This window comes from Lactobacillus jensenii DSM 20557 (assembly GCF_001436455.1).
Taxonomy (GTDB): domain Bacteria; phylum Bacillota; class Bacilli; order Lactobacillales; family Lactobacillaceae; genus Lactobacillus; species Lactobacillus jensenii.
In genome coordinates this window covers 1-57,671 of sequence record NZ_AYYU01000008.1, presented here as the reverse complement: position 1 = coordinate 57,671, position 57,671 = coordinate 1, and the positions used below count along the sequence as shown (strand labels likewise).

The window sequence follows — 57,671 nt, the reverse complement described above, 5'->3', positions numbered from 1 at the left end:
ACCACTTTCTATCTGGAAGAATAGAATAAAAATTTCGATTAATTAAATTAGGCTTAATTGGTCCTTTAGTTCCTCTATAGCTGGAATACTTAGCTCTACGTTTAAGAGTAAGACCGAATAAATGCATTTTAGTCATTAAGCGTTTTTACTTTCTTATGATTGATTTTTAAGCCTTCTCGTCTTAATTGTGCTGTAATTCTTCTATAACCGTAACGATGTTTGTGTTCTTCAAAAATATCTTTAATTCTCTGCATAATGTCTCTATTCTTCTCATCTTTATCTATTTTGTTGATGGTGTAGTAATAATTACTACGAGATAGATGAGGGAGGTCAGGATTAGAATTGATAGTTTCAAGGATAAAATCTACGGTTACATGTAATTCTCGCCTTAGTTCAGTAACCGCTGAAGCTAATTCTTGGGCTTCTGGTTTTTGAGCTTTTCGGCCACTAAGGCATCTAATTTTTTTATATATTCTATTTGTATAGTAAGTTTCAAGTTCTCTTTTTTTTGCTTGCGAAGTTGTTCTTGAAGCTTGCGAATTGTTTGATCTTTCTTGTCCATTAGAAGATGGTTTACCTTTCTTATGATTAATCACATTATACCCATCTTCTTTATATTTGCGAATCCAATTATGAAGCATTCCACTATTGGGAAGAGCAAGATCTAAAGAGATTAAATCTACAAGTTCTTTACCTGATAACGCTCGCTTAATAGCAGCTTCCTTAAATTCAACTGAATACTTAGTATAAGGAACCTCAAGTACTCTTAAGCTATATTTATCTATAAGTCGAACTAGATAACTTATGTTTGAATTATTTTTAATATTGTATTCTTTAGCTAGTTGATTACATGAAATACCATAATATTTCCATTTATTGTAGATATCAATTTTGTCTTGTTTAGATAATTTAGTCATAATAAAACCCCGAAATTCATGTCCGAATTTCGGGGTTCATATCATTCTAAGGCTTGCCTTTTTCAATATTAAAATTTCATTGCGTTTAAAAAGTCTTGTATTCTCCGATTCTTATTTTCAAAAAATTCTTTAGACTCTCCGTCAAAAATGACTTGTCCGTTTTCTAAAAAGATAACTTTATCAGCTACTTTACGAGCAAAATCCATGTTATGTGTTACTACAATCATAGATTTATCTTCCATAGCTAATTTTTGGATTAGGTGTAAAATTTGGGCTTCAAGTTCTGGATCTAGTGCGCTTGTTGGCTCATCAAATAAAATATAGCTAGGCTTTAAAGCAAGAGCTCGAGCAATTGATACACGTTGTTGTTGTCCGCCAGATAACTCAGATGGATAGCGATTTTCAAAACCAGCCAAGCCAACTTCAGCTAGTAGCTTTTTGCCTTCTTCAATGGCTTGTTCCTTATTCTCATTTTTTGCTTGAGTAGGTCCTTCAATTATATTTTCCATAATGGTCATGTGTGGAAATAGACTCCAACTTTGGAAAACCATGGCACTTTTTCGTCGTAATTGTAAAATTTCAGAATTTGATAAATTACTTTCGTAGTTAAGTTTTAGATTATCTAATTCTATTGAGCCACTTTCAGGTTGGTCTAATAAGTTTATTGAACGAAGTAAGGTAGATTTACCAGCACCACTTGGGCCTAAAATAACAGTAGTCTTATTTTTTGGAAAAACCACATTAATATCATCTAGAACTTTATGATTTTCATAACTCTTATTTAAGTGTGTGAGTTTAAGCATTATTTCACCTCAAATCTTTTTTCAAGATATAACTGTAGTAAGGAAAGTAGAGAACAAAAGATTGCGTAGATTATAGCTACAATTGAGTACATAAGCATTGGTTGATAGTTATGAGAGGCGATTTCTTGGCTGACCATAAACATTTCTACTAAGGTAATCGAGCTAGCTAAAGATGTGTCTTTTACTAAGCCGATAAATGAATTGGATAAAGGTGGGATGGCAATTCTTATGGCTTGAGGGAAGATTACTCTACTTAGAACTTTGTGATAAGGTAAGCCAATTGAATAAGCTGCTTCCCACTGATCTTGAGGAACTGCCAAGATAGATGCTCGGATTGTTTCAGAAGCATACGCACCAGTATTTAAAGAAAAGGTCAATATACCAGCAGTCCAAGCACCTAGTTGAATACCAATACTAGGTAAGCCATAAAAGACTATAAATAGTTGAACCAATAAAGGAGTAGAGCGGAAGAGCCAAACATAAAAGGTAAAAAAAGCTTTTAAAAAATGCCAAAAGCCTTTCTTTAGAGGATTACCTTTTGGTGTAGACATTCTAATTAGGGCAGTAATAGATGCAATTATAATTCCTAATATAAAAGAAATGATTGCAATTGGAATTGTATATTTTAATCCAGCAATTAATATTTCTGGGACACTTGTTTTAATAATTTCCCACATAATTAATCCTTTCTATTTTTTTGTTATATCAGCAGCAAAATATTTCTTAGATAATTTAGTAAGAGTACCATCTTTTCTTAAAGATTTAAGTGCATTATTAATCTTGGTTTGTAAGTTTGAATTATCTTTGTTAAGCATGATAGCGACAGGTTGAGTTGGGATATCTGTATCAGATGCTTGTAGATATTTTAAGTCTGATACTTTTTGTGTCTTTTTAAAATATAGGAACGATTCTTTTGAATTCATAGCGCTAGTTACTCTTTTTTGGCGAACCAACTCCATAGCAGTAGAGAAATCGGGAGAAGAAATATTTTCTCCACCAAATTTTCTAACTAAATCAGCGTTGGCAGTTCCTGTTGCAGCAGCTACTTTTTCTCCTCTAATATCAGTTATTTTTTTAATTTTACTGTTGTCGCTACGCATAATTAATACTGATCTAGAATATAAATAAGGAGTTGAAAAAGCGTAAGCCTTTTTTCTTTCTGGAGTTACTGCAATATCGTTAATTACTACGTCAAATTTTTTAGCACCTAATCCAGCAATTAGAGAATCCCATTTAGTAGGCACGAATTTAATTTTATAACCCATCTTTTTTGTTAAGGCTTTAGCCATTTCAACTTCAAAGCCAGTTAACTTACCATTTTCCAGGTGGGAAAATGGCCCATATCCAGAAGGATTAAGTCCAACTATTAGAGTATTTTTAGTTAATGTATCACTTTTAGCATTTTTCTGATTACTGCATGCTACTACGCCAACAGATAATAACATTAGAAGTACAGTCATAAAAATATTCTTAATTTTTTTCATAAATTGTCTCCCTTAAAATTACTAACTTTTTGTTAGAAGCTCTTTTAATAATTTATCATCTTACAAAAAGTAAGTCAAATAGATTACTTAACAAAAAAACTCTGAAATACTAAAGTATTCCAGAGTTTTTTGCTAGTTATTATTTTTTAGTGATGTCACCATCAAAGTATTTCTTAGAAAGTTGAGATAAAGTGCCATCTTCTTTCAAAGTATTAAGTGCTTTATTAATTTTCTTTTGTAATGAACTATTTCCTTTAGCCATCATAATGCCAATCTCTTGTGCAGCGATTTGACTTGATGGCACTTCCATATATTTTAAATCAGTTACGTGTTGACTCTTTTGATAGTACAGGAATGCTTCTTTAGAATTCATCGCTGCAACTACACGATTTTGGCGAATTAATTCCATAGCTGTTGAGAAATCAGTAGAAGATACATTTTGTCCTCCAAATTTCTTTACATTATCGGCATTGGCTGTACCTGTAGCCGCAGCAATTTTCAAACCTTTAATATCTTTAGCACTCTTAATAGTATTATTAGTCTTCTTCATGATTAAAGCTGATTTTGAATAAATGTATGGAGTTGAAAAAGCGTATGCTTTTTTACGTTCAGGCGTCATTGCAATATCGTTGATAACAATATCAAACTTCTTGGCACCTAACCCTGCAATAAGTGAATCCCACTTAGTAGGAACAAATTTAATTTTATAGCCAGCTTTCTTAGCTACCGCTTTTGCTAAATCTACTTCAAACCCAGTTAACTTTCCATTTTCGCGGTAAGCATATGGCGCATATGTTCCTTCAAGTCCAACAGTTAAAGTACCCTTATGTAAGACTTCGCTACTTGATGATTTTTGGTTGCTGCATGCTACTAGCCCCACACTAATAGCAATCAACCCAGCAAATAAACTTATTTTTTTAAACCAACTCATGGCAAATCCTCCTCATAAAATTACTAACTTTTTGTTAGTGCTTATTGATTAATAATTTACCATCTTACAAAAAGTAAGTCAATGCATTTACTTGTTTTTATTATGACCTGCCAAACCATATAGAAATAATTCACCATATTCATTGATGTTTTTCTTAACTTCGTTGTGGTCAAGCTTAAAAATTAAAGATAAAAATTTGCAAATTTGCTCATCTGAAGCAGATGCGTGTATAAAGCCATCTTGCCGACCAGCTTCAACTATTTTTATCCAACTATTGTTTATTCTTTGGTTTATATATACTGCTAATTTTTTGTCAGAATTTATATAATTAGAAAAGTCTATGAAAGCGGTAGTTCCGTAGATTTTCTCAAAGGTTTCCTTAAAACTTAAACGATGTAATTTTTCGAAAAAAGTTAGATTTTCATTATTTAGTTGTGAATATGCATAGTTGATGACTTCATCAATAACTTCCCTACAAACGATTTGAATAAGATCATTTTTATCGTAAAAGTATTTATACATTGTTACATAAGAAATTCCTGATACAGTACTAATATCACGTACGTTTGTAGCACTGATACCTTTTCTTAAAAATAATTTTTTAGCTGCTGCAATAATTTTTTGACGATTTAGTTCTTTTTTTCTTTCTCGGCGTATTTTGAACACGACCTTTCTTACATCAAATAATATCATAAAAGTTAAATATAACGACAAATTATTTAACTTTATTGACAGGAAAGCTATATCTATATTAATATTGGTAAAAATTAAGCATTCGAGTTTAACTTATCGGGGAGGTTATAATGGCATTTTTGGAGCTAAAGAATATTTATAAATCTTATTTCCTCGGAAAAGAAGAATTTCCAGTTCTCAAGGGAATAAATTTAGATTTTGAATTGGGAGATTTTGTCTCAATTCTTGGTGAATCTGGTGGTGGTAAGTCCACATTAATGAATATTATCGGTGGACTAGATTGGGCTTTTAAAGGTGAGGTTGTATTAGCTGGGCAAAGGTTAAATCATAGTAAAGAAACCAGTTTAAATAAATATCGTCGAGAAACAGTTGGTTATATTTACCAGAGTTATAACTTAATTCCGCATTTAAATGTTTTGGACAATGTTTCATTAGCTCTAGATATGACAACTCTAAGTGTCAATGAAAGAAAACAACGGGCTTTTGATTTACTAAAGCAAGTTGGACTAGAGGACCATGTTAAAAAATATCCTAAACAATTATCCGGGGGACAAAAACAGCGTGTTGCAATTGCTAGAGCATTAGCAAATGATCCACAAGTAATTATTGCGGATGAGCCAACAGGTGCACTTGACTCTCAAAATACTGAAGAAGTATTAACACTTTTGAATCAAATAGCTGCTGAGGGTAGATTAGTTATTGCAGTCACTCACTCGCAACATGTAGCTGACTCTGGAACCAGAATAGTTCGCTTGGCTGATGGAAAAATTATTTCAGATGAGCGTTTAAAACCAGCATATAAAGCTAAAGTTCAGAGAAAGTTACATTCGAAAAAGTTACCTTTGTTAACTAGTGTAAGAAATGCCTTTAAACATTTTAAATATCACTTTAAGAGAAACTTATTAATAATTATTGGTACAGCCGTAGGACTTTTTAGCGTTATTACTTTTAATGGACTAGGTACAGGTGTTAAAGGCTACGTAAATCAGCAGGTTAATAGTTTAGTTAATCCGAAGCAAGTGTTGGTTACTCCATATGTCAAATCTAATAATAAGCAGCAAGATACATATGTTAATTTAGCTACAAGAGATAAAAAAATTAGTGCTTTTTCAAAGAAAGATATCAATACTTTAAAGAGAGTAAAAGATGTAACAAAAGTTGAAAAAATTTATACTCTTTCAAATGTTGCGATTAGTTTTAACAAAAAAGATACTAATATCTCTACTGTGACTAATTGGACTAGTATTTTAAATACTTCAAGCATTAAAAAGGGAAGGATGCCTAAAACCGGAGAAATAGTTATCGATAAAAAAGATGTTGCTAAGAGTCTGACAAATCAGCCGAATTCTTTAATTGGAAAGAAAATTACTTTGACATATACGGGATTAAATAAATTAGGTCAAAAGGCTGTAGCGACAGTTAAAGTAAAAGTAGTCGGCTTAACTGAAAGTAGCGGTACAAGTCAGATCAATGCCGTTGGAGGTAGTACTATTGTAGATGCTTTGAAAGCTGTTAATATGTCAACTAATGTTGCCGCATTAGGTGTCAGTGCAAAGAGTATGAATGCTGCTAAAAGCGTAGCTAAAAGAATTAATGAGGCTAAAGTTAATAGGAAATTGAGATTTACTGCTACTGCAGTATCATCAATTCTTGATAGAATTGAAACATATATTAGTTTGATTACTAATGTTTTAGCAGGGATTGCGGGAATTTCATTATTAGTATCTGCTTTAATGATTATTGTGACAATGTATATGTCAGTTTCTGATCGAACTAAAGAGATTGGAATCTTGCGGGCATTAGGTGAAAGTAAAGGAGATATTCGCCGTCTTTTTACTAGTGAATCTATTTTATTAGGAATATTTAGTGCGACATTTGCAACAATTATTGCTTTAATCGTTCAAACTTTAGCAAATTCTGCCTTATCTAAAATTGCACATTATTCATTTATTCAAATTAGTGCTGGCAATATCATTTCTGCCTTTGTAATTTCAATTATTATTTCTTTATTAGCTGCAATTTTACCTGCACGTCATGCAGCAAGTTTAAATCCAATTGATGCTTTAGCAGGAGAATAGGATAAATAAAAAAACTCACCATTGGTGAGTTTTTTTAATCTTTATTAACATATCTTGGATTAGTTTCAGGAGCAACAAAATAACAAATTACTGTACCTAGTAGCAAGACCACGCCACAAATAGCCATTGTTACATATGAACCATATGCACTAACAACAACAGGAAGTAAGAATGTTCCTAATGCTGCGCCAATTCTACTCATAGCGATGACAAAACCAACACCAGTACCACGAAGTTTAATATCAAATAATTCAGATGTATAAGGGAAATCTAACAATACAGATGCCGTTAAAATAACTGCTAAAAGTGTAAAGATTGTTATTTCGATAATTGAATTAATTGATTTTCCAAAAGCTAAAATGAATAAGCAAAGGCTGGAAATTGAAAAAGTAACAATTAAAAAGCTTCTTCTACGATATATATTAAAGAAATAAATACCAATTGCAGGTCCCGCAACAGTAGCAATATTGTAAAATAAACCAGCTAGGTATGTATCTGTTACATCCATACTCTTTAATAGAATTGGTAAGAAAATATTAATTCCGAAGAATGCAAAAGATTGAGTAGCATAAAAGGCAGTTCCAGCTAAAGTTTGACGCCAGTAATCTTTGGAAAAAAGAGTCATCCAGTTAATACTTGGATCTTCTTCAAGCTCAACTAAATGCTTGGGTAAACCCCATTCTTTTCCTAATCTTTCCTGAATTAATTCAGTTGCTGATTCATTTTGATTATGACTTGCTAGCCATGAAGGGGATGCTGGGAGGCGAATGAAGCTACGGTTAAGTGCAGCAATTAAACCAAAGACTGCACTTGAAGCTAGGAGTAAGCGCCAGTCACTAACATAATGTCCTGTCACATAAGCAATTAAAAGCCCCAATGTCCAGTAAAATAATAAGTGACTCTGCTTTGCAGCTGCATCTTTAGTAGGTAGCCATTCAACCATTAAGGCATTTCCGACTGTGTAATCAACTGCAATCATTAATCCAATTAACAATCTAAGAACTAATAAAAGCCATACGTTAGTTGTAAAGTATTGCAATAAAGATAAAATGGTAAAAATATACATATTACTCATTAGTATATGTTTTCTACCAAATCTATCAGCTAATTGCCCCATGAAGAAGCTGCCGATTAATCCGATTAAACTTGCAGCTCCAAGTAAACCTAAGAGAAAGTTATTGATGCCTAGCTGATGTTGCCCGTTTCCAAAAGCAATTCCGGCCACATTAAGAGCGTAAGCACAGGCAATCTGTCCAATGTTCATTGCCCAATAAATTTGTGAATGCACCTTAGAGAAAGGTGCATCTTTGTAATTCTTAGTTTGAGTCATTAAGGATTATCCTTTCAAATTAAATTCGCACAATAAAAATAATACCATGATTGGTCTAATAAAAAAATAGCCATCTATCGGTGACTATTTTTCGTTATTATGTGATTGGTTTAATTGTTTTTATTTCCTTGCTTAACGAACTTAGGATTAGTTTCAGGAGCGGTGAAAAGACAGATAATTGTCCCAATTAGTAAAATAACTCCGCAGACACATAAAGTAACGTAAGCGCCAGCAAGATTAACAATGATTGGTAACAAGAATGTACCAGCAGCTGCCCCAACACGACTCATCATAATAACAAAACCAACACCTGTTGCTCTAATGCGAAGGTCAAATAGTTCTGTAGTATATGTAAAGTCAAGTAATAATGAAGCTGAAAGTACAATTGAGAAAACAGTAAATACCAATAAAGTTAATACTGATGGTAATTTTGGTAATAAAGCTAAAATGAAGAGACAAATGATTGGAATTGTAAAAGTTAAGATTAAAAAGCTTCGTCTGCTCATTTTATTAAACAACCAAATCCCAATTGCTGTTCCGACAATAATTGCTGAATTGTAAAGTAAGCCAGACAAGAAAGCATTATTCATATGCATATTCTTCAATAGAATTGGCAAGAAAATACTAATTCCGAAAAATGCAAAAGCCTGAGTTGCATAAAAGGCAGTCCCAGTTAAAGTTGACTTCCAATACTTCTTTCCAAATAATTCAGCTGTTGAAGCATCAGATTTCTTTCTAATACGTAGTAAGTTCTTAGGTAAGCCCCATTTTTTACCAAGATTCTTTTGGATAACTTTCTGAGCTTGGCGATGTTCACCATGACTAGCAAGCCATGAAGGAGAGTGGGGAATTTGTACAACGCTTCGGTAGATTGCAGCAATCAATCCTAAAACTGCAGAAGAACAGAGCATAAGTCGCCAATTACTAATAAATTGACTGGCTAAAAATGAAAGTCCAAATCCATATGCCCAATATAGTAGCAAGTTACTTTGTCTTTTTGCACCATCTTTAGTAGGTAGCCATTCAACTAAGATTGAATTACCAACTGTATAATCGATGGCAATCATTAATCCGATTCCGACTCTGAGAATGAATAGTAAGAGTAAGTTGCTAGTAAAGAATTGCAAAATAGATAAGATTGTGTAGATATACATATTAGCCATCAAAAGATGTTTCCGGCCAAAGCGGTCAGAAATTCGTCCCATGATAAAGCTTCCTGCTAAACCAATCAATGATCCAGCACCTAATAAACCTAACCAAGTATCATTAATATTCAAAGCGAGCTTAGCATGGTTAAAGGCACTACCTGCAATACCTAAAGCATAAGCACAAGCGATTTGGCCTAAGACTAATGCCCAATATAGTTGTGCATGGACATCAGAAAAAGGAGCTTTTTTATAATTCTTACGCTTATAAAAAATATTTTTCTTTTGTTTTCGTCGAATTTCCTTTTTATCTTGTTTATTTGGTTCACCCATGTGTGGATGCAACATCCTTTCTAGAATTTGTTTTTTATTGAAACCAATATTATTATGATAGCATAAAAGATAAGTTATCTTAAATAATATGCTATACTAAGGCTATAGTTAAATATTAGTATTAATTTATGTCACTAGGGGAGCTAGTAGCTGAGAGACTTAGGTCGACCCTTTGAACCTGAACTGGGTAATGCCAGCGCGAGGAAAGTGGATTAAATCAAAATTAACCCTCCTTTTGACTAAGTTAAAAGGAGGATTTTTATGTTTAAAAAGAAGTCAAATTGGGATATTCAAGCAATTATTCTGGTAAGTTTAATCGGGCTAATAATGGGAGTAATTTATACTTATGGATTTAATTTAATTTACAATCTGGCCAAAGCAGTATTACTTCCTACTGGTTATGCACAATTAACTGATACTTTGATGAGTGGGTTATGGTACATGGCTGCACCATTAGTTATTTACTTTGTCCCAGCAAAAGGGAGCGCTACGTTAGGCGAAACTTTAGCTGCTCTTGGTGAGATGCTTGTAGGAGGACAATGGGGAGTAATTACAATTTTAGCTGGTTTTGTCCAAGGTTTTGGAAATGAAATAGGCTTTTTAACAGCTAAAAGTAGAAAGAATTTCTCTTGGGTAGCTGTTTTGTTAGGAGCTACTGGTGCTCATTTTACTGGCTTTTTCTTAACATATACCTTATATGGCTGGTACAAATATAACCTGAATTTACAAATTTTGATGTTTTTTACCGGTTGGGTAAGTAGTTTATTTTTTGATGGTATATTGGTTAAACTAATTTGCAATCGTTTTGAAAAAGCTTTTTTTAAAAAATAAACAAAAGCTACTAATAAGTTTCGGAGCTTCAAATTATATCTTTTTTAATACTTTACCGAGTGCTAAAATGTATAGTATCATATATAAATTTTTAGAAATAATTTGAACCGAGGGATTTTATGAGTGAAAAGAAGAAAAAGATAACCTTAATTGGGTTAATCTTGATGATTTTCTCTTCAATTTATGGTTATAGTAACTCATTAACAGCATTTTATCAGATGGGCTACTCAAGTATTATTTGGTATGTATTGACAGCTGTACTATTCTTCCTGCCATCTGCTTTGATGTTTGCAGAATATGGTGCTTCATTTAAAGCAGCTAAGGGTGGGATTTTTTCTTGGCTACGTGGCTCAATTGGTGAAAAGCCAGCTTTTGTTGGGACCTTTATTTGGTTAGCTGCTTGGGTAATTTGGCTTGTATCATCAACTCAATTTTTCCTAGTATCAGTAGCAACAGCTATTTTTGGTAGAGATACTACAACTAGTTGGCATTTATTTGGATTATCAAGTGACCAAACTTTGGGTATTTTAGAAATAATCTTTTTGGTAATTGTTTGTGCAATTGCTTCAAAAGGAATTAATGGAATCGTTAAGATTTCTAGTGTTTGTGGAGTAGCGACTTTAGGAATTTCAGTAGTTTTTATTGTTGTTAGCTTGATAATCTTACTGATGCAACATGGTCAATTAGCTGAACCATTGACTGCAGCTAGTTTAGTTAAGTCACCTAACTCATCGTTTACTAGCCCATTTGCAGTAGTTTCATTCATTGTGTATGCATTGTTTGCTTATGGTGGTTTGGAAACTATGGCTGGAGTAATTGATAATGTTGATAAACCTGAAAAAACATTCCCTCGAGGCTTAATTTGGGCCATGATTATGATGACAGTTCTTTATATTCTGACTATTTTTTTATGTGGCGTTACAGCGAATTGGTCAGAAATTTTAGGTCAAAAGAACGTAAACTTGGCTAACGTTGAATATGTATTAATCAATAACATGGGGCTTGTTTTTGGTAAAGCCTTTGGTTTGGGTCATGCACAAGCATTAGTACTAGGTAAAGTATTTTCGCAAATCACTGCGATAAGTGATGTATTAGGTGGATTAGGGGCAGCGTTTGTTATGCTGTATTCACCTATTAAGTCATTTATTGAAGGTTGTGATCAGCGTCTTCTTCCAAAGAGACTAACTACTTTAAACAAGTATGATATGCCAGAATTTTCTATGTGGTGTGAAGTAGCATTTGTCTCACTTATCATCTTGTTTGTTTCATTTGGTGGCAATTCCGCAAGTGCTTTCTATACAGTTCTCACAGACATGATGAATGTTTCATCTGCAGCACCATACCTATTCTTAATTGGAGCATTTCCATTCTTTAAGATGAAGAAAGATTTAGATCGACCATTTGTCTTTTATCGAAGTCAAAAGTGGGTTTGGATTGTAACTACAATTGTTTGGATTGTTATTGCGGCAGGAATTATCTTTACAATCATTGAACCAATTGTAGAAGGTGATCCTGCAACGGCCTTTTGGACTGCATTTGGACCTGTTTTCTTTGGTATTGTTGCTTGGATTTTCTATTCAAGAGCAGAGAAGAAAATAAAAGATTTGAATTAAGTATCTTAAAATACTTAGCAAAAAGGCACATTTTCAATAGAAAATGTGCCTTTTTTAGTTAATTTAATTTTTCATTAAACTCAAGTATAATAAACTACAAATTAGCATGTCGATAAAAGTTATACCAACGGTATTTGATAATACGATGAAATTTTTGCCTAGAACAAAAACTATGATACCAGCTATAAAAACAATAACTGCCTTCCAATTAATACCAGATTTATACCAATATTTTCCAAGCTTTTCTCCAAATTGGGTAATATCATAATTTTTCTTTTTAACGAAATAATAATCAGTACAAATGATAGCGACGATTGGGCCTAGGACCATTCCAACGTAATCTAGGAAGCTTTCAAAAGTTTCTAAGAAAGAGCCGACAAACATTGGAATAAAAGTCACAATTGTGGCTGCAATTACTACTATCCAAAGTGAGTGCTTTAGTTTTATTTTAGGAAAGATATTTGAAAGAGCAGAGCCAGCAGCTAATAAATTAACGGCGTTAGCTGTCATTGAAGTTAAGATTATGACTAATAATGCAACAATTCCTAGTCCTAACTTACTTGCGATTGTTGAAGGATCTGAATTATTGGCATTGTATACACCAGAAGTAATTGCAATGCTAATAGTTGAAATTAAACCAATTATTGCAAACCAAATCACCCCAGTTAATGCTCCTAAAAATGGTGCAATAGTTGAATTATGCTTTTTCTTAGTAAAGCGAGTGAAATCAGCTCCAGCTGTAACCCAAGCTAAATTAAAGGCTGCTACATAATCAATTGCGTTTCCTAAGGCCATTTTGCTTGAATTAGGGACTTTCCAAGAGATAATTTGATTGAGCGATACCGCCTTGAATACTGCAATTGATTCCCAAATTACAAAGATAAATACTAAGGCAACTCCGATACGCTCAATTAGTTGAATTGATTTTGATCCACTTGCCACACTTAAAATATGCAAAATACTCATAACGATAATTCCGATTGTTAAACCGATGGTTTCATTATGTATATTCAAAAGATCTTTTAATAGTAAGCTGACAGATTGTGCGGCAATAAAGGTGTTAACTGCTGTCCAACCGATAAATTGTGTAATATTTACTAATGAAGGAAGATAACTACCACGTTCACCAAAACTAGCTCTTGCTATTGTCATAGTTGATAAGCCAGTTTTGTATCCGATATAACCCACTAAACTTAAAAAGATATACGAAAGTGCAGAAGATAAAACAAGAATTTTAGTAGCTAGTGCAAAACCACAGGCTGCCAAAACTCCACCAACAAACCAAGTTCCGTTGTTGGCATTTGCTCCAATCCAGGTCGCAAACATATCCCAACTATTAGTAGTTCGCTCTGATTCTTTTACTTGAAATGATTCGTGATTCATAAAAGCTCCTTTTCCCATAAAAAGCCGCTATAGATAAAAAGTTCTATAGCGACCTCTTTTTTTATTATCCTTGATAATTAGGGGCTTGTTTTGTAATTTGAACGTCATGTGGATGTGATTCAACTAATCCAGCATTAGTAATGCGTACAAATTGAGCATTTTCAATTAAAGCAGCTAAATCAGGTGCCCCTACATAACCCATTCCGGCACGTAATCCGCCAATTAATTGGAAAATAACCTCTTTAACATATCCTTTATATGTAACACAAGCTTCAACTCCTTCTGGAACTAACTTGTTTGCTTCATTTACGCCACCTTGGAAGTAGCGATCGCTTGATCCATGGGCTTGGCTCATTGCTCCTACGGAGCCCATACCACGATATGCCTTAAACTTTTGACCTTGTTTTTCAAAGATTTGACCTGGTGTTTCATGTGTACCGGAAAACATTGAACCTAGCATTACAGCATTGCCACCAGCCGCTAATGCCTTAACAATATCACCTGAGTATTTAATACCACCATCGGCAATAATTGTTTTTCCATATTCGCGTGCTACATTAGCAGCATCATAAATTGCAGTGATTTGAGGTACACCAACCCCAGCTACTACACGAGTAGTACAGATTGAACCAGGGCCAATACCTACTTTTACTACATCTACTCCAGCATCATAAAGAGCGCGTGTACCAGCAGCAGTGGCAACATTTCCCGCAATCAAGTTAATGTTAGGGAATTTAGCACGGATTTCACTGATTTTACGTAAAACGCCGGCAGAATGACCATGGGCTGTATCAATCACAATTGCATTTGCACCAGCATCAATTAAGGCGCTGGCACGTTCAAATGTATCAGTAGTTACGCCAACAGCTGCAGCAACTAATAAGCGGTGGTCATTGTCTACGGCAGCTTTTTCTGAAGTTACTTCAGTATTCTTTACAAGCTTTACTTCATTGGCTTGATTAGCAATTGTCATATTCTTGTGGATTACGCCTAAACCACCAGCTTGAGCCATTGCAATTGCCATTTCATGTTCAGTAATAGTATCCATTCCAGCACTAATAAATGGAAGATTAAGTTTTAAACTGCTGGTTAATTGAACCTTTAAGTCAACATCGTTAGGTAATACATGACTTTCAGCTGGAATTAATAAAACATCATCAAAAGTAAGGCCTTCTTTAACAAATTTGTTATTCCAATTTGACATGTTTTTCCTCCTATAGCTGTTTGGATTAAAAAATATATTGTTTATACGATAACACAAACAATATAAAAATCAAGCAGAAAAATAATTCGCTTTTAACTTGAATAAAAAATTAGATAGTGCTAATATCTTTTTCAATTAATCAAAACTTTCCGAATTATTTTTACAACTGGAGGATATAATGGTCGATTTAACAAGAGATTTTTTAGAGAAAATGCCTAAAGCTGAGTTACATGTTCATATTGAAGGAACATTGGAGCCAAAGTTGAAACTAGAATTGGCTGAGAGAAATCATGTTGAATTGGCTCAGAAAACAATTGAAGAAGTAAAGGCAACTTTGCAATATGACAATTTAGCCGATTTCTTAGCAGTATATTATGAAGCCATGCAAGTCTTACAGACTAAGCAAGACTTTTATGATTTGGCAATGGCTTATCTTAAAAAAGCCGCTAAAAATAATGTTCGTCATGTTGAGATGTTCTTTGATCCGCAAGCTCACGAAAGTCGTGGTATTAGATTTGAAACTGTTTTAAATGGGCTTTACCAAGCAACAGTTGATGCCAGGGCGTTAAATGTTGATGCACATTTGGTAATGTGCTTTTTACGTGATTATTCAAGAAATAACGCCCAAAAAACTCTCGAAAAAGCCCTGCAACATCAAGATAAGATATTAGGGATTGGACTTGACTCTGATGAACACAATAATCCACCAATGAAATTTTATTATCAATTTGCTAAGGCAGGTGAAGCAGGCTTTCATATAACTGCTCACGCTGATGTTGATCAAGTAGATTCAATTGTGCATATTAAAGACTTGCTTGAAGTAATTAATGCTGAACGAATCGATCATGGAACTAATATTGTCGAAAATGAAAATTTAGTTGCTTTTGCTGCTAAGCAAAAAGTTGGCTTTACTAGTTGTCCACTTTCTAATGGCTTTTTAAGTCCTGACTTGAAAGGAAATGAAGTTAAGTACCTGCTTGAACAGGGCGTGCGTGTCTGCTTAAACAGTGATGACCCAGCATATTTCGGTGGATACATTACAGATAATTATGAAGCTGAGGTTGAAAAGTATAATTTGAGTGCTGACGAAGTAAAGGCTTTAGCTGCTAACTCATTTAAGATGAGCTGGATTAGTGAAGAGCAAAAGCAATTTTACTTAGAAGAACTTGATCGCTATTTTGAAGAAAATTAATTTTCATACAAAAGCCTCGAAGTCCATTTGTGGATTCGAGGCTTTTTTTATTGATTTAGATATTTTTCGTATTTTTCTCGATTAAGTGCTTTTTCACTTTCACCAATAACCAAGCTGGCAAAGGTATTACCAACTACATTTACACTGGTTCTTCCCATATCAACGAAGCGGTCAATTCCAGCAATAAAGGTCAATCCAGCAATTGGAACTCCGATTGTCGCTACACTGGCTAATAAAACAACAAATGATGCACCTGGAACACCAGCCATTCCTTTAGAAGTAATCATTAACACAACTAATAAAGTAAATTGATGTTCCCAAGTTAAGTGAAGTCCATATGCTTGAGCTAGGAAAATCGCTGCTAAGCTTTGATAGATTGCGCTACCATCTAGGTTAAAAGTATAACCTGTTGGAATAACAAAGCTGGCAACACCTTTTTCTACACCCATATCTTGCATTTTCTTCATTAAGCGCGGTAAAGTTGCTTCTGAACTAGCGGTAGAGAAGGCAAGCAAAATCTCTGGCCAAATCTTCTTCATTGTTTTCCAGTAGTCAAGTTTAAAGAGATAAGCCACTATTCCCAAAATAACAATACAGAAGAAAATCATAGTTAGATAGGCAACTAAAATAAAGTAACCTAATGGCAGTAGTGCAGACAAGCCCATTTGAGCAATGGTCATTCCAATTAAACCGAATACTCCAAGTGGGGCAAACTTCATAACCCAGTTGGTTACTCTAAACATAACGACACTAACGGCATTCAAAAATTGGGTGATAATTTTTCCTTTTTCACCAATTGCTGCAATACCTAATCCAAAGAAAACACTGAAAAAGATGACAGGCATCATGTCGCCTTCAGACATAGATTTAAAAATATTAGTTGGAATAACTGCAAAAATTGTATCCCAGATACCAGTTTTAGAGGCTGTTTTGGCAGTAGCAAGATATTTAGAAATATCGCCACCTTGCAGGGAATGGATGTTAATAAAATCACCAGGACGCGTTATGTTAGCAACTACTAAACCTAAAATAATTGCAATAGTAGTTAAAACTTCAAAGTATAGTAGCGTTTTACCACCAATTCGTCCCAACTTACGTAAGTCGCCAATATTAGCAATTCCGACTGTTAAACATGAAACCACAATTGGCATAACAATCATCTGAATTAAGCGTAAAAAGATAGTTCCTAAACCAGACATAGTGGAGATTGCTACCTGATTATGATAAGTAGCGGCTCCAACAATGATTCCTAGAACCAATCCAATGATAATTTGTGTTCCAAGGCTAATACGTGGAACTCGTGAATGCTTCATAGTTTTTCCTCCAGAAAAATAATTCAACAGTAATAACTCTATCATAAAAAGGCCTGCTTGGGTTAAGCAGACCTTGATAATTTGATATTGGCATCTGAAAAATAATTAACTATGAAAATCTAAATGAACTTTATTCTTTTTCACTTGCTGCTTCTTGAGGCAAGACTAAATTCAAAATAATCCCCAAGATAGTTGCTACAGCTACACCAGAAAATTGAAAATCACCTAATTGAAGGTAGGCATTACCAATTCCAATAACTAAAATAACTGATGCAATCATTAAATTACGTTTTTTATTGAAGTCAATCTTTCTTTCAACAATCACTTTTAGTCCGCTAGCAGCGATTACTCCGAATAATAAAAAGCTAATTCCACCAATAACTGGACTAGGAATTGATTCAATTAAAGCACTTAACTTACCAACAAAACTAAAGAGAATTGCAAAAACGGCAGCTCCCATTAAAACATAGACACTATGCACGCGGGTAATGGCCATTACTCCGATATTTTCACCATAACTTGTTACACTTGGACCACCTAATAAACCAGCTGCGATGCTAGCGGCGCCATCGCCGGCTAATGTCTTTTTAAGACCAGGATCTTTAAAAAAGTCTCGGCCAGTTAACTCGTTTAATACCATGATGTGACCCATATGCTCAGTCATTGTTACAAAGGCAATCGGTGCCATACTCAAAATGGCTCCCCAATACATCTTAGGTGAATATGAAACAAAAGGAATTTCAAATTTTGGCATGGAAATCCAACTTGCACTCATTACTTTTGAAAAATCGACAATTCCAAATAGGCAAGCAATGATATAGCCACTAACAATTCCAAGTAAAATTGGAATTAATCCCCAAAAACCCTTGAAGTACATATTGAAGATGATAGTAACTAGCAAAGTCAACATTGCAACTGCAAAATAGCGTAAGTCATACTTGCTATTATTCATTGTTGCATCAGTTGCAGCTGTTCCAGCAAGTGACAAGCCGATAACCATTACAATTGGTCCGACAACAATCGGAGGTAAAATTCGATCAATCCAGTCACTTCCGGCAAAAGCGACAATTAAAGCAACAATCAAATATACTAACCCACTGGCAATAACCCCTTGTGCAATTGCAGGATAACCAGCTGTCTTCATTAATGCAATCATTGGTGTAATGAAGGCAAAACTAGATCCCATATATGCGGGGATTTTATGGTGCGTAATCAAGAGGTGAAGCAAGGTACCTACACCAGATGAAAATAGGGCAATACTTGGATCTAATCCTACTAGGATAGGAACTAATACAGTTGAGCCAAACATGGAAAACATGTGCTGCATGCTTAGTCCAATCCATTGACCAAAACTAGGCTTTTCTTCTACATCGAGAACAACATCTTGTGCCATTTTGCAAACCTTTCTATTTTAGAAAATAAAAGTCCTAAGGCCTGGGCCCAAGGACTAAAAATAGCACCTGCAGGCCCGAGTGGCCTGGATGTAAAAATTCATCTTGACTAGGATACAAAGAAAAAAGCTTTTTGTCAACTTAAAGACTTACAAAATTAAAAACAAGCTATTAAAAAGTTCGACTTATATAAAACAATATCCAAAACCTCTTTTGGTTAAAATATGCTCTGGATGAGTTGAATCGTTTTCTAATTTATCTCGTAAATGAGATATATGAATATCTACAATTCTTGAAGAACCTAGTAAATCATAGCCCCAAATCTTCTGCAGTAATTGTTCACGGCTGATAACATTACCTTTATTTTGGGCTAAATAAGCAAGTAATTGAAATTCTTTTGGGGTTAATACAACAGGTTCGTTATCTTTAAAAACCGAATATTTTCCAATGTTAATTTTTATGCTTCCAGTTTCAATTATTTCTTCATCTGCTCTATTAGTTAATTTCTTTTCTTGAGTGTGAATTTTGTAAGAATAGCTCCATAATCGCTGCTCAAAAATTCTTAATAACAATTTCTCGTTAATTTCTAAACCGGCTACAAAGTCGACTTTTGCCTTATAAAGCTTATCTAGCGTTCGATCAGAATGGCTGTTTGTAAAAATAATAATGGGGCCAGCGACCTGATTACGAATTAATAATAATGTTGCAAGTGTTGTGTCTAAGTTGGATTTGGTAATATCCCAAAAGATTCCAGAATAGTTTTCGTCATTTAATGCAACAACTAATGATGTCGGTGTAGTTAAGTGTCGATAATTCTCTCTTTTCTTTTTTATTAGTTGTTCTATTTTAGTAGTTAAATCCGGGTTTTGAGATAAAATTAAGAATCTATTTGTCATTTTTTCCTCAAAAATTTACAAAGCCTTTACATAAGAAAAACTTTACATTTACATTCCTTTGTTATTATTTGTACCACAAGAGTTAGAAAAATAACAAGAAAACAGGTGGAGAAGATGAATAAAAAATCAATCTTTGGCCTCGTGTTCATTGCCCTAATAGCCTTTTGCTGGTGGGATTATGAATCACATGGAGTTAAACAAACGAGTAAAGTAACCAATGTAGGCTCTACTGCTTTGCAGCCACTTAGTGAAAGTGCTGCGGCAGGCTTTTTGAAAAAGAATCCTGTAATTAATTTAATTGTTCAAGGTGGCGGTTCAGGTACGGGCTTATCGCAAGTTCAAAACGGAACTGTCGAAATCGGATCTTCTGATGTATATGCTGAAAGTAAAAAAGGTATTAATGCTAAGAAATTAACAGACCACATTGTAGCTATTTCGGCCATAGTTCCAATTGTAAACAAGAAATTGAATATTAAGAACTTAACCACTAATCAATTACGTGATATTTTTCTAGGGACAATTACTAACTGGAAGCAAGTAGGGGGACCTGATTTAGAAATTACGATTATTAATCGAGCAAGTGGCTCAGGTACTAGAGCAGCATTTCAAGAATTGATTTTAAAAGGTAAAGAACCTTTAAAGGCTCAAGAGCAAGACTCAAATGGATCAGTTAAGCAGATTGTTAAAGCAACTCCTGGTGCAATTTCGTATGTCTCAACTTCATATATTGATAATTCTATAAAGACCTTAACTATTGATGGCATTGATGCAAGTAGTAAAAATGTTGAAACTAATAAATATAAATTATGGTCTTATGAGCATATGTATACACAAAAGAATGCAAGTGCAGCAGCAGTTAAATTTATTGAATATATTCAGTCAAAAGAAGTGCAAAATACGTTGGTTAAGCGAGCACATTACATAAGTATTTATGATATGAAAGTAGTTCGCGATATTAATGGCGTAGTTAGAAAGAAGTAACGTGATGAAGCAAAATAAAAAGCATCTTTTATTATCTCCATCAAAAGAAAGTTATGAAGAAAAATGGGGAAAGACAATATCATATGGTTCTATTGCCTTAATTGGGCTAGTAGTTATTAGTATTATCTTTTTCTTAACTGGAAAGGGATTAGCTTTATTTTTTAAAGATCATGCTAATGTTTGGCAATTTTTAACAAGTAGTAATTGGGAACCCAGTCACAATAGTTTTGGTGCTTTACCAATGATTGTAACTTCGTTTGTAGTAACATTACTTGCTGGTTTAATTGCAGCTCCTTTTGCTTTAATTATCGCTTTAGCAATTAACGAAATTTTTCCAAAATGGTTTGGTAAAATTTTACAACCAATAATTGAATTACTAGTTGGAGTACCATCAGTTGTCTATGGTTTTGCTGGATTAATTTTAGTTACTCCTGTTTTAAGAAGTATTTTTGGTGGATCAGGATTTGGAATTTTAGCTGCCGTAGTAGTTTTGTTTATGATGATTTTACCAACGATGGTTTCAATGATGGTTGACAGTTTACGTGCTACTCCTAAAACTTTCCGAACTGCAAGTTATGGTTTAGGGGCAACTAGATGGCAAACGTTACATATGGTTGTAATCCCATCAGCAAAAGGTGGTCTTTTAACAGCAATAGTTTTCGGAATGACTAGAGCTTTTGGAGAAGCATTAGCTGTTCAAATGGTAATTGGTAACGCTGCTTTAATGCCACAAAACTTAATGAGTCCAGCAGCTACTTTAACTAGTGTTTTAACAACTGGAATGGGTAATACGATTATGGGAACCAGTGCTAATGATGCCTTGTGGAGTTTAGCATTCGTTTTATTAGTTATGTCATTAGTATTCAATATTTTAATTAAATTGATTAATAAAAAGAGAGGATAAGCAATGAATGCAGAAAAACGCGACCATTTAGCCACTATTTTAATTAGTAGTGGTGCAATTTTTGCGGGAATACTTGTTATCTTATTCTTGCTTTATTTGATAGTAGAAGGATTACCTCAACTATCTTGGCATTTTTTAACAACTGCAAGTGATTCTTTTAGTACCAATGGCGGAATTAGAGATCAATTATTTAATTCATTTTATTTAGTAGTTATTACTTTAATTATTTCAATCCCTCTTTCACTTGGGGCTGCTATTTATTTAAGTGAATATGCTAAAGATAATGTTTTCACAAGAGCATTGCGGTTAGCTATTGAAGTTTTATCATCCTTGCCAAGTGTGGTAATTGGACTTTTTGGATATTTGATTTTTGTAGTTAATTTTAAAATGGGCTTTTCAATTTTAGCTGGTGCTTTAGCACTAACAATATTGAATATTCCACTTTTGACTACAAATGCAGAACAAGCTTTAAGACAAATTCCCTACTTACAAAGACAAGCGGGTTTAGGATTAGGGATGACTAAATGGAGAGTCACTAAAGATATTGTGATTCCAGCTGCTTTTCCAAGTATTTTAACAGGAGTAATTTTAGCTTCAGGGAGAATTTTTGGTGAGGCAGCAGCATTAATTTTTACTTCCGGACAGAGTTCAATTGCAGTTAGTTATAGTAATTGGAATCCCTTTGACCCAACAAGTTTCTTAAATTTAATGCGACCAGCAGAAACTTTGGCTGTAAATATCTGGAAATTAAATACAGAAGGATTAGTTCCAAATGCTCAGGCAATTAGTAGTGGGGCAGTAGCAGTTCTAATTTTAACTATTTTGATTTTTAATATTTGCGCAAGATTATTTAGTGCATACATTAGTAAAAAGTTAGGTAAGTAGTAAAGGAAAAATCAATGGAAAAGATTGCGTTAGAATTAAAAAATGTAGGCGTTGCATATGGTGACAAGCAAGTTGTAAAAAATGTTTCTATGAAATTCCCCCAAAATCAAATTTCTGCTTTAATTGGGGCAAGTGGTTCTGGTAAATCAACTTTATTGCGTTCAATTAACCGAATGAATGACGATTTAGCTACCGTAACTGGTGAAATTATATTTGAAGATATTAATATTAACGATCCCAAAATCAATGTTTATCGTCTTCGCCGACAAATTGGAATGGTCTTTCAGCAGCCTACTCCTTTTCCAATGTCAATTTATGATAATGTAGTTTATGGTTTGCGTCTTGCAGGAGAAAAGCGAAAAGATATTTTAGATCAAAGAGTGGAAGAAAGTTTAAAACAGGCTGCTTTATGGGATGAGGTAAAGGATTCTTTGCATAGTAATGGAAGTTCTTTATCTGGTGGACAACAACAAAGATTATGTATTGCTAGAACTTTAGCAACAAAGCCTGAAATTATTTTGATGGATGAACCAACTAGTGCATTAGATCCAATTTCTACTAGTCAAATTGAGCAAACCATGCTTGAATTAAGAAAAGACTATACAATTATTATCGTTACTCATAACATGCAACAAGCTAGTCGTTCATCTGACTGGACAGCATTTATGCATCAAGGAAAATTGGTTGAATTTAATAAAACAAGTGAAATCTTTATTAATCCACAAAAGCAGCAAACAAGTGATTACTTAAGCGGTAAGTTTGGTTAAAGGAGGATATTTGAGCAATGGGTGTAATGTTTGATTCAGAATTAAAGAAGTTAAAAAGTCGTTTTGTTGAAATGGGACTTGATACTAATGAACAGCTTTATCAAGCTACAAAGGCCTTTTTAGATCATGACCCAGTCTTGGCAAAAAAGGTAATTAATGGTGATTTAGCAATCAATGATGAAGAAATTAGTTTAGAAAAACGAGCTCTTAAATTAATTGCATTGCAACAGCCTTTAGCTAATGATTTTAGAACTATTATTTCGATTTTGAAGGCAAGTAATGATGTTGAACGCCTAGGCGATTATGCAGTTCATATTGGTCGTGCCACGGTTCAGCTAAAGGGAAATCACCACTCTCCTGAAATTGAACAAGCAATTGAAGAAATGAGTGCAATTGTCCGCGAAATGCTAGAAAAAGTTCTAGATGCATATGTTTACACTGATGAAAAAGCTGCCTATGAAGTAGCCAACAAAGATTTGAAAGTTGATATTATTTACGTTCGTGAACAAAAGCGACTTTTAGAAAAGATGATGGCTAATGGTGAATCAATCCCTTCATATGAGCAATATGTAAGTGTAATTCGCACTCTTGAACGTGCAGGAGACCACATTGTAAATCTTGCTGAATGGGTTATCTATATTGCAAGTGGCAAGTTAGTTGAATTAAATCCAGGTAAAACTGATCCTGAATTAGTTGAAAAAGGGTTAAAAAAAAGTAATGAATAATATTATGAGAGAGTTGGAATTTACCAACTCTCTTTTTTAAGTATACGGTTACAAGTAAACGTGATAAAATTTAAAAGATGAAAAAGGAAACTATATAGAAGGAAATATGTTATTTTATGAGTGATAAACAGAAGAAAATTGGGCTATTTAGCCTAATTATGATGATTTTTTCAAGTATTTTTGGCTTTGCCAATATGCCAGTAGCATTTTTACAAATGGGATATGCTAGTATTCCTTGGTTTATTTTTGCAGCTGTATTATTTTTCTTACCAGTTGCTATGATGATTGCGGAATATGGTGCAGCATTTAAAGATGATCATGGTGGAATGTATACTTGGCTTAAGGAATCTATTGGTGAAAAATGGGCCTTTATCGGTACTTTTATTTGGCTTTCAAGTTGGATTGTTTGGCTTATATCTATTTCATCAAAAGTCTTTATTCCATTTTCTGCCTTGATCTTTGGAAAAGACATGACTCAAACATGGTCATTTGGTCCGTTCAATGCAACCCAAGTAATTGGAATTTTGGCTATTTTATGGATGATTTTTGTTACTTTTGCAGCTAGCCACGGAGCTGAAGTGATTTCAAAGGTATCATCAATAGGTGGTTACTTTGTAACAGGGATGATATTTGTTTTTATTATTGGTAGTATTGTTGCTTTGATTGCGGGACATGGACACATTTCCCAAGCTTTGACAGCTAAAGCATTAATTTCATCACCAAATCCTGACTTTCAAACACCTATTGCTACATTATCATTTATTGTTTATGCTATTTTTGCGTATGCGGGAATGGAAGCGTTAGGAGGAATTATTGACTCTGTTGAAAAGCCGGAAAAGACTTTCCCGCGCGGGATGCTGATTTCTTCAGTTTTAATTGCAGCAGGCTATTCTATTATTGTTTTACTTTGGGGAATTAGTATTAATTGGAATGATGTCTTAAATTCTAAGAGTGTTAATTTAGGTAATATTACTTATGTCATGATGGGACATTTGGGATATTACTTAGGACAAACATTGGGATTAAGCAATTCAACTAGTTTACTTTTACAAAGTATTTTTATTAGATTTGTTGGTTTAGGAATGTTTTTAGCATATGTTGGATCATTCTTTATCTTAATTTATTCTCCAATTAAGTCATTTATTTTGGGGTCAAAGCACCTTTGGTCAGAAAAAATGACTAAATTAAATAAAGTAGGAGTTCCTGCGCATGCAATGTGGATGCAAGCTATTTTAGTTTGTGTTTTAATTTTCTTAATTTCATTTGGTGGTGGAGAAGCTAAAACTTTTTATACAATTTTGACTGATATGTCTAATGTTGCAACGAGTTTCCCTTATTTATTTCTAATTGCAGCATTTCCATTATTTAAGAAAAAGTATAAGAACTTACCATTTGAGGTATTTAAGAATAAAGGTTTTACCAATTTAATTGTGGCTATTAGCTTTTTGATTGTCTTATTTGGAATTATCTTTACTTGTGTTGAACCATTCCTTCAGGGAGATTGGGTAACAGGATTTTGGACAGTAATTGGGCCAATTTTCTTTGGAAGTTTGGCATATGCTATCTACGCTAAAGCTGAAAGAAAACAAAAATAAAGATTACAAAAAAGATAGAGTTTCGAAATAACTTCAAAACTCTATCTTTTTTGTATAAGCTTGTTAATTATCTTTACTGTTTGCTAGGGTAGAATGTTTAATTCCATAACTAAAGTAAATTACTAATCCAATAATAAACCATGCAGTAGCTGTAAGCTTAGCAGCTGTATCTAAACCTAGGAAAACGCCTAGTGATGCAAGAAACGCGATTGCAGGTAGTACTGGATAAAATGGCATTTTAAAGCTAGGTTCTTTTATATCTTTACCTTCACGTTTCCGTAATTTGTAAATACCTAAAGTTACGAACATGAAAGCAATTAATGTACCAGCAGAAACCATTTGGGCTAAGAAGCTAAATGGCAGTAATGCTCCTAAAATTACGCTTACTACAGTTAAAAATACAAGAGCATGGTTTGGTAACTTGTTCTTATTAAGATGTCCTAACCACTTAGGAAGCATACCGTCTCGGCCAAATGAATAAACAAGTCGTGAACCAGCTAACATCATCCCAATTAAAGCTGTAAACATACCGACTACTGCAATTGCTTGAACAATTATGGCAACAATGGGATGTCCTGCTTGGCGTAAAGCCCAACCAACTGGTTCAGCATTGTTAGCATAAGCGGAGTATGGGAACATACCAACTAATACTAATCCTACACCAACAAATAAAACAACAGCAATTAATAATGATCCCATAATTCCACGAGGCATAGTCTTTTGGGGATTTTTAGCTTCAGCAGAGTTTGCAGCAATTGAATCAAATCCAATATATGATAGGAAGATAGTTGATACACCTTCATAAATGCCAATCCAGCCGCCGAAGATGGTACCATCACTATTTGCTTTTTGAGCAGGAACAAATGGAGTGTAGTTTTTAGGATGAAGTGCAGTAATACCAACTGCAATAAAAATAATAATTGCCAATACTTTTAAAACAACTAAAATATTTTGGACACGAGCAGCTTCTTTGACCCCACGTGAAAGAAGAATAGCGATTAATAAAATTACACTGCATGCAAAGAAGTCAAATAAACCTCCATTAGATCCTAAGCCTGCTTGAAGTTGAGTAGGGAGAGAAAATCCCATTGGTGAAAGTAAACCTTGCAAGTTAGAAGATAAACCACTAGCAACAAATGCAACAGCAATAAAGTACTCTGCTAGTAAAGCCCAACCAGCAATCCAGCCCCAAAATTCTCCAAATATAACATTAATCCAAGAATAAGCACTTCCAGCAAAAGGCATTGCAGCTGACATTTCAGCATAAGCAAATGCAACTAATCCTGCAACTAAAGCTGCTAATAGGAAAGAAATAGTTACAGCTGGGCCAGCATATTTAGCGGCAACAACTCCTGGTAGAGTAAAAATAGATGCAGAAACAATTGTTCCAACACCTAAAGCTAGAAATTCTTTAACGCCTAAAGTTCTTTTTAAGTGAGAATCTTTATCTTCATATACTGATGGATCTTCTTTTAAAGATAACCGTTCAAATAAGTTCTTCAAAAAATGCTTCTCCTTTTAATTGATATTTTAAAAACTTTTTAAAAGTATAGCAGATTCTAATCTGAGTGTAAACGTAAAAATAGAGACTTAAATTAGTCTTGGCTTACTGGAAGATTATTGATGACATTTAACTTAAATAAAAGAAAATTAAAAAGTACAAGAAAAGTAGTTACGATAAATACCATATTATAATTGGATAAACCTGAAATAGTAGTTCCAATTATAGGTCCGGCAATATTACCAATATACATTGCTGACTGATTCCAAGAAAATACACGGCCAGTAACAGAGGCTGGACTATTTTTACTTAGCATAGTTTGAACCTGTGGGAATAAACAAGCATCTGAAAAGCCAACTAAGAATCGCAAAACTCCTAATTCAATTGTATTTTGGACGAATGCAGTTGCCAAAAATAATATACTAGCGCCGATAAAGCCACCAACAATAATTTTGTGGGTTCCAATCTTGTCACCTAAGGCACCGAATCTAGAAGCAACAGTGAAAGTGGCGATACCTGGCAAAGCGGCAATAATTCCAGAAATTAAAACCACGTTTCCATTTCCGTGAAGAAGTTGTTTAACAAACAGAGAAACAATTGGATTAATTGAATTATTAGCGGCTTGAATTATCATTGTAGTAATGAGTAGTCCAAAGATTAAGTTAGGAGATTTAAACTGTTTAATTACATCTTTAGTTTTACCAATGTTGTTTGTGCTTTTTACAACAAAATTATCTTCTTTTACCCAAAATAGTGACATTAAAAAGGTAACAAAGAGTAAGAAACCAGTAATAAAAAAGGTAATACGGTAACTAAAAACGGATGCTAAAAAACCTCCAATTAAGGGACCTAATAAAGTTCCTGCGGTAACTGAAGAAGCCATCGTTCCCATGGCTTGGCCCGCTTTTTCTTTGGGAGTTTGTGTGGCAATTAGAGCATTGGAGTTTGAAACAAAGCCAGCAAATAATCCTTGCAGACAGCGTAATGCAAAAAGTTGATAAACATTTGTAACAAGTCCCATAGCCCCAATGGCGATTGCCATTCCGCAAGAAGCTCTTAGAATCATCAACTTTCGTCCTTTTTTATCAGCAAGTTTTCCCCACCATGGTGAAGTAATTGCAGATATAATAAACATTCCAGAGTAAATAAAACCAGACCAGAAGTTTAGTTCCTGATGAGAAAAATTACCTAAACTTGCTACATATAGTGGTAAGAAAGGCATAATTTCTGAAAAAGCAATTCCAGCAATAAAAACTGCAATGGATAAAATATATAAATTCTTTTTCCAAATGGTGTTTGTAGCCATGCAATTTCCTCCTTGTTAGCTTTCTTAATTATAGATGATTTTAAAATATATAGATTAAAATTCGACAAATATATCTATTTTTATTACAAATCAATCACAATTTGTTCATAATACTAGAATAAACTTTTTTCATAAGCTAAATAAATATTTGGTTTAAGAATAGAGGAGGCATACCAATGAAGCAAAAAATGCGAGAAAAAATAAAGAAAATTGACTATTGGCTGGTCGCCATTTTAATATTAGCGGCCTTCCTCTATGGTTGGAATATTTGGAAGGCAGGTTATGCTAACCAATTTTATACAGCGGCAATAGTATCAATGTCAAAAAGTTGGAAGGCTTTTTGGTATGGTAGTTTTGATCCAGCTAGTTTTATTACGGTGGATAAGCCTCCTGTAGCTCTTTGGTTTATGGTGATTTGTGTTAAGATATTTGGCTTCCATTCTTGGAGTATAGTCTTATCATCTGTTCTCTTCGGTATTGGATCAGTCTTCTTAATGTACAAGTTAATTAAACCATACTTTGGTCGTTTAGCAGCTAACTTGGGTGCTTTATTTATGACATTAACCCCAATTGTGGTCGCAAATTCCAGAACAAATAATATGGATGCAACTTTAGTTTTCTTCTTATTATTAGCAGGATATGTACTACACAAGTCGATTCAAAAACATAAACCATTACTTGTTTTAGTTTCATTTGCTTTAATTGGGATTGCATTCAATATTAAAATGCTGCAGGCATTTATGGTTTTACCTACAATGTACTTCTTTTATTTCATTGCTAGCAAACAAAATTGGAAGAAAAAGAGTTTATGGACAATTGCAGCTACAGCCAGCTTAGCAGTATTTACCTTGGCTTGGCCACTAGCAGTTGATTCTACAAGTAAGAGTAGTCGACCATATATTGGCAGTTCTACTAATAACTCAGTTTTAAATTTAGCTTTTGGCTATAACGGAACAGAAAGATTATTAGGACAAAGTACTGGTACAGGTGGCGCTTTTCCAGGGATGAACAGTAAAAATAAGGGAAAAGCAGGTAATATGCCAGGCGGTAATAAGCCTAGTCAAAGTAAAAACGGCAATATGAAAAAGCCAAGTGGCACTAAGCCATCTGGCTCAATGAAAAAGCCAAGTGGTCAAATAGGACAAGGTGGCCCTGGAGGTAATAATCAAGCGCCAGGAAAGAATCAAAAAATTGCTAACTCAACTAAGACCAAGCAATCATCAAACTCAATGAAAAAGCCAAGTGGTAAAATGGGTGGTCAAAAACCTGGCAAAATGGGTAAGGGTGGCCCCGGAGGAAAAGGTGGCGGTCAAGGAGCCGGCGGAGGTATTTTTAACGTTGGTAAGGCTGGACCATTTAGAATCTTCCAAACAGCTCTTGGTCAACAGGTATCATGGCTCTTGCCATTATCACTAATCGGATTTGTAATTGCCTACTTCAATGAGTGGCGCAAGAAGAGAAAATGGTTCAAATTTAATAAGCGCCAAACACACTTGTTATACTGGTTTGGTTGGTTAGTTCCAGTTTATGGATTCTTCAGTATGGCCCAATTCTTCCATCCATACTACATGATTATGATTGCACCACCAATTGCTGCTCTTGCTGCAATCGGAATTGCATCATTTGTTGAAAATAAAACTAAAAAGAAAAAGGTGGAAGAGTTAGCTGAGCATGATTCAAAAGAAGAAAATCTTGCTAATGATGATGTAGTTGAAGTAGAAAAAGAAGCTAAATTTGCTTCAAAAGTTAACACTTATTTAATGGCAGTTGCGGTTTTAGCTACTGCAGGTTTACAAGCTTGGTATGTTTATGAATATTATTCATGGGCAACTTACTTGTTAATCATTGCTGGGTTAGCAGTTGCAGCTTATATCGTTTTATCAGCTAATAAGAAGTTTAATAAGAAAGCTAGCTTATCTGCAATTTTAGTAACTTTACTCTTAGCACCAGGATTTTGGTCATTAACTCCAACGCTTTCAGGAGAAAGTGCAGCTATCCCTACAAGTGGACCTAGTTTGTTAAGTTCAAATAACGTTAACGGCTCATTTGGCTCAGGCAGTGCAAATACCAAGATGATTTCATATCTTGAAAAGCATAACGGCAATGCAACCTACCTGTTTGCAACAATGGATTCAAATACTGCAGCGCCATATATTATTAAGACGGGCAAAGCAGTAATGACCATTGGTGGTTATAACGGTACAGATAATGCAATTAGTTTGAAGAAGTTTAAGCAATTAGTTAAAGCAGGCAAAGTGAAGTATTTCTACTTAACTAATGATAATGGCAACAACAATGCAATTGTTAAATGGGTTAAGAAATACGGTACAAAAGTTAGTTTAAGTAAATACGGTGGAAACTCAACCAGTTCTCACGCAATGAGTGGCGGACCTGGAAACTCAAATGGAACATTATATAAGTTATCTGTTAAATAATAAGGAGTGATTTAAGATGGCTAATAAAGTATTGACTATAGTCGTTCCCTGCTATGATGAGCAGGAAGTATTGCATGAAACATCTAAATTGCTCAAAAACATAATTGATGATTTAATTGAACAAAATAAAATTAGTTCAAATAGTAAAATCTTATTTGTAAATGATGGTAGTAAAGATAAAACTTGGGAAATTATTGAGCAGTTACAAAGCCAGGAAAAGGTCTTTACAGGCATTCGCTTATCAAGAAATTTTGGACATCAAAACGCTGTTATGGCGGGGTTAAGTCGAGCTGTATGGTATTCAGATATGATGATTACAATTGATGCTGATCTGCAAGATGATATTCAGAAAATCTATGAAATGGTGGATAAGTTTTATCAAGGCTTCGATATTGTTTATGGAGTCCGTAATAATCGTGATACAGATACTGGATTTAAACGGACAACTGCAGAAGCATATTATTGGTTGATGACCAAAATGGGTGTAAATTTAATACCTGACCATGCAGACTACCGTTTAATGAGTAAAAGAGCTGTTGAAGCTTTGCTTGAATATCATGAAGAAAATTTATTCTTGCGAGGTATTGTTCCAGAGTTAGGCTTCAATACGACTAAAGTTTATTACAAACGAAAAGAACGTTTTGCTGGTGAAAGTCATTATCCTCTTAAGAAAATGTTAGGTTTGGCAATTGATGGTATAACATCATTTACCATAGCTCCAATTAAACTTATTTTATACTTAGGTATATTAATGGTGCTTTATGGTGGAGGCGCAATAGTATTACTAGGTGTTACCCATCATATGAGTGATTATCGGTCATTAATTAACTCACTTTGGTTATTAGGTGGTATACAATTAATTACATTAAGTATTATAGGTACTTACGTTGGTAAAGTTTTCAATGATGTAAAAAAACGTCCAAGATTTATTATTGAAGATGATACATATAGCGATAGAATGAAGAAGATTCGCTAAAACAAGTAAAAACGGCAATGAGAATTGATTCTCATTGCCGTTTTTTGTGAATTCAATCTAATTAATCATTAGCCAAGACTGAGCGCATTTTTGTGGTTAGCATATCAATTGCAACATTATTTTCTCCGCCTTCAGGAACAATAATATCTGCATAACGTTTAGTTGGTTCAATAAACTGATGGTACATTGGCTTAACAGTTGCCAAGTATTGATCGATAACTGAATCAAGCGAACGACCACGTTCTTTCAAATCGCGTTCTAAACGACGAATGAAGCGAATATCATCATCAGTATCAACATATACTTTGATATCCATTAAATTACGCAAATTTTCGTCTGCTAAAACTAGAATACCTTCTAAAATAATTATATCAGCTGGCTCAACGTGGATTGTTTTGCTACTGCGAGTATGTTCAGTAAAATCATATACAGGCATTTCTACTGCTTTTCTGTGCATTAGTTGATTGATCTGTGCAACTAAAAGTGGCATATCAAAAGCATCAGGATGATCGTAGTTAATCTTTTTACGTTCACTCATTGGAATACCAGTATTATCTTTATAATATGAATCTTGAGTTAATGTAATGATATGATCATCATCATTAATTAAACGGGCTACTTCGTGGGCAATGGTGGTTTTACCTGAACCAGAACCACCAGCAATCCCAATTACAATTGAACGTTTTAATTCAGTCATAGTCTTCTCCTTGTCATAACTCTAACTAGTATAACCCTTACACTAATAGGGGTCTAGATTTTATTTTGAGAAGTTAAAAGAATTTGATTGACTTATGAACTATTATATAATATATTGTTGAAAGTATATGGAGGGACTAATTTTGAAATACGTAAAAATGACAGAAAAGATAAATATGGCAATTATTAATTCAGGGCGAGCTTATCAAGCGTGGGATATGGATAATGGCTTGCCAACATACTTAAGTGTAATTTTGTATGAACTTTTTTATCATAAGCGCTTAAGTCAAAAAGAGTTAGTAGAGCGATCAGGTATCCCTAAGCAATCAATTAATAAGGGAATAAAGTTACTTCAAGAGAAAGATTATTTGATTTGTGAATATAATGGTGGAGATCGCCGAGTTAAAGAATGTTATTTAACTAAAGCCGGACTTGACTATGCCAAAATAAAAGTGGGACCTTTGTTTGATTTGGAAGATGAAATAATTTATAAAATGGGAGTAAAAAGAGTAGAAAAATTAACAGAATTACTTGAAGAGTATAGCCACACTTTGTGGGAGCTGGTTAAAGAGGATGAGAAATTATGAGTTTGTTTCAAATTTTGTTTCGCCACTTGAAAAAGTATCTCAAAGATGTTTGTGGGGCGATGGTTACAATGACTTTATCTGCTCTAGCTGTTTTATATCAGCCAAGGTTACTTGAAGCGATTCAGAAAGATTTGTTAAAGGAAAATACAAGTAAAGTTGTATCTGATAGTATCTGGATTATTGGATTAGGAATAATTGCAATTGTAGCAGGTATTTTGAATGTCTATTTTGCTGCAAAATTAGCTCAAGGGGTAACGAGTGATTTACGTGAAGAAGTATATGAAAAAATCCAGAGCTTTTCTTATGCAAATATAGATACTTTTAGTACAGGAAGTCTTACTACTAGGTTGATTAGTGATATGAATCAGATTATGAACTTAGTAATGAGTATTTTTATGCAATTAGTACGTTTGCCAATTATTTTGGTTGGCTCTTTTATCTTAGCCATCCTGACTATACCTAGGTTCTGGTGGATAACACTTTGGGTTTTGGTTATTTTAACTGTAGTTGGACTTTTTATTATGAAATTGGCAAACCAACAATTTGAACAATATCAAGTTCGTTTAGATAAGGTAGCCAACCTAGCTCAAGAAAATTTACTCGGGATGAGAGTAGTCAAATCCTTTAATCAAGAAGGTGAACAAGTAAATAAATTTTCAGCAGCTAGTGATGATTTAAACCGTTTGAATTTGAATATTGGATATTTAATGAGTGCAGTAATTCCAGCTTTTTCAATTATTGCCTATATTGCAATCTGTGCAGTTACTACGATGATAGGCCTACAAATTAAGCTGCATCCAACTGATATTGCGGTTATAAGCCCATATGTAAACTATATTTTGACATTATTATTTGCTGTTTGGATTATCGGAATTGCACTTATGAATGTTTCTCGGGGCAAAGTTTCACTTGGAAGAATAAAAGAAGTTTTAGATACTAAACCAAGTATAGTTTTCAATGATAAAGCACCTGATGAAGTTTTATCGGGTGATGTGGAATTTAATGATGTGTCATTTACTTATCCAGGTAGTACAAAGCCTACTTTGCAACATATTAGCTTTAACGTGCATGCGGGCGAAATAGTAGGAATTGTCGGAGCTACCGGTTCAGGTAAATCAACCTTAGCCCAGTTAATTGCCAGACTATATGATCCTAGTTCAGGAACGATAAAAATAGGTGGACGCAATTTAAAAGAAATTAGTGAAAAATCCTTACGTAAAAGTGTTGCTTTCGTTTTACAAAAAGCAATTCTATTTTCTGGGACAATTGCTTCTAATTTGCGACAAGGAAAGGTAGATGCATCTAAAGCTGAATTAGAACGTGCTAGCATAATTTCACAATCTTTTGAATTTGTAAGAAATTATCAAGATGGCTTTAACCATGAAGTGCAGGAAAGATCAGCTAATTTCTCAGGTGGACAGAAGCAAAGACTATCAATTGCCCGGGGAATAATTTCAAATAGCCCAATTTTGATTTTAGATGATTCAACGAGTGCTCTTGATGCAGAATCAGAGAAGAAGGTGCAAGATGCATTAGAGCATAAACTGAAAGAAACTACGACTTTTTTAATTGCAGAGAAAATTATTTCTATAAAAAATGCAAATCGTATTTTAGTCTTAGATGACGGTAAATTAGTCGCCCAAGGAACTCATGAGGAGCTTTTAAAAACTTCTGATATTTATCAAGAAATCTTAAAAACACAGCAGGCTAGAGAAATGAGAGGTGAGCATTGATGAGAGATAGTAAATTAGCTTTTAAGTATTTTTATAAGTATTTAAAGCCACATTGGAAAGCTATATTTTTAGTATCCGTCTTTTCCTTGATTTCAACTTTTTTTCAGGTACTTGCTCCAACTTACTTGGGTCAAGCTGTTACTAAGTTGACATCGTATCTTACTAATGGTGGGAGTCTTAATTCATTTCTTGAAATAGTAACGCTTCTTGCAGCAAGTTATCTTTTATCAACACTCGCAATCTTTATTTCCTGGGTAATAATGTCTAACTTTACTGCTCATGCTAATAATTCTATGAGGAAAAGCTTATTTAACAAGCTTCAAAGAATGACAATTCGCTATTTTGATACTCATCAAGATGGAAAAATATTATCATTATTCACCTCAGATTTGGATAATATTTTTAATGCAATGAATCAGGCTATTTTCGAATTAATTGCCCAAGTAAGCTTGTTTGTAGGAACTATTTATGTAATGTTTAGAATTAACATTAAAATGGCTCTTTTTACTGTGCTAACTTTACCTTTAGCCTTGTTTTTAGCTTTGGTATTGATAAAAAAGGCTCGTAAGTATATTGGCTTACAACAAAGAGAAATTAGCAATTTAAATGGTTTTGTTAACGAGCAATTACATGGACAAGCTGTCATTATAACTAATGGTTTACAAAAACAATCTGTCGAAGAATTTAAAAAGTATAATCAAGCAGTTCGTAGTGCGATGTTTAAAGGACAATTTTATTCAGGCATTTTATTTCCTCTAATGAATGGATTAGCTACTTTAAATTTTGCAATTGTAATTGCAGGTGGGACGTATTTAATTTTAGCCAAGCAAGTTTCCATGCCAGCGGGTTTAGGATTAATTGTAATGTTCATTGAGTATTCATACTCATATTTTCAGCCCCTTACTCAACTTTCTTCACTTTATAATCTAATAGAGTTAGCTCTAACTGGTGCAAAAAGATTAGCAAAAGTTGAACAAGAAAAGGAAGAAAATCGAGTAATTGACGGCCAGCAACTTGCACCTTTGAAGTATGGCCTAACTTTAGAAAATGTAAGCTTTGGTTACAGTAAAGATAGAGAAATATTACATGGAATTAATGTTACCGTTCCCAAAGGAAAGACAGTTGCCGTTGTAGGACCAACAGGTTCTGGAAAGACAACTATTATGAACTTAGTAAATCGTTTTTATGATGTTAGCGCCGGGAAAATTGCGCTTGATGGTACTGATATTCGCGAATTTACTTTAACTTCACTTAGAAATAATGTGGGAATTGTACTGCAAGATTCTGTTGTGTTTTCAGGAACTATTTTTGAAAATATTGCTTTTGGTAAGCGTGATGCTACATTAGCTGAGGTAGAAAATGCTGCCAAGAAAGCCCAAATTCACGATTATATTTCAAGTTTACCTAATGGTTATGAAACTAAAATTAGTGAAAATGGTGATACGTTCTCAACAGGACAAAGACAATTAATCTCAATTGCAAGAACTTTGTTGACAAATCCAGATTTTCTTATTTTAGATGAAGCAACGTCAAATGTTGATACAGTGACTGAGGAAAAAATACAAGTTGCAATGGATGAGGTAATAAAGAATAGAACTAGCTTTGTAATTGCCCATCGTTTAAAAACTATTATCAACGCTGATAAAATCATAGTTCTCAAAGATGGCTCAGTGCTTGAGCAGGGTACTCATCAGGAACTACTCAATCTAAAAGGATTTTATTATAAATTATATATGGATCAAATGGCTTTTGATTAAAATAGAAAAAATATTGAATTAAGTTAGCATGTAAAAGTGCTAACTTTTTTAATATCCCATAAAAAAAGGTAAAATAAGTTTATGAATTTATTTCAATATTTGAAAGGAGAATAATATGGGAGCGGTTATCGAATTTAGAAATGTTGATAAATATTATGGAAAATATCATGCCTTAAAAAATATTAACTTAGAAATTGACGAAGGAGAGATTGTCTCAATCATTGGACCTTCAGGCTCTGGAAAGTCTACATTGATTAGAACAATGAATGGCTTAGAAAAGATTAATAGTGGTCAGTTAATTGTAACGGGGTATGATTTAGCTGATAAAAAAACAGATATTAATAAAATTAGAAAAAATGTTGGAATGGTTTTTCAACATTTCAATTTATATGAAAACCATACTGTTTTAGAAAATATTATGTTAGCTCCACGTATTGTTTTGAAGCGACCAGAAGCTGAAAACAAAGAGATTGCAATGAAGCTTTTGAAAAGAGTAGGCTTGGAAGAAAAAGCCGATTTACTTCCCAAACAACTGTCTGGTGGACAAAAACAACGTGTGGCAATTGCAAGATCGCTGGCAATGAAACCTAAAGTGATTTTGTTTGATGAACCAACTAGTGCTCTTGATCCTGAAATGATTCAAGATGTATTAGATGTCATGAAATATATTGCCCAAGCTGGCATTACGATGGTGGTAGTAACCCATGAAATGGGTTTTGCTCGTGAAGTGGGAAGTCGATTACTCTTTTTTGATAAAGGAGAAGTATTAGAAGATTCTCACAATCCTAAAGAATTTTTTGCTCATCCTAAAACTGAAAGAGCAAGAGAATTTTTAAGCAAAGTTATTAGCCATTAGGAGAATAAAATGAAGAATTTTTATAGATGGATTTTTGCTTCATTCTCTTTGTTAGTTCTTTTAACATTATCAGCTTGCCAAAACAAAAGTAAAAGTTCGGATACTTATGAAAAAATAAAAACTTCTCAAGCAATTACCTGGGGCGTAAAAGCTGATACTCGCCTTTTCGGAATCATGAACATCAAAACTAGTCAGTTAGAAGGATTTGAAATTGACTTGGCTAAAGAACTATCCAAGAAAATGTTGGGCAAAAATATCAAAGTAAATTTAGTTCAAACAACAGCTAAAACTAAAATTCCCTTATTACGCAATGGAAGTGTTGATGCACTTTTATCCACGATGACGATTACTAAAGAAAGGAAAAAGATTGTTGATTTTTCAACACCCTACTTTAATGCAGGGCAAGCAATCTTAGTACCCCAAAATAGTAAAATAAGAAACGTTTATGATTTGAATAAAAATGGAATTACGGTTCTTGCAGTAAAAGGAACTACGGCAGTTGCAAATATTAGAAAATTTGCACCTAAGGCAAGTGTTTCTGAATATGATGATTATGGACAGGCTTTTAGTGCTTTGAAAGCAGGTCAGGGTCAAGCTTTAACTTCTGATAATGGTATTTTAGCTGGGATTGCGGCAGAAAATCCGGGCTTTAAGATAGTTGGAGGAACATTTACTAGTGAACCTTATGGTATTGCAGTTAGAAAAGGTGATACTAAACTTCGTAAAAAGATCAATCAAGCCTTAGCAGAATTAAAGGCTGATGGAACTTATCAAAAACTACTTAAAAAATGGTTCAGTGGTATACCAGGTTTTAGCATTAAGGAGGCAAGTAGATGATTGAAATTTTGCAGAATAATTGGTCAAACCTGCTTTCTGGATTTGGCGTAACAGTCATGATTAGCATAATTAGTTTATGTGCCTCATTAGTTTTAGGGACAGTTTTTGCAATTATGGAAGTAGTACCAAATAAAACTGTTCAAATAATAGCTCATTCTTATATTGAACTTTTTAGAAATATTCCATTATTGGTTATTACTATGATCTTTTATTTGATAGTTCCCCAATATTTATTTAAGATATCTGGCTTTACAGCTGGCTGTATAGGCTTATCCTTATACACCTCTGCCTTTATTGCCGAATGTATTCGAGCTGGTATAAATTCTGTTGGAGAAGGTCAGATGGAGGGAGCAAGAAGCAATGGGATGACTTATGTGCAAGCCATGCGTTTTGTTATTTTGCCACAAGCTTTTAAAGTAGCTATTCCTTCACTAGGAAATCAATTTATTAACTTGATAAAAAATTCGAGTGTCTTAGCATTCGTAGCAGGTTTTGATCTAATGTATCAAGGCGATGTAATTGCTTTTTCAAGTTTTCAAACCGTCAATACATATTTAGTTGTGGGATGTTGTTATTTAGTTTTAACATTACCACTCAGCTATTATATGAGATATTTAGAAAAGAAAATTGCTTAGGAGGGATAAAAGAATGTCTACGTTTATTAATGCATACTCTCCTACAAACTTGCGCTTTTTGCTTGAAGGATTGCTGGTAACAGTTGAGGTATCGATTATTTCTATTGTGTTAAGTTACATTATAGGCTTAATTTTAGGAACAATTAGATATATGAAGATTAAATATATCTCAGCAGTAGTTGGACTTATTATTGATATTATTAGGAATTTGCCATTGCTATTAATTATTTTCTTTACATATTTTGGCTTTCCTGAATTAGGTATACATGCAACACCATTTTGGGCAGCAATTAGTGCATTAGTGATTTTTGAGTCAGCAATGCTGGCGGAAATTGTGCGTGGTGGTATTAAAGCTGTCCCTGAAGGGCAAATGGAAGGGGCTAGAAGTAATGGAATGACTTACTTACAAGCAATGTGTCATGTCATTATGCCACAGGCAATGCATATGATGATGCCAGCCTTGCTATCTCAATTTGTTTCTTTAGTTAAGGACACTTCGCTAGCAACAATTATCATTTTGCCAGAGCTTTTATATCATGCTCAAATTATTTATAGTCAAAATACAACTTATATGATTCCAATGTATTTAATAATTGCAACAATGTATTTTGTTGTGTGCTTTGCCTTATCATTATTTGCTCAAAGGCTTAGAAAGAAATTGGGGAAGGGGGCCTAAATGGCCTTTTTTTCTGCTTGACTAAGTAAGCGCTTTTGTGTAAAAAAGGTAGAGAAGTATTTTTTGAGGTAGAGAAGAATGGATATAAGTTTAAGTGGCTTTTTGCAAAGTTTAGCAAATCCAGCAATGTTGACTACAGTCGTCCTAACTTTAGGAGTTATCTTCGTTAATGGCTGGACAGATGCGCCTAATGCAATTGCAACAACTGTAACAACTCGTGGAATGGCAGCTAAACCGGCGATTATCATGAGTGCTGTTTTTAATTTTTTAGGCGTTTTAATTATGCCCCAGCTGAATGCAAGTGTAGCTGAAACAATTTCAAATATGGTTGATTTTGGTGGGGATGCACATGCTTCAATGATTGCCTTAGCTGCAGCACTTTTCTCGATTGTAGTCTATAGTGTAGGAGCTTCAATCTTTGGCATACCAACAAGTGAAAGTCATTCATTGATTGCTGGTTTAACTGGAGCTGCAATTGCAATTCAAGGCAGTTTCAAGGGGATAAATTGGAATGAATGGATTAAAGTCTTGTATGGGATGGTTTTAAGTTTAGTATTAGGTTTTGCTTTGGGCTGGATCATTTGTAAATGCGTTATTCTAATTTGCCAAAATATGGATCGTAGAAAGACTAATCGCTTCTTCTCTGGTGCACAGATTGCTGGTGCAGCTGCAATGAGCTTTATGCATGGAGCTCAAGATGGCCAAAAGTTTATTGGCGTTTTGTTATTAGGAATGGCATTTGTTAATGGACATGCTAGTGCTGCAAGTATAGCAATTCCAGTTTGGCTAATGATGCTTTGTTCAATTACAATGGGAGTTGGTACAAGTGTTGGCGGAGAGAAGATTATCAAATCTGTTGGAATGGACATGGTAAAGTTAGAACCATTTCAAGGCTTTTCTTCTGACTTAGCTGGAGCAATTAGTATCCTGATATCAACTCTTTATGGTATTCCGATTTCAACTACGCATGCTAAAACTAGTTCAATTATGGGAGTTGGAGCGGTTAAAAGGCTGAGCTCTATTAATCTTAATGTAGTTAAAGACATGGTCTTAACATGGATATTTACTTTCCCAGGATGTGGACTTATTGCGTTTTTGATGGCGAAGTTATTTTTATTAGTATTTTAAGAGGATAGAAAAAATGAGTAGAAAATCAGATCAATATTATTTTGATACATTTTTGAAGTGTGCCAATTTTGCATATGAAGCTAGTCAATTGCTCAATGAGGTAGTTAATGATTATACACCTGATCGAGTATCAAATTTGACAGACAAGATTCATGAAATAGAACATAATGCCGATCATGAAAAACATGAAATGACAGAAGTTTTAATCAAAGCATTTGTTACACCAATAGAACGTGAAGATATTATGGAATTAGCCCATAATATTGATAATATGGTTGACCGAATTGAAGATGTACTTATGCGCTTATACTGCGATAACATTCAAACAATTCGACCAGAAATTTTGCCAATTTGTGAATTATTGATTCAAAATACAAATGAAGTTGTGGAATTAATTAAGGACTTGCCCAAATTCAAAAAGAATGCCGAATTTAAAGAACATATTGTTAATATCAACACGATGGAAGGAAAAGCTGACGTGATGTTTATTGATAATATGCGTAACTTACATGTGCATGAAAAAGATGCTTTACAAGTATTAGTTTGGAGAGATATCTTTAATTGTTTAGAGCGATGTCACGATGCTTGTGAGGACGTCGCCTCAAGTGTTGAAAAGATTGTTTTGAAGAATGCTTAATTTTTATAGTTAGTAAAAAAGAAGGTTGGATTTCCAACCTTCTTTTATTTGTGTTTATTAGTATTTTATTTCTTATTCTTTTTAATAATTATTGTTTCCAAGCAGCAATTAACTTGCTTTGACCTGTAGTAATGTCACTGTTCCAAGATTTCTTCTTGCCCGCATTTGCCAAGATAGTTTGCATATTAGCGTTGATTTGGTCATAGGCGCTTTCTGAGTTCTTAGTTATAGGTAAGTAGTAGAGCTTTTTAGTTGTTGCTTCCAAAATTGCAGGAACTTTACTGTTTTTTGAAGCTTTGTAACTTGCTGAATCTAAAACATCAGTATTGACCGGCATATAACCAGTTTTATTAGCCCAAGTAGCTTGGCTTGCCGTGCTAGTTAGGAATTTGAGGTATTTGAAAGCAGCAGTTCTTTGTAATTTAGTAGCTTTACTGAACATGTAAATATCTGTACCTTGTTGAACGTTTATAGAACTTGGACGTGCAGCAATGCCATATTCATTTCCTTGAGTTAAGCCACTTTTTACGTAAGCTTCATTGGCGGTTGAACCTACAAACATGGCAACTTTCTCTGAACTAAATGGTGTTGACATGTATTTTTCAGTACCAGCCATCATAAAGTAGCCGTCTTTAACGCCATCAGCGTAGTAATTAATAACAGCCTTTGATTCAGAACTAGCAAAATTTAACTTCTTTGTAAAATCAATGCCTTTTTCTTTCATTGCCAACATGTAGTAGTTATTAAGTGAGTCAAAGCCCACACCTTTAACCTTATGTTCGCTCTTTTCATAAATTTCTTGGCTAGCCTTCTTTAATTCAGCCATTGTTTTAGGTACTTTGACACCGTATTTATCTAAAATCGTTTTATTGTAAAACAAAACTTCAACGGACTTATTAAATGGAACTCCATATTGAGTACCGTTAATTTTAGCACCATCCCAAAGAGCAGATTTTATTTTACTGTTAGAATATGAACCCCAACCAATTTCTTTATTATTAACGTAAGGTGTAAGGTTAACTAACATTTTGTTTTGAGCAGCGCTATATAGCCAGCCTGGATATGCTTGGGTAATAGTTGGTAAATTCTTAGGTGATTGTAAGCTAGATACTAACTTTGATTGTAAATCACCTAAATTTCCACCTTGACTTTGTAATTGGACTTTGATGTTAGGATTTTTCTTTTCAAATTCCTTAGTCAAGTTTTCAAGTGTTGCCTTACTTGTTCCAGTTAAAGAATACCAAAAAGTAATGGTGGTCTTTTTGGTAACCTTAGTTGGAATTGTACTTGAACTAGTGGGAGTCTTGCTTCCAGTAGAACAAGCAGTAGCTAACAATGATACCCCTAGCATTGCGGCTAGAGCAACTTTATTTTTAAACTTCATAAAATGGGATCCTCCCCCAAACAAAAAATCAACTGTGTTAAAACATTAACAAACACATGGTAATTTTATCATAATTTACCCTTAAATTCGATATTTATAGAAGCAATGTTCTTAATTGACCGGGGTCTATTACTAATTTAAGATTAGATTGTAAAGAATTTGCAAAAAGTTCGAACTTGGAATAGTCTAATTAAATAATCATTCAGAAAAATGAGGTGGAATTTATGAACGATGAACCTTTAGTATATATGTATTCTGTTGGGAAACGGAAGCCATATGACTACGATTATGCAAATCGGCAAAGTAATACACAGAATCCGTGTCCCTTTTGTAATCCTCAAACATTAACTGATATTTACGAAACAGATGGTGACAAAATTTGGCTTCATAATAAATATCCAACTTTAAAAGACACAATGCAGACTATTTTAATTGAATCAAGTGATCACCAAGGTGACATTTCAACTTATACTAGAGAAGAAAATCGAGAGTTGATGAAGTTTGGCTTAAAGTGCTTCCAAAAGATGTATAATTCAGGTGATTATCAGAGTGTTCTTTGGTATAAAAACTTTGGACCAAAATCTGATGGTTCATTGCAACATCCTCACATGCAAATTGTGGGACTTGATAAAATGGATGGCTATAAAAATATACAAGAAAATAATTTTACTGGCTTTGAAGTTGGTAAAAGTGGGGACGTTGAAATGAATTTGTCTAAAAGACCTGTTCAAGGTTATCAAGAAGTCAATGTTGTTACCTGGCATAATCAAGACTTAGATATTTGGGCAGATTTAATTCAAAAATCCACTCAATATGTAAGAAGTGTCTTGTCACACGGGGTAGATTCATATAATCTATTCTTCTATCCAATAAAAAATGGTAAGGGTACATGCTGTAAAGTTATTCCAAGATTTTATGCGCCACCTTACTTTGTTGGTTATAAATTATCCCAAGTTGATGATGATGAAACTCTTGAATGGGAAGCAGCTAGATTAAAGGGGTTCATCACTAGTGGAATTAGCCTAACTTAAGTTATTGTTTAATTTTAGGATAACTAGGTTATAATATGGTTAACCGCTTTCATGAAAGGAAATTGATATGCAAAAGATTGTTGTTGTAGGGTCAAGTAATGTTGATACCACCCTCCATGTAGTAGATTTTCCAAAGCCTGGTGAAACTATTAACGCGTTAGATATTACTGAAGCCGGTGGTGGAAAAGGAGCAAATCAAGCTATTGCTGCTGCTAAAGCAGGGAGTGAAACTTACTTTATTAATCGTGTTGGAGAAGATTCATCTGGGCGATTTATCTTAAAGCAGTTGAAGTGCTATGGGGTCGATACTACTTATGTTCAAACCACTTCTGGTACTAATACAGGACATGCATACATTAATTTAAATGAGGCTGGTCAAAATAATATTATTATTGACCATGGTGCTAATTATGAATTAAGTGTTGAAGATATTGATGCTGCAGAAGAATTGATCAAAGATAGTGATGCAATTATTACGCAATTTGAAACACCAATTGAGGTAGCTATTGAAGCTTTCAAAATTGCTAAGAAAAATAATGTAATTACAATTTTAAATCCAGCCCCAGCAATTAAGGAACTTCCTAAGGAGCTATTAAAATTAACAGATTTGATAGCACCTAATGAAACAGAAAGTAGCCTAATTACAGGAATTGAAGTTAAGGACTTAGAATCAATTAAGGCTAATAGCGATAAATTACATGAATTAGGAGTTAAAAATGTAGTTATTACATATGGCGATAAGGGGAGCTACATTTCAACTGCTAATGTTGAAAAATTAATTCCAGCATTTAAAGTGGAAGCAGCAGATACAACTGGTGCTGGCGATACTTTTATTGGCTTTTTAACGAGTCAATTACAGGCTGATTTTTCAAATATTGAACAAGCTGCTACCTTTGCAGCTCGTGCATCATCAATTGCTGTGAGCAGATTAGGGGCCCAGCCTTCTATCCCTACTTACAACGAAGTTAATGAATTAATGGGGAGAGAATAATGGATAAAAATATGCAAGATGAACTGAAAAAAGAAGCTGCTAAAGTTGCAGCTGACAAGGTTCAAGCTGGTTCGGTTTTAGGTGTTGGAACTGGTTCTACGGTAAAGTTTTTTATTGATTGGTTAGGTGAACGAAAAGAAAAAGAAGGCCTAACTCTGAAACATATAGTTACTACTTCTAGTCGTTCAAAAAAGCAATTAGAAAGTTATGGCTTTAAAGTAGATGAATTGGCAGATGTTGATGAAGTAGATTTAACTGTTGATGGAGCTGACCGTGTTGATAGTCAATTAAACGGTATTAAAGGTGGCGGTGCAGCTTTAACACTCGAAAAAAATGTTGCTGTCAATTCAAAAAAGAATATTTGGATTGTTGATGAAAGTAAAGTAGTAGATCATTTATCTGGATTCAAATTACCAGTTGAAGTCTTACCAGTTTCTTGCATGCAAGTTAAAAAGCGACTTGAGAAAGAAGGGCTAAATCCAGAATTTAGAATGGATGGCAATAAAAAATTAACTACACATTATGGTAATTATATTTTAGATTTAAATATTAGCCCAATTCCTGTTCCAAATGGTTTGGCAGATTACTTAGATCATACTGTTGGCGTTGTTGAGCATGGCTTATTTTTAGGTATTTGTGATGAAGTAATCGTCGCTAAAAGTAATGGAACAATTCAAGAAATTAAGCGTTAATTTAACTTAATTTTAGAATAAGACAAAGATAATTATCTTTGTCTTTTTATTTTTGATATGATAATTTAAAAGATTTTTGAAGGAGAAAGCAATGAATAAGAAACCATTAATTATTAGTACTGATCCTGGTATTGATGATGCAGTAGCATTAACAATTGCTTTATTTGCAAAGGAACTTGATGTTAAGTTAATCGCGGCAACATGGGGAAATGTAAGTTTAGAAAAGACTTTGAATAATGCTCTAAAATTAGAAACATTTTTGGGTACTAAAGTACCCGTGGTTTCTGGTGCTAAGCTACCTTTAGTAAAGAAACCAATTGATGCATCAGAAGTACATGGTAAAAGTGGGATGGATGGATTTGATTTCCCAGAACCAGATAAAGGATTATTGGTTTCTGGTTTAGCAGCTACCAAAATTCATGAAGTTGTTGCTAATAGCCCTGAAAAAGTTACTTTGATGCAAATTGGACCAGCAACTGATTTTGCCTTGTATTTTAGACAATATCCAGATGATTTAGAAAAAATTGAAGAATTAGTTATTATGGGTGGTGCAATTGGCCGCGGAAATTATGGACCATATGATGAGTATAATGTTAGTGGGGATCCTGAAGCTGCAAAGATTGTTTTTGAAAGTGGTGTAAAGATTCGCGTTGCACCTCTTGAACTAGGTCATCAAGCTTTTGTTAAGCAAGATACAATGGATGTAGTTAAAAATTATGGAAAAACTGGAGAAATGCTGTATTCCATTCTTTCTAATTTGCATGATGGCACTTTGTCAGATGGCCTTGAGATTTATGATGCTTTGGCAGTAGGGATGCTACTAGCACCAGAAATGTATACTTTTAAGCCTGCTTTTGTAGCAATTGATACAAATGATTCGTATACTTATGGTGCTAGTGTAATGGATTTTGATAATTTCTTTGGTAAGCCAGTAAACGCAGAAATTGGTGTATCAATTAATCGTGAACAATTTGTAGATTGGTTTGCTAAAGTTTTAAAAGAAGCAGATAAATAAAGAGAGAAGATTGAAATGACAGATTTCGTTTATCGTGCTGTAATGCGTGATATTAAGCAAAATATTCTCGCTCAAAAGTATGAGGACATGCGTTTACCAGATGAGCGAAGCTTGGCTAGTCACTATCAAGTTTCACGCTCTTCAATGAAGCGGGCGTTGGAATTATTAGCACAACAGGGTATTATTTTCAAAAAGCGTGGAAGCGGAACTTTTATTAATCCACTGTATTTAAAAAATCAAGCATTATTTCGCTATGAAGGCTCTAACTTAGGGTTAACTGATAGTTTTAAAGTTCCTGGCAAAAAGCAACAGATTAAGCTGCTAGAGTTTAAAGTTATTAATGCTAGCAAAGAATTAGCTCAAGACTTATTTATCAATGAAGCCGACTTTGTCTATCAATTCAAAAGACTTCGTTTACTTGATAATCAGCCATTTTTAATCGAAACTGGGTATTTACCAATAAAAATTGTCCCTGAACTTACTCCAGAAATTTTAAAAGATTCGCTATTTAATTATTTAGAAGATACTCAAAACAAAACAGTTACTAGATCGTTTTTGAATATTACAGTTGAACCTTCTAATTCAGAAGATCAATCAGAACTGGATTTGCAAACTAATGAACCAGTAGGTGTTATGGAGGGAATTTTCTTTTTAGATGATGGAACTCCATTTGAAGTGTCTAATATGCGAATTCATTATAAATATATGCGATATAACAGTTTTGTTAATTTGAACCAATAAGAATAAGGCCAATAGTGACCTTATTTTTTATACTTAAAATTGGACCCAACCAATTATTAAATAAGTTGAACTTTTGCAAAAAGTTGGGTATTATATAAGTGTAAAAAAGAAATTTAATTCCTTAAAAGGAGAACTAAAATGACAGTTAATTTTGATTCACAAGACTACTTAAGAAGTGTTGATGCATATTGGCGTGCAGCTAATTATTTATCAGTTGGCCAATTGTTTTTAATGAAGAACCCATTATTAAAGACAGAATTAAAGGCTGAAGATGTTAAGCCTAAGCCAATTGGTCACTGGGGAACTATTGTCCCACAAAACTTTATTTACGCTCACTTAAACCGTGTAATTAAGAAATATAACTTAAACATGTTTTACATTGAAGGCTCTGGTCATGGTGGCCAAGTAATGGTTTCTAACTCATATCTTGATGGCTCATATACCGAAAGATATCCAGAAATTACTCAAGACGAAGCAGGAATGACCCGCTTATTTAAACGTTTCTCATTCCCAGGCGGTGTAGCTTCACATGCTGCTCCTGAAACTCCAGGATCAATTCATGAAGGCGGAGAACTTGGTTACTCACTTTCACATGGTGTAGGTGCAATTTTAGATAATCCTGATGTAATTGCAGCCGTTGAAATTGGTGATGGTGAAAGTGAAACTGGCCCACTTGCAGCTAGTTGGTTTAGTGATAAGTTCATTAACCCAATTCACGATGGTGCAGTTTTACCAATTCTTCAAATTAATGGTTTCAAGATTTCTAACCCAACAATTGTTTCAAGAATGAGCGATGCTGACTTAACTAAATACTTTGAAGGCATGGGTTGGAAGCCATACTTTGTAAACGTTCATGGCTTAAGTCATATGGATGCACATGAATTGATGGCTAAGACAATGGATAAGGCTGTTGAAGATATTTTAGCTATTCAAAAGCATGCTCGTGAAACTGGTGACGATTCAATGCCACAATGGCCAATGATGGTCTTGCGTGCACCAAAAGGTTGGACTGGTCCTAAGTTTGACCTAGATGGTAACCCAATCGAGAATTCATTTAGAGCCCACCAAATTCCAATTCCTGTAGATCAAAAGCATATGGAACACAAGGATATGCTTATCGACTGGATGAAGAGTTACAAGCCAGAAGAATTATTTAATGAAGATGGCTCACCAAAGGATATTGTGCTTGAAAATACTGTTCAAGGTGACCAAAGAATGGCAATGAATCCAGTTACTAATGGTGGTATTAATCCTAAGCGTCTTCATTTACCAGACTGGAGAAATTACGCAATTGATTTTGACAAGCCAGGTAGTGTTGAAAAGCAAGATATGGCTGAATGGTCTAAGTACTTAAATGAAATTGCTAACTTAAACCCAACTAATTTCCGTGGTTTTGGTCCTGATGAATCTAAGTCTAACCGTTTATTTACTATTTTGGATGGTCAAAAGCGTCAATGGATGGAAGATATCAAAGAACCAAATGATGAAGACTTAGCTCGTTCAGGTAGAATGATTGATTCTCAATTATCAGAACATCAAGCAGAAGGCTGGCTTGAAGGCTACGTCTTAACAGGTCGTCACGGCTTCTTTGCAACTTATGAAGCCTTTGGCCGAGTAGTTGACTCAATGCTTACTCAACACATGAAGTGGTTAAGAAAGGCTAAGGAACAATACTGGAGACATGACTATCCAGCTCTTAATATCGTTGATACTTCAACTGTGTTCCAACAAGACCACAATGGTTACACTCACCAAGATCCAGGTTTGTTAACTCACCTCTTTGAAAAGAATCGTCCAGATTTAATTCATGAATATTTACCTGCAGATACTAACTCATTACTTGCAGTAAGTAATAAGGCTTTTGCAGATCGTGAATGTATCAATGTTTTGGTAACTTCAAAGCAACCTCGTCCACAATGGTTCAGTAAAGAAGAAGCTCAAAGATTAGTTGAAAATGGTCTTAGCTACATTGATTGGGCATCAACTGATGATCACGAAGAACCTGATGTGGTCTTTGCCTCAACTGGTACTGAACCTACCTTGGAAACATTAGCTGCAATTGACTTATTGCATAAGAACTTCCCAGATCTTAAGATTCGTTATATTAATGTCTTGGATGTAATGAAGTTACAAAGCCAACGTAAGAACCCCAATGGTTTGTCAGATGAAGAATTTGATCGCTTATTTACTAAGAATAAGCCAGTTATCTTTGCATGGCATGGCTTTAAGCCAATGATGGAATCAATTTGGTTTGACCGTCACAACCATAATGTTTCAATCCATGGTTATGAAGAAAATGGTGACATTACTACTCCATTTGATATGCGGGTCTTGAATGAAATTGACCGCTTCCACTTAGCTAAAGATGCAGTAGAACGCCTTGACTTGCCAGCTGCAGGCTTTGTTGATGAAATGGACAAGCTTTTATCTAAGCACCACACATACATTCGTGACAATGGTAAAGATATTCCTGAAGTTACTGAATGGGAATGGAAGGGCTTAAACTAAGTCTGAAAATATTAAGTGTCTGACTTTTGGTCAGGCGCTTTTTTGTTGATGAAAATATTAGTAAACTACAATCATTTTTCTTATAATATAAGTTGAAAGTGTAACTTGATTGGAGAGATATATTATGGATTTTGAAGAGGTGTTTAATAAAGAGCGTGCAACTCGTAAATTTTCAACTCGCAAGGTTGATGATGAGTTAATCAAAGAGATTATCAAAAAAGCTCAACAATCTCCCTCATTGCTTAATTCCCAACCATGGAGAGCATATGCAATTACTGGAGGCGCTTTATTAAAACTGAAACGTGAAAATAAAGCTTATATTGCACGTAAAGTTCCTGTTAGTGAAGACTTTTCAACAATGTTGTCAATTGATTGGTCTACTTTTCCTAGTCAAAACATGTCTAATATGGGGGCTTTTGTTACTTACTTTTTGCATAATAAGACAGAATTATTTGAGAATGCCAATAATAACATGTTTTATGCTCCTGCGATTATTTTTTTGACAATACCAAAAAAATCACCAGCATGGTCAGTTTTTGATTTAGGTATTTTTGCTCAGAGTATTATGCTTTTAGCAATTAATCGCGGGCTTGATACGATGCCAGCTCATTCATTAGTTGCATATCCTGATTTAATTAGAAAATATACTAATATTCCAGATGATGAAGCAATTGGTATGGCTATTGCGATTGGTTATGCTGATAAAGCAGCTGAGGTGAATTCTCCAACTTATATTCCTGGTAGAGTTCCATTCGATAAAATTTTCAAATTAATTAAATAAAAGTCTAGCTAATGGTAAAATATAAATAGTTTATTATAATTTTTATTTTTAAAGGTGATATAAAAATTGGATACTAGTCAGATAGTGACTAATTTAGTCGCTACACTTATTATTTTTGGATTTGCTACATTTTTTGTTATTTCCGAGTTTGCACTTGTTCAGACGAGACCTAGCCAGCTTGAAGACATGATTGCTAACAAAGAAGGAAATTTGAAAAAGCTCAAACGAGCTTTGCATATGGTTAGAAACCTTAATGAGTATCTATCAACCACACAAGTAGGTACTACTTTAGTTGGGGTTGTTTTAGGTTGGTTCTCCACGGATACTCTATCAGAACTTATCATTAGAGGATTAAAAATTAGTCCACTTAGTGAATCCTTAGCTAAATCTATTGGGGCAGTACTGGGCGTATTGCTGTTAACTTATTTAGAAGTTGTTTTTACGGAAATTGTTCCTAAAAATATAGCTATTGATATGCCAGTAAAAATGTTAATGGTAATTGTAACTCCACTTAAATGTTTCCATACCTTGGTTTATCCATTTGTTTGGATTCTTAATACTAGCTCTAATGGTGTCTTAAAGTTAATGGGCTTTAAGGAAGCAGCTGAAGAAAATGAAATTTATTCACAGTCAGAAATTATTAAGTTATCACGCTTAGCTGTAACAGGTGGTGCTCTTGATAAAGAAGACTTGAAATATATGGAGCGGGCTTTTGAGTTAAATGATAAAGTAGCTAAAGATATTATGACTGATAGAACAAGATTAACTGTTCTTGATGCTACTGATACTGTTAAGACTGCTTTAAAATTATATTTGGATGAAGGCTTTAGTCGATTCCCTGTTGTTCGTGATAATGATAAGGATGATGTTGTAGGTTATGTTTATGCTTACGATATTGTAGAGCAGAGCAATGAGGGAAATAATGCTTCATTAAGTAGATTGATTCGTGCTATCATTACAGTACCAGAATCAATGCCAATTCAAGATATTCTACAATTAATGATTCAAAAACATACTCCAATCGTTTTAGTTGTTGACGAATATGGTGGAACTAGTGGGATTGTTACTGATAAGGATATTTATGAAGAGCTTTTTGGATCAATTAAAGATGAAATCGATGACGTTTCTGATGAATATATTATCCGAGATAAGGATGGCAAAGTCCGTGTTTCAGGGAAAACCACTTTATATGACTTTGAAAGATTTTATCATAAAAAGCTTAAAGCCTTTCAAGATAGCGATATAATCACAATTGGTGGTTATATGATGGAACACTATCCAGATTTGAAAAAAGGTGATAGTGTAACTGTTGAAGGCTATAAATTTGAAGTTGCTGAAATTGAGCAAGGCTTCATGAGATGGTTCAATGTTGAAAAACTGAATGATAATTCTAAAACTACGGAATAATATTCATAAAAAAGCACTGACAAATTAGTGCTTTTTTTGTTATTATTAATTTAAATAGTATTGATAGATAAGGATTCAAGGATAGGTTAGTAATGAGAGATAATATCGAAGATATTTTAGAAAGTACTTTATTTAGTCGTGATGATATTCACGAAATGTGTGTCCGGTTAGGTAAGCAATTAACTGAAGATTATGCTGGAAAAGAACCAGTGTTAGTAGGAGCATTAACTGGTGCAATTTTCTTCATGACTGATCTTGCTCGTGAAATGGATGTGCGTTGTAAGATGGACTTTATTGATGTTTCTAGTTATGGCAATGGTACAGAATCATCTGGAAAAGTTAAATTAGTTAAAGACGTCACTACTGATGTAAAGGGCAAGGATATCTTGATTATTGAAGATATTGTTGATACTGGTCATACTTTGAAGTTTATGAAAGAACATTTTATAAGCTTGGGAGCAAAGAGCGTGAAGTGTGTAGCACTTTTAAATAAACCATCACGAAGAGTAGATAATGTATCAGTTGATTATTATGGCTCTGAAGTTGAAAACCAATTCGTTGTTGGATATGGATTAGACTTTTACAATATGTTTAGAAATATTCCATACATCGGCGTCGTAAAGCCTGAAGTAATTCAAGCATATGCAAATAAATAAATATAAAGAGGCTATATTTCACGGTGAAGTGAAATACAGCCTCTTTTATTACTTATTCTGTTTTTTCTTATAAAAGTAGATTGGCAGTCCCAATGCAGTAAGCCCAGATCCAATCAATGATAACCAGAATTGGTTAATGATTGTCATTATAATGATAAAAATCCCACCTGCTAAGGCAATTATTGGTGTAATTGGATAAAATGGCACTTTAAATGGTCGCTTGAGATTAGGCTTACGACGACGTAAAACAGGCTGGCAAAGTGTTAACATAATCGTAAAAAACCACATTACGAATACCAGCATATCTGTTAAAATATCGAAATTACCTAAACTAATCATGAGCATTGTAATAATCCAGATTGTAACTGCTCCCCAAACAGGTACACCAGTTTTTTTATTAGCTTGCTTAAATTTTTTAGAAAATGGTAATAAGTTATTTTGAGCTAAAATATACGGAGCTCTCATACCTGTAAGCATGAAAGCATTAGCTGCTCCATAACAAGAAATTAAAATTCCAATTGTGACTAGTTTACCACCCATATTGCCAAATAGCTTAATGCTAGTATTAAAAGCGGTATTTTGGTTACCGAAAATACTGTTGAATGGCAATATTTTTAAAAATACAAAGTTAACCAAAACGTAAATTGCAGTGACAATTCCCAATCCCCAAATTAGAATTTTAGCCATATCTTTTTGGGGATTTTTTAAATCTCCAGCTAAATTAGTCACGCTGACCCAGCCATCGAATGCAAAAAGAGCAGATAGTAAACCACCACTAATAGCAGTTACTAAAGGAACAGCATTTTTTGAAGCAAAGCTAGTAAAACTGAAATGTTGTTCAGGAGCCATTAAGCCAAAGATGATGATTAAAATAAGTGGGATAACTTTAATGACAGTAACAATTGATTGTAACTTACTTGAAAATTTGGTCCCTAAAAGATTAGTCAAGAAAATAAAAGTTATCATGCACAATGAAATTGGTAGAGCAGCAATTTTATTTCCAAAGAGGTTGCTAGCTTGCGTACCAAAAATTGAGCTGCTGGCCCCAGCTTCAGCTGGGAAGTAAACAATAATTTGCGCCCAACCGAATAGAAAGCCCCAGATGCTACCATAAGTGTATTCTAAATATTGAATTGATCCATTTACAGGTAATTCTGCAGCGACTTCTGCTATAGTTAATCCAGATGCAAGTGATAAAAATCCAGCCAAAAGCCAGACAAATATTGTTAATCCAGCAGAGTTAGTTTGATGACTGATTGTTCCTATTTTAAAAAATACACCGGCCCCAATGACGCTACCAACTAGTGTTGCGAGGCCTTGGGCAAAGGTAATTTCTTTTTTCAATTTTTTCTCCTCTTTTAATTAGTTAATAATGAAGTATATTGAAATTATACTAGATAAACCACACAAAGTCTTGGTATAGCTAGAAATATTGGTTAAAATGTTTCTAGGAGGATTTATTGTGCCACATTTTCGACATCGTTCTACATTACCATTAATTATTATTAGTCTCATTTGTGTAATTTGTGCCTTGTTTTTTGCATATCGTTCATTACCCAAAAGAACAACCTTGCCAACTGGTTCAAATTTAAGTGTGGTTGGGGTCAAGCTTGATCAATATCGCGACTCGGTTGACTTACACAAGTTGCAAGCAGCAGGAATTTCATTCGTCTATTTACGAGCTACACAAGGGAAATCTTATTTTGATGATGAGTATGATCGTTATCGCAGTCAAATTCAGGGAACTAATTTAGCTTTTGGAAGTGTTCTATATTTTAGTGATGAATCAACTGTTAAGGCTCAGTATAGATATTTTAATAAAAAGACCAATTCTAACACTGGAAGTCTGCCAATTTTGCTAGAAGCTGCTCCGGGGAGTAATAGTAATAAATTATCTTTTTGGAAACATATGGGGCAATTAGCCACTTTATTTTTGAAAGATGGAAAAAGTGTTATGGTTCAAGGAAGTATTAAATACAAAAAATACTTCCCAATTTCCACTAAATTTATGTCTACAGATAATCGGGCCCCGAATAAGTTACAATATGCGTTTTGGCGCTATACGAATAAAGGTCATGTAAAGAATGTAGAAGCAATGGAGTATGACGTTGAAATGTATGCATATAACGGTACAATGGGTCAATATAAACAACTTTATGGAGATTTAACACAATAATGTATTCAGAAAAAATTCAAACAGTTTTGAATAAAGAAGGAAAAATTAATCCTACTTTGATTCAAAAAGCTAGTTATGAAAGTCTTAAAAGCGGTTCAAATGTTATAGGGTTAGCCAAAACAGGAACAGGAAAAACTTTGGCTTACAGTTTACCTTTGTTAGAAACTACTAAGCCTGGCGATGATGCGAGTGTAGTGATTTTTGAACCAACTACTGAATTAGCAATTCAAACTAGAAATGCTATTCGTCCGTATGCTTTAGCACTTGGTTTGAATGTTTTGGCTTTAGTAGGTAGTGGTAACCGAAGCAGACAAATTGAGCAACTCAAAAAGAGGAAGCCAGAAATTTTAGTTGTAACACCAGGACGTTTTTTTGATTTATTTTCAGATAATAAGATTAAGCTTAGTAAAATTCAAAAATTGGTTATTGATGAAGCTGATGATATTTTAGAATTTACTAAGTTGGAATTGCTTTCTAGCCTGGGACAAAATTTACCAACTACTAGTCAAGTGGTTTTATTTGGGGCAACTGAAAGTAGCGTAACTCAAGAAGCTGAAGAGTTATTTGCAACTAACTTCTTCTTGATTGATGTTCGACCAGAACAAAAAAGCCCAGTTGAACACTATTTCTTAAAAGTAACTAATCGGTATAAGATTCAATTCTTGCAACGATTGGTAAAGTTAGATGGCTTTAAAGGAATCTTATTTTTTGATTCTAATGAAACTTTAGAAAAATTTGCTAGAATTTTTAGCCATTCACAGACTAAATTTGACTTATTAACAAATAATCAACCTAAAACTAGACGTCAAAAAGCTATTAATGATTTAGTTGCTGGTAAAACACGTTTGCTTTTAGCGACTGATTTGGCAGCACGTGGTCTTGATATTCCTAAATTAACTTACGTGGTTAATTATGAATTGCCTGAAGATGAAAACACGTATTTACACCGTGCCGGTAGAACTGGACGAATGGGCCATGATGGTTTTGTTGTGACCTTGGGTGATGATCATGATTTACGGGATATGCGTAAATTACTTTCGGATATTGATTTAAAGCAAGTCTATTTTAAAGGATTTGGTTTATCAACTGAAAAGCCTAAAAAGACAGAAAAGAAACAACTAGAAAAGGCTGTTTCTAATGAAGTTAAGAAAGCGAAAAAGCATCACAAAAAGCGTAAAAGAAATCAAAAAAATAAGGGATATCATCCCAGAAAAGAGAAAAAGTAGTGGGAATTACAAAAAGATTTATCTATTTTTTAGAGCGCTGGGTACTTCCATTAGCAACTACTATGGCCAAGTGGCGTTGGTTAGTTGCTTTAAGGGATGCTTTTATTTCAGTAATGCCAATCAGTATTGTGGGTTCTTTGACGGTATTAATTCCTGGTTTAATTAATGCTGCTAAAGCGGAATTAGGCTTAGGAGCTATTACATATGCTCTAATGCCGGTAGTTAATATTTCCAATCTAATTTATCAAGGTACTTTTAAACTGTTTTCAATATATTTTGCTTTAGCTTGGGGTTATCAATTAGCGAGAAGCTTTGAAGTTAATCGGCTTGCTGGAGCGATAACATCGTTAGGCTGTTATTTGATGAGCATAGCTAATGTTGTGAAATTAAATCTCAATGGTGATGAAGTTTCAATAAAAAATGCTTTTAATACTAGCCAACTTTCGAGTTTAGGGTTGTTTACATCACTTATTTTTGGAGCAGCTGGACTAGCAATTTTTATATTAATGACCAAAGCTAGATTAACATTGCGATTTAGTTCATATATGCCCCATGCTGAGGAAGCTGCTTTTATTGCCTTGATACCGATGATTATTAGTTTGAGTGTTATTGGGGCAATTAATTATATTTTCCAAATGGTAACTGGAACTTATTTTGGAAATTGGCTATTAACTACTATTCAAAATCCTTTGACTAAAATGGGGCAGGGCTTTGGAATAGTATTATTAATCACATTTTTATTACACGCGTTTTATTTCTTCGGCATTAATGGGATGAGTGTATTAGTACCAGTTATTGATTCAATATGGCTTACTCCTCAGAATGCAAATTTGGCAGCAGTAAAGTCAGGACATGCAGTTCGTTATTTATGGACTAGAAATTCCTTTGACATCTATAGCTGGATTGGTGGAACTGGGGATACCTTAGTTTTAATTCTGTTAATATTGCTGATTTCAAAACGAAGTGATTTCAGAACTTTAGCTAAGATAGCTATTGGACCGGGATTTTTTAATATAAATGATCCAATAGTCTGGGGATTGCCATTGGTTCTAAATCCAGTATATTTAATTCCATTTATTTTAGCACCAATAGCTAACGTTACCTTGGCCTATTGGGCAACAGCTTGGCATTTAGTTGAGCCAGTTTCAACTTCCGTTCCAAATGTTATTCCGCCATTTTTAAATGCTTTTTTAGCAACCAATTATGATTGGAGGGCATTGGCTTTAGTAGCGCTAAATATGATAGTAGCGATTTTAATTTGGTTACCATTTGTTTTGGCTGGTGAAAGGATAGCAAAAGAGCAAGAAAAACGTAATCTTTTTTCATTTGAATATTAAAAAAGTTGGGTACAATAAGTAAAAGTATGATAGAGTTATATTGTACCTTGGCCACGTAGCTCAGTAGGATAGAGCCACTGTCTCCTAAACAGTAGGTCGCCAGTTCGATTCTGGCCGTGGTCATATTTTTATGCTAAAAAAGGTTGATATTGTCTACGTTTAAAAACGAAGAATATCAACCTTTTTGTATCTAACTTTTCTCCATAAATAAAAACTTAGAAAAATCCCCTTTAAATGCTTTCTTATCATTTACAACCTTTAATAACTCTTCTTCAGTAATTCCTTTAAAATCTAAAAATGCTTTTAAAACTGTATAAACATCTGCCAATTCTTCAATTAAATTTTCTTCACTTGTAGCATCTTTTACTTCATTAGCTTCTTCTACAATTTTATTTTTTAGTGCTGGAAGAATTTCGTCTTGGTTGAGTTTTCTAAATTTTGCATTAGTTACAAATTCTGGTATTTTATCTCGTACTAATTTATTCATGTTTAATACTTCTTTCTATAATTGTTCTTATTATCATAAGAACTGATTATGTATTATGAGACCGTAAAATAGTTTGTGTAAGGAT

The 57,671-nt window shown here is 34.0% G+C and carries 51 protein-coding genes, 1 tRNA gene, 1 pseudogene and 1 riboswitch (1 of these 54 running past the window's edge); of the genes and pseudogenes, 34 read left to right on the top strand and 19 right to left on the bottom strand.

Annotation, left to right across the window (positions count from 1 at the left end; translation table 11 throughout):
• From FC45_RS07670 to FC45_RS03505, 6 genes and pseudogenes are all read right to left on the bottom strand, one after another.
• Positions 1 to 917, bottom strand: a pseudogene (locus FC45_RS07670) (IS3 family transposase); it reaches 482 nt to the left of the window's first position.
• 68 nt (positions 918 to 985) lie between these two features.
• Positions 986 to 1,720, bottom strand: coding sequence for an amino acid ABC transporter ATP-binding protein (locus FC45_RS03525; protein ID WP_006587849.1), 735 nt, complete (start codon positions 1,718 to 1,720; stop codon positions 986 to 988).
• The gene (locus tag FC45_RS03520; protein ID WP_006587848.1) at positions 1,720 to 2,397 is read right to left on the bottom strand and encodes an amino acid ABC transporter permease; all 678 of its coding nucleotides are present in this window, start codon (positions 2,395 to 2,397) and stop codon (positions 1,720 to 1,722) included. The genes FC45_RS03525 and FC45_RS03520 overlap by 1 nt, the downstream gene beginning before the upstream one ends.
• 12 nt (positions 2,398 to 2,409) lie before the next feature.
• Positions 2,410 to 3,204 (bottom strand): transporter substrate-binding domain-containing protein, encoded by a 795-nt coding sequence (locus FC45_RS03515; protein WP_006587847.1) that lies wholly within the window; start codon positions 3,202 to 3,204, stop codon positions 2,410 to 2,412.
• Positions 3,205 to 3,343: 139 nt separating this feature from the next.
• Entirely contained in the window at positions 3,344 to 4,135 is a 792-nt protein-coding gene (locus tag FC45_RS03510) for a transporter substrate-binding domain-containing protein (protein ID WP_006587846.1), read from the bottom strand.
• 87 nt (positions 4,136 to 4,222) lie between these two features.
• Complete coding sequence (locus FC45_RS03505; protein ID WP_006587845.1) at positions 4,223 to 4,801, bottom strand: TetR/AcrR family transcriptional regulator; 579 nt, start codon at positions 4,799 to 4,801, stop codon at positions 4,223 to 4,225.
• Positions 4,802 to 4,938: 137 nt separating this feature from the next.
• Between FC45_RS03505 and FC45_RS03500 the strand changes: the two genes are divergently transcribed.
• Positions 4,939 to 6,906, top strand: a complete 1,968-nt coding sequence (locus FC45_RS03500) for an ABC transporter ATP-binding protein/permease (RefSeq protein ID WP_006585085.1) — start codon at positions 4,939 to 4,941, stop codon at positions 6,904 to 6,906.
• A 34-nt stretch (positions 6,907 to 6,940) separates the two neighbouring features.
• On the opposite strand, the gene FC45_RS03495 is transcribed toward FC45_RS03500, so the two are convergent.
• Positions 6,941 to 8,236 carry an MFS transporter gene (locus tag FC45_RS03495; protein ID WP_006585084.1) on the bottom strand — a complete coding sequence of 432 codons (1,296 nt, stop codon included), beginning with the start codon at positions 8,234 to 8,236 and terminating at the stop codon, positions 6,941 to 6,943.
• 110 nt (positions 8,237 to 8,346) lie between these two features.
• Entirely contained in the window at positions 8,347 to 9,714 is a 1,368-nt protein-coding gene (locus FC45_RS03490) for an MFS transporter (RefSeq protein WP_006587844.1), read from the bottom strand.
• Positions 9,715 to 9,840: 126 nt separating this feature from the next.
• A riboswitch (TPP riboswitch) is annotated at positions 9,841 to 9,937 on the top strand.
• Between the two features lie 38 nt (positions 9,938 to 9,975).
• Here FC45_RS03490 and FC45_RS03485 point away from each other — a divergent pair.
• Together FC45_RS03485 and yjeM (FC45_RS03480) are read left to right on the top strand one after the other, a co-directional pair.
• The gene (locus FC45_RS03485; protein ID WP_006585082.1) at positions 9,976 to 10,545 is read left to right on the top strand and encodes an ECF transporter S component; all 570 of its coding nucleotides are present in this window, start codon (positions 9,976 to 9,978) and stop codon (positions 10,543 to 10,545) included.
• Between the two features lie 119 nt (positions 10,546 to 10,664).
• Positions 10,665 to 12,158 carry a glutamate/gamma-aminobutyrate family transporter YjeM gene (yjeM, locus tag FC45_RS03480; RefSeq protein ID WP_057706377.1) on the top strand — a complete coding sequence of 498 codons (1,494 nt, stop codon included), beginning with the start codon at positions 10,665 to 10,667 and terminating at the stop codon, positions 12,156 to 12,158.
• 63 nt (positions 12,159 to 12,221) lie between these two features.
• On the opposite strand, the gene FC45_RS03475 is transcribed toward yjeM (FC45_RS03480), so the two are convergent.
• A complete protein-coding gene (locus FC45_RS03475; RefSeq protein WP_006587843.1) occupies positions 12,222 to 13,541 on the bottom strand; it encodes a cytosine permease in 1,320 nt (439 codons plus the stop codon).
• Positions 13,542 to 13,605: 64 nt separating this feature from the next.
• Positions 13,606 to 14,745, bottom strand: a complete 1,140-nt coding sequence (guaB, locus tag FC45_RS03470) for an IMP dehydrogenase (RefSeq protein ID WP_006585079.1) — start codon at positions 14,743 to 14,745, stop codon at positions 13,606 to 13,608.
• A gap of 178 nt (positions 14,746 to 14,923) precedes the next feature.
• Here guaB and add point away from each other — a divergent pair, with 178 nt between their 5' ends.
• A complete protein-coding gene (add, locus tag FC45_RS03465) occupies positions 14,924 to 15,937 on the top strand; it encodes an adenosine deaminase (protein WP_006585078.1) in 1,014 nt (337 codons plus the stop codon).
• A gap of 47 nt (positions 15,938 to 15,984) precedes the next feature.
• On the opposite strand, the gene FC45_RS03460 is transcribed toward add, so the two are convergent.
• The 3 genes from FC45_RS03460 to FC45_RS03450 all read right to left on the bottom strand — a co-directional run bounded on the left by FC45_RS03460 (position 15,985) and on the right by FC45_RS03450 (position 19,537).
• Positions 15,985 to 17,250, bottom strand: a complete 1,266-nt coding sequence (locus FC45_RS03460; protein WP_006588487.1) for a dicarboxylate/amino acid:cation symporter — start codon at positions 17,248 to 17,250, stop codon at positions 15,985 to 15,987.
• A 130-nt stretch (positions 17,251 to 17,380) separates the two neighbouring features.
• Positions 17,381 to 18,643 carry a uracil-xanthine permease family protein gene (locus FC45_RS03455; RefSeq protein ID WP_006585076.1) on the bottom strand — a complete coding sequence of 421 codons (1,263 nt, stop codon included), beginning with the start codon at positions 18,641 to 18,643 and terminating at the stop codon, positions 17,381 to 17,383.
• A gap of 183 nt (positions 18,644 to 18,826) precedes the next feature.
• Complete coding sequence (locus FC45_RS03450; RefSeq protein WP_006585075.1) at positions 18,827 to 19,537, bottom strand: winged helix-turn-helix transcriptional regulator; 711 nt, start codon at positions 19,535 to 19,537, stop codon at positions 18,827 to 18,829.
• Positions 19,538 to 19,651: 114 nt separating this feature from the next.
• Between FC45_RS03450 and FC45_RS03445 the strand changes: the two genes are divergently transcribed.
• The 6 genes from FC45_RS03445 to yjeM (FC45_RS03420) all read left to right on the top strand — a co-directional run bounded on the left by FC45_RS03445 (position 19,652) and on the right by yjeM (FC45_RS03420) (position 25,394).
• The gene (locus tag FC45_RS03445) at positions 19,652 to 20,518 is read left to right on the top strand and encodes a phosphate ABC transporter substrate-binding protein (RefSeq protein WP_006587842.1); all 867 of its coding nucleotides are present in this window, start codon (positions 19,652 to 19,654) and stop codon (positions 20,516 to 20,518) included.
• A gap of 4 nt (positions 20,519 to 20,522) precedes the next feature.
• Entirely contained in the window at positions 20,523 to 21,422 is a 900-nt protein-coding gene (gene pstC, locus FC45_RS03440) for a phosphate ABC transporter permease subunit PstC (protein WP_006587841.1), read from the top strand.
• A 3-nt stretch (positions 21,423 to 21,425) separates the two neighbouring features.
• Positions 21,426 to 22,307 (top strand): phosphate ABC transporter permease PstA, encoded by an 882-nt coding sequence (pstA, locus tag FC45_RS03435; RefSeq protein WP_006585072.1) that lies wholly within the window; start codon positions 21,426 to 21,428, stop codon positions 22,305 to 22,307.
• A gap of 14 nt (positions 22,308 to 22,321) precedes the next feature.
• Positions 22,322 to 23,074, top strand: a complete 753-nt coding sequence (pstB, locus tag FC45_RS03430) for a phosphate ABC transporter ATP-binding protein PstB (protein WP_006585071.1) — start codon at positions 22,322 to 22,324, stop codon at positions 23,072 to 23,074.
• Between the two features lie 17 nt (positions 23,075 to 23,091).
• On the top strand, positions 23,092 to 23,799 hold the full coding sequence (phoU, locus tag FC45_RS03425; RefSeq protein WP_006588486.1) for a phosphate signaling complex protein PhoU: 708 nt from the start codon (positions 23,092 to 23,094) through the stop codon (positions 23,797 to 23,799).
• A gap of 116 nt (positions 23,800 to 23,915) precedes the next feature.
• A complete protein-coding gene (yjeM, locus tag FC45_RS03420; RefSeq protein ID WP_006585069.1) occupies positions 23,916 to 25,394 on the top strand; it encodes a glutamate/gamma-aminobutyrate family transporter YjeM in 1,479 nt (492 codons plus the stop codon).
• A 63-nt stretch (positions 25,395 to 25,457) separates the two neighbouring features.
• On the opposite strand, the gene FC45_RS03415 is transcribed toward yjeM (FC45_RS03420), so the two are convergent.
• Both FC45_RS03415 and FC45_RS03410 read right to left on the bottom strand, forming a co-directional pair.
• Positions 25,458 to 26,897: an APC family permease gene (locus FC45_RS03415; protein WP_006588485.1), complete on the bottom strand. Its 1,440-nt coding sequence runs from the start codon at positions 26,895 to 26,897 to the stop codon at positions 25,458 to 25,460.
• Positions 26,898 to 26,989: 92 nt separating this feature from the next.
• Positions 26,990 to 28,201, bottom strand: coding sequence for an MFS transporter (locus tag FC45_RS03410; protein ID WP_006585067.1), 1,212 nt, complete (start codon positions 28,199 to 28,201; stop codon positions 26,990 to 26,992).
• A 176-nt stretch (positions 28,202 to 28,377) separates the two neighbouring features.
• On the opposite strand from FC45_RS03410, the gene FC45_RS03405 reads away from it, so the two are divergent.
• Together FC45_RS03405 and FC45_RS03400 are read left to right on the top strand one after the other, a co-directional pair.
• A complete protein-coding gene (locus FC45_RS03405; protein WP_236694511.1) occupies positions 28,378 to 30,636 on the top strand; it encodes an ArnT family glycosyltransferase in 2,259 nt (752 codons plus the stop codon).
• A 16-nt stretch (positions 30,637 to 30,652) separates the two neighbouring features.
• On the top strand, positions 30,653 to 31,612 hold the full coding sequence (locus FC45_RS03400) for a glycosyltransferase family 2 protein (protein WP_006585064.1): 960 nt from the start codon (positions 30,653 to 30,655) through the stop codon (positions 31,610 to 31,612).
• Between the two features lie 61 nt (positions 31,613 to 31,673).
• Here the strand turns inward: FC45_RS03400 and udk are convergent, their stop codons facing one another.
• On the bottom strand, positions 31,674 to 32,309 hold the full coding sequence (udk, locus tag FC45_RS03395) for a uridine kinase (protein WP_057706375.1): 636 nt from the start codon (positions 32,307 to 32,309) through the stop codon (positions 31,674 to 31,676).
• Between the two features lie 142 nt (positions 32,310 to 32,451).
• Here udk and FC45_RS03390 point away from each other — a divergent pair, with 142 nt between their 5' ends.
• The 9 genes from FC45_RS03390 to FC45_RS03350 all read left to right on the top strand — a co-directional run bounded on the left by FC45_RS03390 (position 32,452) and on the right by FC45_RS03350 (position 41,154).
• Positions 32,452 to 32,895: a MarR family winged helix-turn-helix transcriptional regulator gene (locus FC45_RS03390; protein WP_006585062.1), complete on the top strand. Its 444-nt coding sequence runs from the start codon at positions 32,452 to 32,454 to the stop codon at positions 32,893 to 32,895.
• The gene (locus FC45_RS03385; protein ID WP_006587988.1) at positions 32,892 to 34,628 is read left to right on the top strand and encodes an ABC transporter ATP-binding protein; all 1,737 of its coding nucleotides are present in this window, start codon (positions 32,892 to 32,894) and stop codon (positions 34,626 to 34,628) included. The genes FC45_RS03390 and FC45_RS03385 overlap by 4 nt, the downstream gene beginning before the upstream one ends.
• Positions 34,628 to 36,385: an ABC transporter ATP-binding protein gene (locus tag FC45_RS03380; RefSeq protein ID WP_034535582.1), complete on the top strand. Its 1,758-nt coding sequence runs from the start codon at positions 34,628 to 34,630 to the stop codon at positions 36,383 to 36,385. Before FC45_RS03385 ends, FC45_RS03380 begins: the two co-directional genes overlap by 1 nt.
• A gap of 115 nt (positions 36,386 to 36,500) precedes the next feature.
• On the top strand, positions 36,501 to 37,241 hold the full coding sequence (locus tag FC45_RS03375; RefSeq protein WP_006587986.1) for an amino acid ABC transporter ATP-binding protein: 741 nt from the start codon (positions 36,501 to 36,503) through the stop codon (positions 37,239 to 37,241).
• A gap of 9 nt (positions 37,242 to 37,250) precedes the next feature.
• Positions 37,251 to 38,078 (top strand): transporter substrate-binding domain-containing protein, encoded by an 828-nt coding sequence (locus FC45_RS03370; RefSeq protein ID WP_006585056.1) that lies wholly within the window; start codon positions 37,251 to 37,253, stop codon positions 38,076 to 38,078.
• Positions 38,075 to 38,713, top strand: coding sequence for an amino acid ABC transporter permease (locus tag FC45_RS03365; RefSeq protein WP_006585055.1), 639 nt, complete (start codon positions 38,075 to 38,077; stop codon positions 38,711 to 38,713). Before FC45_RS03370 ends, FC45_RS03365 begins: the two co-directional genes overlap by 4 nt.
• Before the next feature lie 13 nt (positions 38,714 to 38,726).
• Positions 38,727 to 39,389: an amino acid ABC transporter permease gene (locus FC45_RS03360; RefSeq protein WP_006585054.1), complete on the top strand. Its 663-nt coding sequence runs from the start codon at positions 38,727 to 38,729 to the stop codon at positions 39,387 to 39,389.
• Positions 39,390 to 39,467: 78 nt separating this feature from the next.
• A complete protein-coding gene (locus tag FC45_RS03355; RefSeq protein ID WP_057706373.1) occupies positions 39,468 to 40,517 on the top strand; it encodes an inorganic phosphate transporter in 1,050 nt (349 codons plus the stop codon).
• A 13-nt stretch (positions 40,518 to 40,530) separates the two neighbouring features.
• A complete protein-coding gene (locus FC45_RS03350) occupies positions 40,531 to 41,154 on the top strand; it encodes a DUF47 domain-containing protein (protein WP_006587985.1) in 624 nt (207 codons plus the stop codon).
• 88 nt (positions 41,155 to 41,242) lie between these two features.
• Here FC45_RS03350 and FC45_RS03345 read toward each other — a convergent pair whose 3' ends face one another.
• Complete coding sequence (locus FC45_RS03345) at positions 41,243 to 42,538, bottom strand: extracellular solute-binding protein (protein ID WP_006585052.1); 1,296 nt, start codon at positions 42,536 to 42,538, stop codon at positions 41,243 to 41,245.
• 224 nt (positions 42,539 to 42,762) lie between these two features.
• Between FC45_RS03345 and FC45_RS03340 the strand changes: the two genes are divergently transcribed.
• From FC45_RS03340 to hpt, 9 genes are all read left to right on the top strand, one after another.
• Positions 42,763 to 43,569 (top strand): DUF4931 domain-containing protein, encoded by an 807-nt coding sequence (locus tag FC45_RS03340; protein ID WP_006587984.1) that lies wholly within the window; start codon positions 42,763 to 42,765, stop codon positions 43,567 to 43,569.
• A 67-nt stretch (positions 43,570 to 43,636) separates the two neighbouring features.
• Positions 43,637 to 44,560 (top strand): ribokinase, encoded by a 924-nt coding sequence (rbsK, locus tag FC45_RS03335; RefSeq protein ID WP_006585050.1) that lies wholly within the window; start codon positions 43,637 to 43,639, stop codon positions 44,558 to 44,560.
• Complete coding sequence (rpiA, locus tag FC45_RS03330) at positions 44,560 to 45,252, top strand: ribose-5-phosphate isomerase RpiA (protein WP_006585049.1); 693 nt, start codon at positions 44,560 to 44,562, stop codon at positions 45,250 to 45,252. The genes rbsK and rpiA overlap by 1 nt, the downstream gene beginning before the upstream one ends.
• A 91-nt stretch (positions 45,253 to 45,343) precedes the next feature.
• Positions 45,344 to 46,267 carry a nucleoside hydrolase gene (locus FC45_RS03325; RefSeq protein WP_006587983.1) on the top strand — a complete coding sequence of 308 codons (924 nt, stop codon included), beginning with the start codon at positions 45,344 to 45,346 and terminating at the stop codon, positions 46,265 to 46,267.
• A 15-nt stretch (positions 46,268 to 46,282) separates the two neighbouring features.
• Positions 46,283 to 47,008: a GntR family transcriptional regulator gene (locus tag FC45_RS03320; RefSeq protein ID WP_006585047.1), complete on the top strand. Its 726-nt coding sequence runs from the start codon at positions 46,283 to 46,285 to the stop codon at positions 47,006 to 47,008.
• A 138-nt stretch (positions 47,009 to 47,146) separates the two neighbouring features.
• Positions 47,147 to 49,516 carry a phosphoketolase family protein gene (locus FC45_RS03315; protein WP_006585046.1) on the top strand — a complete coding sequence of 790 codons (2,370 nt, stop codon included), beginning with the start codon at positions 47,147 to 47,149 and terminating at the stop codon, positions 49,514 to 49,516.
• Positions 49,517 to 49,640: 124 nt separating this feature from the next.
• Complete coding sequence (locus FC45_RS03310) at positions 49,641 to 50,297, top strand: nitroreductase (protein ID WP_006585045.1); 657 nt, start codon at positions 49,641 to 49,643, stop codon at positions 50,295 to 50,297.
• A gap of 66 nt (positions 50,298 to 50,363) precedes the next feature.
• Positions 50,364 to 51,704 carry a hemolysin family protein gene (locus FC45_RS03305; protein WP_006587982.1) on the top strand — a complete coding sequence of 447 codons (1,341 nt, stop codon included), beginning with the start codon at positions 50,364 to 50,366 and terminating at the stop codon, positions 51,702 to 51,704.
• A gap of 92 nt (positions 51,705 to 51,796) precedes the next feature.
• Complete coding sequence (gene hpt, locus FC45_RS03300; RefSeq protein WP_006585044.1) at positions 51,797 to 52,360, top strand: hypoxanthine phosphoribosyltransferase; 564 nt, start codon at positions 51,797 to 51,799, stop codon at positions 52,358 to 52,360.
• A gap of 48 nt (positions 52,361 to 52,408) precedes the next feature.
• On the opposite strand, the gene FC45_RS03295 is transcribed toward hpt, so the two are convergent.
• Positions 52,409 to 53,704: an APC family permease gene (locus tag FC45_RS03295; RefSeq protein ID WP_006587981.1), complete on the bottom strand. Its 1,296-nt coding sequence runs from the start codon at positions 53,702 to 53,704 to the stop codon at positions 52,409 to 52,411.
• A gap of 118 nt (positions 53,705 to 53,822) precedes the next feature.
• Between FC45_RS03295 and FC45_RS03290 the strand changes: the two genes are divergently transcribed.
• The 4 genes from FC45_RS03290 (at position 53,823) to FC45_RS03275 (ending at position 57,222) form a co-directional block, all read left to right on the top strand.
• On the top strand, positions 53,823 to 54,536 hold the full coding sequence (locus tag FC45_RS03290; protein WP_006585043.1) for a GH25 family lysozyme: 714 nt from the start codon (positions 53,823 to 53,825) through the stop codon (positions 54,534 to 54,536).
• Positions 54,536 to 55,762, top strand: a complete 1,227-nt coding sequence (locus FC45_RS03285) for a DEAD/DEAH box helicase (RefSeq protein WP_006585042.1) — start codon at positions 54,536 to 54,538, stop codon at positions 55,760 to 55,762. Before FC45_RS03290 ends, FC45_RS03285 begins: the two co-directional genes overlap by 1 nt.
• Complete coding sequence (locus FC45_RS03280) at positions 55,762 to 57,099, top strand: PTS sugar transporter subunit IIC (protein ID WP_006587978.1); 1,338 nt, start codon at positions 55,762 to 55,764, stop codon at positions 57,097 to 57,099. Before FC45_RS03285 ends, FC45_RS03280 begins: the two co-directional genes overlap by 1 nt.
• A gap of 49 nt (positions 57,100 to 57,148) precedes the next feature.
• A tRNA-Arg gene (locus tag FC45_RS03275) sits at positions 57,149 to 57,222 on the top strand.
• 67 nt (positions 57,223 to 57,289) lie between these two features.
• Here FC45_RS03275 and FC45_RS03270 read toward each other — a convergent pair.
• A complete protein-coding gene (locus FC45_RS03270) occupies positions 57,290 to 57,586 on the bottom strand; it encodes a nucleoside triphosphate pyrophosphohydrolase (protein WP_006585041.1) in 297 nt (98 codons plus the stop codon).
• Positions 57,587 to 57,671 lie beyond the last annotated feature (85 nt).

Coding starts and splice junctions, on each gene's coding strand:
- FC45_RS03445 (WP_006587842.1), top strand. CDS start 19,652: ATGAATAAAAAATCAATCTTTGGCCTCGTGTTCATTGCCCTAATAGCC.
- FC45_RS03510 (WP_006587846.1), bottom strand. CDS start 4,135: ATGAGTTGGTTTAAAAAAATAAGTTTATTTGCTGGGTTGATTGCTATT.
- FC45_RS03400 (WP_006585064.1), top strand. CDS start 30,653: ATGGCTAATAAAGTATTGACTATAGTCGTTCCCTGCTATGATGAGCAG.
- FC45_RS03385 (WP_006587988.1), top strand. CDS start 32,892: ATGAGTTTGTTTCAAATTTTGTTTCGCCACTTGAAAAAGTATCTCAAA.
- FC45_RS03495 (WP_006585084.1), bottom strand. CDS start 8,236: ATGACTCAAACTAAGAATTACAAAGATGCACCTTTCTCTAAGGTGCAT.
- pstB (WP_006585071.1), top strand. CDS start 22,322: ATGGAAAAGATTGCGTTAGAATTAAAAAATGTAGGCGTTGCATATGGT.
- pstC (WP_006587841.1), top strand. CDS start 20,523: ATGAAGCAAAATAAAAAGCATCTTTTATTATCTCCATCAAAAGAAAGT.
- FC45_RS03355 (WP_057706373.1), top strand. CDS start 39,468: ATGGATATAAGTTTAAGTGGCTTTTTGCAAAGTTTAGCAAATCCAGCA.
- FC45_RS03360 (WP_006585054.1), top strand. CDS start 38,727: ATGTCTACGTTTATTAATGCATACTCTCCTACAAACTTGCGCTTTTTG.
- FC45_RS03270 (WP_006585041.1), bottom strand. CDS start 57,586: ATGAATAAATTAGTACGAGATAAAATACCAGAATTTGTAACTAATGCA.
- FC45_RS03325 (WP_006587983.1), top strand. CDS start 45,344: ATGAATAAGAAACCATTAATTATTAGTACTGATCCTGGTATTGATGAT.
- pstA (WP_006585072.1), top strand. CDS start 21,426: ATGAATGCAGAAAAACGCGACCATTTAGCCACTATTTTAATTAGTAGT.
- FC45_RS03475 (WP_006587843.1), bottom strand. CDS start 13,541: ATGAATCACGAATCATTTCAAGTAAAAGAATCAGAGCGAACTACTAAT.
- add (WP_006585078.1), top strand. CDS start 14,924: ATGGTCGATTTAACAAGAGATTTTTTAGAGAAAATGCCTAAAGCTGAG.
- FC45_RS03405 (WP_236694511.1), top strand. CDS start 28,378: ATGAAGCAAAAAATGCGAGAAAAAATAAAGAAAATTGACTATTGGCTG.
- FC45_RS03450 (WP_006585075.1), bottom strand. CDS start 19,537: ATGACAAATAGATTCTTAATTTTATCTCAAAACCCGGATTTAACTACT.
- FC45_RS03285 (WP_006585042.1), top strand. CDS start 54,536: ATGTATTCAGAAAAAATTCAAACAGTTTTGAATAAAGAAGGAAAAATT.
- FC45_RS03345 (WP_006585052.1), bottom strand. CDS start 42,538: ATGAAGTTTAAAAATAAAGTTGCTCTAGCCGCAATGCTAGGGGTATCA.
- FC45_RS03365 (WP_006585055.1), top strand. CDS start 38,075: ATGATTGAAATTTTGCAGAATAATTGGTCAAACCTGCTTTCTGGATTT.
- FC45_RS03515 (WP_006587847.1), bottom strand. CDS start 3,204: ATGAAAAAAATTAAGAATATTTTTATGACTGTACTTCTAATGTTATTA.
- FC45_RS03410 (WP_006585067.1), bottom strand. CDS start 28,201: ATGGCTACAAACACCATTTGGAAAAAGAATTTATATATTTTATCCATT.
- udk (WP_057706375.1), bottom strand. CDS start 32,309: ATGACTGAATTAAAACGTTCAATTGTAATTGGGATTGCTGGTGGTTCT.
- FC45_RS03500 (WP_006585085.1), top strand. CDS start 4,939: ATGGCATTTTTGGAGCTAAAGAATATTTATAAATCTTATTTCCTCGGA.
- FC45_RS03380 (WP_034535582.1), top strand. CDS start 34,628: ATGAGAGATAGTAAATTAGCTTTTAAGTATTTTTATAAGTATTTAAAG.
- FC45_RS03315 (WP_006585046.1), top strand. CDS start 47,147: ATGACAGTTAATTTTGATTCACAAGACTACTTAAGAAGTGTTGATGCA.
- rbsK (WP_006585050.1), top strand. CDS start 43,637: ATGCAAAAGATTGTTGTTGTAGGGTCAAGTAATGTTGATACCACCCTC.
- FC45_RS03310 (WP_006585045.1), top strand. CDS start 49,641: ATGGATTTTGAAGAGGTGTTTAATAAAGAGCGTGCAACTCGTAAATTT.
- FC45_RS03370 (WP_006585056.1), top strand. CDS start 37,251: ATGAAGAATTTTTATAGATGGATTTTTGCTTCATTCTCTTTGTTAGTT.
- FC45_RS03460 (WP_006588487.1), bottom strand. CDS start 17,250: ATGAAGCATTCACGAGTTCCACGTATTAGCCTTGGAACACAAATTATC.
- FC45_RS03490 (WP_006587844.1), bottom strand. CDS start 9,714: ATGGGTGAACCAAATAAACAAGATAAAAAGGAAATTCGACGAAAACAA.
- FC45_RS03340 (WP_006587984.1), top strand. CDS start 42,763: ATGAACGATGAACCTTTAGTATATATGTATTCTGTTGGGAAACGGAAG.
- FC45_RS03520 (WP_006587848.1), bottom strand. CDS start 2,397: ATGTGGGAAATTATTAAAACAAGTGTCCCAGAAATATTAATTGCTGGA.
- yjeM (WP_057706377.1), top strand. CDS start 10,665: ATGAGTGAAAAGAAGAAAAAGATAACCTTAATTGGGTTAATCTTGATG.
- hpt (WP_006585044.1), top strand. CDS start 51,797: ATGAGAGATAATATCGAAGATATTTTAGAAAGTACTTTATTTAGTCGT.
- FC45_RS03320 (WP_006585047.1), top strand. CDS start 46,283: ATGACAGATTTCGTTTATCGTGCTGTAATGCGTGATATTAAGCAAAAT.
- FC45_RS03525 (WP_006587849.1), bottom strand. CDS start 1,720: ATGCTTAAACTCACACACTTAAATAAGAGTTATGAAAATCATAAAGTT.
- yjeM (WP_006585069.1), top strand. CDS start 23,916: ATGAGTGATAAACAGAAGAAAATTGGGCTATTTAGCCTAATTATGATG.
- FC45_RS03485 (WP_006585082.1), top strand. CDS start 9,976: ATGTTTAAAAAGAAGTCAAATTGGGATATTCAAGCAATTATTCTGGTA.
- FC45_RS03455 (WP_006585076.1), bottom strand. CDS start 18,643: ATGGCACAAGATGTTGTTCTCGATGTAGAAGAAAAGCCTAGTTTTGGT.
- FC45_RS03375 (WP_006587986.1), top strand. CDS start 36,501: ATGGGAGCGGTTATCGAATTTAGAAATGTTGATAAATATTATGGAAAA.
- phoU (WP_006588486.1), top strand. CDS start 23,092: ATGGGTGTAATGTTTGATTCAGAATTAAAGAAGTTAAAAAGTCGTTTT.
- guaB (WP_006585079.1), bottom strand. CDS start 14,745: ATGTCAAATTGGAATAACAAATTTGTTAAAGAAGGCCTTACTTTTGAT.
- rpiA (WP_006585049.1), top strand. CDS start 44,560: ATGGATAAAAATATGCAAGATGAACTGAAAAAAGAAGCTGCTAAAGTT.
- FC45_RS03350 (WP_006587985.1), top strand. CDS start 40,531: ATGAGTAGAAAATCAGATCAATATTATTTTGATACATTTTTGAAGTGT.